This is a genomic window from uncultured Ralstonia sp., from assembly GCA_913056305.1.
GTDB lineage: Bacteria > Pseudomonadota > Gammaproteobacteria > Burkholderiales > Burkholderiaceae > Ralstonia.
Genome location: CAJXMR010000020.1, coordinates 1 through 44,025, shown reverse-complemented (window position 1 = coordinate 44,025; position 44,025 = coordinate 1). Strand labels below are relative to the sequence as shown.

General features: G+C 65.8%; 47 protein-coding genes. 20 read left to right on the top strand and 27 right to left on the bottom strand.

Annotated elements, in window-relative coordinates; translation table 11 throughout:
- From QZ609_RS05885 to QZ609_RS05830, 12 genes are all read left to right on the top strand, one after another.
- A partial coding sequence (locus tag QZ609_RS05885; RefSeq protein ID WP_295492200.1) for a flagellar basal body rod C-terminal domain-containing protein occupies nucleotides 1–107 on the top strand: 107 nt, incomplete at its 5' end.
- Between the two features lie 29 nt (nucleotides 108–136).
- Entirely contained in the window at nucleotides 137–787 is a 651-nt protein-coding gene (locus QZ609_RS05880) for a flagellar hook capping FlgD N-terminal domain-containing protein (protein ID WP_295492196.1), read from the top strand.
- Between the two features lie 42 nt (nucleotides 788–829).
- Nucleotides 830–2,035 (top strand): flagellar hook protein FlgE, encoded by a 1,206-nt coding sequence (gene flgE, locus QZ609_RS05875; RefSeq protein ID WP_295492194.1) that lies wholly within the window; start codon nucleotides 830–832, stop codon nucleotides 2,033–2,035.
- Nucleotides 2,036–2,181: 146 nt separating this feature from the next.
- Nucleotides 2,182–2,919 carry a flagellar basal-body rod protein FlgF gene (gene flgF, locus QZ609_RS05870; RefSeq protein ID WP_295492192.1) on the top strand — a complete coding sequence of 246 codons (738 nt, stop codon included), beginning with the start codon at nucleotides 2,182–2,184 and terminating at the stop codon, nucleotides 2,917–2,919.
- A gap of 39 nt (nucleotides 2,920–2,958) precedes the next feature.
- Complete coding sequence (flgG, locus tag QZ609_RS05865; RefSeq protein ID WP_295492190.1) at nucleotides 2,959–3,741, top strand: flagellar basal-body rod protein FlgG; 783 nt, start codon at nucleotides 2,959–2,961, stop codon at nucleotides 3,739–3,741.
- A gap of 32 nt (nucleotides 3,742–3,773) precedes the next feature.
- Nucleotides 3,774–4,508, top strand: a complete 735-nt coding sequence (locus QZ609_RS05860; protein WP_295492188.1) for a flagellar basal body L-ring protein FlgH — start codon at nucleotides 3,774–3,776, stop codon at nucleotides 4,506–4,508.
- A gap of 11 nt (nucleotides 4,509–4,519) precedes the next feature.
- A complete protein-coding gene (locus QZ609_RS05855) occupies nucleotides 4,520–5,626 on the top strand; it encodes a flagellar basal body P-ring protein FlgI (protein ID WP_295492186.1) in 1,107 nt (368 codons plus the stop codon).
- Between the two features lie 19 nt (nucleotides 5,627–5,645).
- Entirely contained in the window at nucleotides 5,646–6,731 is a 1,086-nt protein-coding gene (gene flgJ / locus QZ609_RS05850) for a flagellar assembly peptidoglycan hydrolase FlgJ (protein ID WP_295492184.1), read from the top strand.
- 123 nt (nucleotides 6,732–6,854) lie between these two features.
- A complete protein-coding gene (gene flgK / locus QZ609_RS05845; protein ID WP_295492182.1) occupies nucleotides 6,855–8,786 on the top strand; it encodes a flagellar hook-associated protein FlgK in 1,932 nt (643 codons plus the stop codon).
- A 67-nt stretch (nucleotides 8,787–8,853) separates the two neighbouring features.
- The gene (flgL, locus tag QZ609_RS05840; protein WP_295492181.1) at nucleotides 8,854–9,804 is read left to right on the top strand and encodes a flagellar hook-associated protein FlgL; all 951 of its coding nucleotides are present in this window, start codon (nucleotides 8,854–8,856) and stop codon (nucleotides 9,802–9,804) included.
- A 76-nt stretch (nucleotides 9,805–9,880) separates the two neighbouring features.
- The gene (locus QZ609_RS05835) at nucleotides 9,881–10,624 is read left to right on the top strand and encodes a YoaK family protein (RefSeq protein ID WP_295492179.1); all 744 of its coding nucleotides are present in this window, start codon (nucleotides 9,881–9,883) and stop codon (nucleotides 10,622–10,624) included.
- Nucleotides 10,625–10,849: 225 nt separating this feature from the next.
- On the top strand, nucleotides 10,850–11,272 hold the full coding sequence (locus QZ609_RS05830; RefSeq protein ID WP_295492177.1) for an ACT domain-containing protein: 423 nt from the start codon (nucleotides 10,850–10,852) through the stop codon (nucleotides 11,270–11,272).
- Nucleotides 11,273–11,312: 40 nt separating this feature from the next.
- Here the strand turns inward: QZ609_RS05830 and QZ609_RS05825 are convergent, their stop codons facing one another.
- The 9 genes from QZ609_RS05825 to fliL all read right to left on the bottom strand — a co-directional run bounded on the left by QZ609_RS05825 (nucleotide 11,313) and on the right by fliL (nucleotide 18,703).
- Nucleotides 11,313–13,049: a SulP family inorganic anion transporter gene (locus QZ609_RS05825; RefSeq protein WP_295492175.1), complete on the bottom strand. Its 1,737-nt coding sequence runs from the start codon at nucleotides 13,047–13,049 to the stop codon at nucleotides 11,313–11,315.
- Between the two features lie 206 nt (nucleotides 13,050–13,255).
- Nucleotides 13,256–13,909: a peroxiredoxin gene (locus tag QZ609_RS05820; RefSeq protein ID WP_295492173.1), complete on the bottom strand. Its 654-nt coding sequence runs from the start codon at nucleotides 13,907–13,909 to the stop codon at nucleotides 13,256–13,258.
- Between the two features lie 565 nt (nucleotides 13,910–14,474).
- Nucleotides 14,475–15,269, bottom strand: a complete 795-nt coding sequence (fliR, locus tag QZ609_RS05815) for a flagellar biosynthetic protein FliR (RefSeq protein ID WP_295492171.1) — start codon at nucleotides 15,267–15,269, stop codon at nucleotides 14,475–14,477.
- A gap of 16 nt (nucleotides 15,270–15,285) precedes the next feature.
- On the bottom strand, nucleotides 15,286–15,555 hold the full coding sequence (gene fliQ, locus QZ609_RS05810) for a flagellar biosynthesis protein FliQ (RefSeq protein WP_295492169.1): 270 nt from the start codon (nucleotides 15,553–15,555) through the stop codon (nucleotides 15,286–15,288).
- 10 nt (nucleotides 15,556–15,565) lie between these two features.
- Entirely contained in the window at nucleotides 15,566–16,315 is a 750-nt protein-coding gene (fliP, locus tag QZ609_RS05805; RefSeq protein ID WP_295492167.1) for a flagellar type III secretion system pore protein FliP, read from the bottom strand.
- Nucleotides 16,312–16,692, bottom strand: a complete 381-nt coding sequence (gene fliO / locus QZ609_RS05800) for a flagellar biosynthetic protein FliO (protein ID WP_295492165.1) — start codon at nucleotides 16,690–16,692, stop codon at nucleotides 16,312–16,314. The genes fliP and fliO overlap by 4 nt, the downstream gene beginning before the upstream one ends.
- 56 nt (nucleotides 16,693–16,748) lie before the next feature.
- Complete coding sequence (gene fliN, locus QZ609_RS05795) at nucleotides 16,749–17,204, bottom strand: flagellar motor switch protein FliN (protein WP_295492163.1); 456 nt, start codon at nucleotides 17,202–17,204, stop codon at nucleotides 16,749–16,751.
- A complete protein-coding gene (fliM, locus tag QZ609_RS05790; RefSeq protein WP_295492161.1) occupies nucleotides 17,194–18,201 on the bottom strand; it encodes a flagellar motor switch protein FliM in 1,008 nt (335 codons plus the stop codon). Before fliM ends, fliN begins: the two co-directional genes overlap by 11 nt.
- A 1-nt stretch (nucleotide 18,202) precedes the next feature.
- Nucleotides 18,203–18,703, bottom strand: coding sequence for a flagellar basal body-associated protein FliL (fliL, locus tag QZ609_RS05785; RefSeq protein WP_295492159.1), 501 nt, complete (start codon nucleotides 18,701–18,703; stop codon nucleotides 18,203–18,205).
- 481 nt (nucleotides 18,704–19,184) lie between these two features.
- Between fliL and QZ609_RS05780 the strand changes: the two genes are divergently transcribed.
- Nucleotides 19,185–20,921, top strand: a complete 1,737-nt coding sequence (locus QZ609_RS05780; protein WP_295492198.1) for a bifunctional diguanylate cyclase/phosphodiesterase — start codon at nucleotides 19,185–19,187, stop codon at nucleotides 20,919–20,921.
- A gap of 7 nt (nucleotides 20,922–20,928) precedes the next feature.
- On the opposite strand, the gene QZ609_RS05775 is transcribed toward QZ609_RS05780, so the two are convergent.
- Nucleotides 20,929–21,561 carry a response regulator transcription factor gene (locus tag QZ609_RS05775; RefSeq protein WP_295492157.1) on the bottom strand — a complete coding sequence of 211 codons (633 nt, stop codon included), beginning with the start codon at nucleotides 21,559–21,561 and terminating at the stop codon, nucleotides 20,929–20,931.
- A 414-nt stretch (nucleotides 21,562–21,975) separates the two neighbouring features.
- Between QZ609_RS05775 and QZ609_RS05770 the strand changes: the two genes are divergently transcribed.
- The 4 genes from QZ609_RS05770 (at nucleotide 21,976) to QZ609_RS05755 (ending at nucleotide 25,931) form a co-directional block, all read left to right on the top strand.
- The gene (locus QZ609_RS05770; RefSeq protein WP_295492155.1) at nucleotides 21,976–22,797 is read left to right on the top strand and encodes a flagellin; all 822 of its coding nucleotides are present in this window, start codon (nucleotides 21,976–21,978) and stop codon (nucleotides 22,795–22,797) included.
- Nucleotides 22,798–22,995: 198 nt separating this feature from the next.
- Nucleotides 22,996–25,041, top strand: a complete 2,046-nt coding sequence (gene fliD / locus QZ609_RS05765; protein ID WP_295492154.1) for a flagellar filament capping protein FliD — start codon at nucleotides 22,996–22,998, stop codon at nucleotides 25,039–25,041.
- Nucleotides 25,042–25,087: 46 nt separating this feature from the next.
- Complete coding sequence (gene fliS, locus QZ609_RS05760; RefSeq protein WP_295492151.1) at nucleotides 25,088–25,516, top strand: flagellar export chaperone FliS; 429 nt, start codon at nucleotides 25,088–25,090, stop codon at nucleotides 25,514–25,516.
- 58 nt (nucleotides 25,517–25,574) lie between these two features.
- Nucleotides 25,575–25,931 carry a flagellar protein FliT gene (locus QZ609_RS05755; protein ID WP_295492149.1) on the top strand — a complete coding sequence of 119 codons (357 nt, stop codon included), beginning with the start codon at nucleotides 25,575–25,577 and terminating at the stop codon, nucleotides 25,929–25,931.
- An 89-nt stretch (nucleotides 25,932–26,020) separates the two neighbouring features.
- Here QZ609_RS05755 and QZ609_RS05750 read toward each other — a convergent pair whose 3' ends face one another.
- The 17 genes from QZ609_RS05750 to fliE (QZ609_RS05670) form a co-directional block, all read right to left on the bottom strand.
- A complete protein-coding gene (locus QZ609_RS05750; protein WP_295492147.1) occupies nucleotides 26,021–27,124 on the bottom strand; it encodes a glycosyltransferase in 1,104 nt (367 codons plus the stop codon).
- Between the two features lie 80 nt (nucleotides 27,125–27,204).
- Nucleotides 27,205–27,648 carry a MarR family winged helix-turn-helix transcriptional regulator gene (locus QZ609_RS05745; RefSeq protein WP_295492145.1) on the bottom strand — a complete coding sequence of 148 codons (444 nt, stop codon included), beginning with the start codon at nucleotides 27,646–27,648 and terminating at the stop codon, nucleotides 27,205–27,207.
- A gap of 56 nt (nucleotides 27,649–27,704) precedes the next feature.
- A complete protein-coding gene (locus QZ609_RS05740; RefSeq protein ID WP_295492143.1) occupies nucleotides 27,705–28,127 on the bottom strand; it encodes an organic hydroperoxide resistance protein in 423 nt (140 codons plus the stop codon).
- Nucleotides 28,128–28,273: 146 nt separating this feature from the next.
- On the bottom strand, nucleotides 28,274–28,603 hold the full coding sequence (fliE, locus tag QZ609_RS05735; RefSeq protein WP_295492141.1) for a flagellar hook-basal body complex protein FliE: 330 nt from the start codon (nucleotides 28,601–28,603) through the stop codon (nucleotides 28,274–28,276).
- A 40-nt stretch (nucleotides 28,604–28,643) separates the two neighbouring features.
- On the bottom strand, nucleotides 28,644–29,879 hold the full coding sequence (locus QZ609_RS05730; protein WP_295492139.1) for a glycosyltransferase family 2 protein: 1,236 nt from the start codon (nucleotides 29,877–29,879) through the stop codon (nucleotides 28,644–28,646).
- A 17-nt stretch (nucleotides 29,880–29,896) separates the two neighbouring features.
- Entirely contained in the window at nucleotides 29,897–30,643 is a 747-nt protein-coding gene (locus QZ609_RS05725; RefSeq protein ID WP_295492138.1) for a cephalosporin hydroxylase family protein, read from the bottom strand.
- Nucleotides 30,636–31,349 (bottom strand): WbqC family protein, encoded by a 714-nt coding sequence (locus QZ609_RS05720; RefSeq protein WP_295492136.1) that lies wholly within the window; start codon nucleotides 31,347–31,349, stop codon nucleotides 30,636–30,638. The genes QZ609_RS05725 and QZ609_RS05720 overlap by 8 nt, the downstream gene beginning before the upstream one ends.
- The gene (locus tag QZ609_RS05715; RefSeq protein WP_295492134.1) at nucleotides 31,346–31,861 is read right to left on the bottom strand and encodes a GNAT family protein; all 516 of its coding nucleotides are present in this window, start codon (nucleotides 31,859–31,861) and stop codon (nucleotides 31,346–31,348) included. Before QZ609_RS05715 ends, QZ609_RS05720 begins: the two co-directional genes overlap by 4 nt.
- Entirely contained in the window at nucleotides 31,858–33,024 is a 1,167-nt protein-coding gene (locus QZ609_RS05710) for a methyltransferase domain-containing protein (RefSeq protein ID WP_295492132.1), read from the bottom strand. Before QZ609_RS05710 ends, QZ609_RS05715 begins: the two co-directional genes overlap by 4 nt.
- 2 nt (nucleotides 33,025–33,026) lie before the next feature.
- Complete coding sequence (locus tag QZ609_RS05705) at nucleotides 33,027–33,869, bottom strand: phytanoyl-CoA dioxygenase family protein (protein ID WP_295492130.1); 843 nt, start codon at nucleotides 33,867–33,869, stop codon at nucleotides 33,027–33,029.
- Complete coding sequence (locus tag QZ609_RS05700) at nucleotides 33,854–35,017, bottom strand: DegT/DnrJ/EryC1/StrS family aminotransferase (RefSeq protein WP_295492128.1); 1,164 nt, start codon at nucleotides 35,015–35,017, stop codon at nucleotides 33,854–33,856. The genes QZ609_RS05705 and QZ609_RS05700 overlap by 16 nt, the downstream gene beginning before the upstream one ends.
- Nucleotides 35,018–35,025: 8 nt before the next feature.
- Nucleotides 35,026–36,267: a class I SAM-dependent methyltransferase gene (locus QZ609_RS05695; protein WP_295492127.1), complete on the bottom strand. Its 1,242-nt coding sequence runs from the start codon at nucleotides 36,265–36,267 to the stop codon at nucleotides 35,026–35,028.
- Nucleotides 36,264–36,824: a dTDP-4-dehydrorhamnose 3,5-epimerase family protein gene (locus QZ609_RS05690; protein ID WP_295492125.1), complete on the bottom strand. Its 561-nt coding sequence runs from the start codon at nucleotides 36,822–36,824 to the stop codon at nucleotides 36,264–36,266. The genes QZ609_RS05695 and QZ609_RS05690 overlap by 4 nt, the downstream gene beginning before the upstream one ends.
- Nucleotides 36,821–37,930, bottom strand: coding sequence for a CDP-glucose 4,6-dehydratase (gene rfbG / locus QZ609_RS05685; protein ID WP_295492123.1), 1,110 nt, complete (start codon nucleotides 37,928–37,930; stop codon nucleotides 36,821–36,823). Before rfbG ends, QZ609_RS05690 begins: the two co-directional genes overlap by 4 nt.
- Nucleotides 37,915–38,688: a glucose-1-phosphate cytidylyltransferase gene (gene rfbF / locus QZ609_RS05680; RefSeq protein ID WP_295492121.1), complete on the bottom strand. Its 774-nt coding sequence runs from the start codon at nucleotides 38,686–38,688 to the stop codon at nucleotides 37,915–37,917. The genes rfbG and rfbF overlap by 16 nt, the downstream gene beginning before the upstream one ends.
- A gap of 4 nt (nucleotides 38,689–38,692) precedes the next feature.
- On the bottom strand, nucleotides 38,693–39,838 hold the full coding sequence (locus tag QZ609_RS05675) for a glycosyltransferase family 2 protein (protein ID WP_295492119.1): 1,146 nt from the start codon (nucleotides 39,836–39,838) through the stop codon (nucleotides 38,693–38,695).
- Nucleotides 39,839–39,967: 129 nt separating this feature from the next.
- Nucleotides 39,968–40,306 (bottom strand): flagellar hook-basal body complex protein FliE, encoded by a 339-nt coding sequence (fliE, locus tag QZ609_RS05670; RefSeq protein WP_295492117.1) that lies wholly within the window; start codon nucleotides 40,304–40,306, stop codon nucleotides 39,968–39,970.
- A gap of 240 nt (nucleotides 40,307–40,546) precedes the next feature.
- Here fliE (QZ609_RS05670) and fliF point away from each other — a divergent pair, with 240 nt between their 5' ends.
- The 3 genes from fliF to QZ609_RS05655 all read left to right on the top strand — a co-directional run.
- On the top strand, nucleotides 40,547–42,382 hold the full coding sequence (gene fliF / locus QZ609_RS05665; protein ID WP_295492115.1) for a flagellar basal-body MS-ring/collar protein FliF: 1,836 nt from the start codon (nucleotides 40,547–40,549) through the stop codon (nucleotides 42,380–42,382).
- Entirely contained in the window at nucleotides 42,379–43,371 is a 993-nt protein-coding gene (gene fliG, locus QZ609_RS05660; protein ID WP_295492113.1) for a flagellar motor switch protein FliG, read from the top strand. Before fliF ends, fliG begins: the two co-directional genes overlap by 4 nt.
- 35 nt (nucleotides 43,372–43,406) lie before the next feature.
- On the top strand, nucleotides 43,407–44,025 hold a 619-nt coding region (locus tag QZ609_RS05655), incomplete at its 3' end, for a flagellar assembly protein FliH (RefSeq protein ID WP_295492110.1).

Genomic DNA, 44,025 nt, shown 5'->3' with positions numbered 1-44,025 from the left:
ACGAGATGGTCAACATGATTTCCGCCTCGCGCTCGTACCAGGCCAACGTGGAAGTTGCCAACACCACCAAGACGATGGCCTCCAAGGCCCTCACGCTCGGCCAGTAAGCCGCCCACCGTACAAGCGAGACAAGAAAATGACCGTCAGCTCGACCACCAGCGCCACCAGCACGTCGTCCACCACCAGCAGCCTGACCGCCCAAACCGGCGCGGACTTGCAGAACACGTTCATGAAGCTGCTGGTGACCCAGCTGCAAAACCAGGACCCGCTCAACCCGATGGACAACTCGCAGATGACTGCGCAGCTGGCCCAGATCAACACCGTGAGCGGCATCCAGAACCTGAACACGACGATGACCAACCTGGCCTCGCAGTCGGCCGCCTCGCAGGGCGCCGCGCTGATCGGCCGTACCGTGCAGGCGCCGTCGTCGAGCCTGACGCTGGCTTCGGGCACGGCCAGCTTTGGCGTGTCGGCCCCGAGTGGCGCCGACGACGCGGTGGTCACCATCACCAATTCCGCCGGCGTGGCGGTGCGCACCGTCGACCTGGGCTCGCTGTCCAGCGGCTCGACCAACTTCACCTGGAACGGCAAGGACGACAAGGGCAATACGCTGGCCGACGGCCAGTACAAGATGGCGGTGTCGGCCACGAAGTCGGGCAAGACCACCACGGCCAGCACGCTCGCCAGCACCACCGTCACCGGTGTGAACATCAGCAACGGCACCACGCAATTGCAGTTGGCCTCGGGCGGCACGGCTGCTCTGTCCAGCATCACGACCATTCAATAACAGGCTGTCCGCAGCGCTTTCATCTTCCAACGGGAGAACACAATGGGATTCCAGCAAGGCTTGAGCGGTCTCGATGCCGCCTCCAAAAACCTCGACGTGATCGGCAACAACGTGGCCAACGCCAACACCGTGGGCTTCAAGTCCGGCACGGTGGACTTTGGTGACGTCTACGCCCGTTCGTTGGTGGGCGCCACCGACAACGCCGTGGGCCAGGGCGTGCAGGTGACCAAGGTGACGCAGTCGTTCACCCAGGGCAACGTCACGGTGACGGGCAACCCGCTGGATATCGCCATTAACGGCACGGGCTTCTACCGCGTGGTGAATCCGGGCAGCGGCCAGGTTTCGTACACGCGCAACGGCCAGTTCCAGACCGACAAGAACGGCTACATCATCTCCGCCACCGGCCAGAACCTGACCGGCTACGGCGTGGACACCAACGGCAAGGTCAACACCGCCGTGCTGACCAACCTGAAGATTCCGGTCAACGACCTGGCGCCGCTGGCCACCACCAACACCGCGTTCGCCATCAACCTGGACGCCGCCGGCACGGTGCCGACCACCACGCCGTTCTCGGCCACCAACTCGGCCACGTTCAACCACTCGGTGTCGGAGCAGGTGTATGACGGCACCGGTACGTCGCACATGCTGACCAACTACTACGTGCGCACCGCCGCCGGCTGGGACGTGTACGCACAGGTGGACGGCGCCAACCCGACCACCGGCAACCCGATCACCTCGCTCACCTTCAACAGCAGCGGTCAGGTCACGTCTGCGCCCACCAAGATTCCGGTCACGTTTGCGGGCATGACCATCACGAACATCGACCTGACCGGCACGACGCAGTACGGCGGTGGCTTCAACGACACCACCGTCACGCAAGACGGCTACGCCACCGGCCGCCTGGCCAGCTACGGCGTGGGCACCGACGGCACCATCACGGCGCGCTACTCGAACGGCCGCACCGCGGTGCTGGGCCAGATCGCCATGGCCAACTTCAAGGCCGACGGCGGCCTGCAGAACATCGGCGCCAACCAGTGGGTGGAAACGGCCGATTCCGGCGCGCCCACGCTGGGCACGCCGGGCATGGGTTCGTTCGGCCTGCTGCAATCGTCGGCGGTGGAGCAGTCCAACGTGGACCTGAGCCAGGAGCTGGTCAACATGATCGTCGCCCAGCGCTCGTACCAGGCCAACGCGCAGACCATCAAGACGGAGGACACCATCCTCCAGACGCTGGTCAGCCTGCGCTAAGAAACGTGCTCAAAACGATTCTGGCGGTCCCGAAGTTGGAAACCTCGCGTCTTGCCGTACTTCTTGTACTGTCTGCGACGCCGCCAAACCACCAGAACCGCTTCGCTTCATTTTGATCACGTTTCCATATTTGAGAGGAACCCACCATGGACCGCATGATCTACGTGGCGATGACCGGCGCGAAGCACCTGTTCGACCAGCAGGCCGCCAGCGCCAACAACCTCGCCAACGCCAGCACCACCGGTTTCAAGGCCCAGATCGACGCGTTCCATACGGTGGGCGTGGAAGGCGACGGCTCGCCCACGCGCAGCTACGTGATGGCTTCGGCCATCGGCACCGACGTGAGCCCGGGCCCGATCGAGACCACCGGCCGCAGCCTGGACGTGGCCATCGACGGGCAGGGCTACTTTGCCGTGCAGGCCGCTGACGGCAGCGAGGCCTACACCCGCGCCGGCACGTTCCAGCTGGGCGCGGACGGCACCATCCAGACGCTGTCCGGCCAGCCGGTGATGGGCGATGGCGGCCCGATCACGCTGCCGCCCGACACCACGGTGCAGTTTGCCAAGGACGGCACCGTCAACGCGATCAGCGCAGACAACCGCACCCCGCCCGTGGCACTGGGCCGGCTCAAGCTGGTCAACATCGACCCGGCCAACCTTGACCGTGGCACGGACGGTCTGTTCCGCCAGCGCGACGGCCAGGATGCCAGCGTGGACGAGAAAGTCCGCGTTACTGGCGGCGCGCTGGAAGGCAGCAACGTCAACCTGACCGACTCGCTGGTCAACATGATCGAAATCTCGCGCCAGCTCGAGATGCAGATGAAGGCGCTGCACACGGGCGACACCAACGCGCAATCGGCCAACGAACTGCTGCGCCACGCCTGAAGCGGCGGGCCTCAAGAGAACCCAACCTAGGACCCGAACATGATTCGCTCCCTGTGGATTTCCAAGACCGGGATGGACGCCCAGCAAACCCAGCTGGACGTGATCTCGAACAACCTGGCGAACGTCAACACGACCGGCTTCAAGCGCTCGCGCGCCGTGTTCGAAGACTTGCTGTACCAGAACGTGCGCGAGCCGGGTGCGCAGTCGTCGCAGCAGACCACGCTGCCCTCGGGCATGCAGATCGGTACCGGCACGCGCGTGGTGGCCACCGAGCGTCTGCACACGCAGGGCAACCTGCAGCAGACCGGCAACTCGACCGACGTGGCCATCAACGGCAACGGCTTCTTCCAGGTGCAGATGCCCGACGGCACGCTGGCCTACACGCGTGACGGCAGCTTCCAGATCAACGCGCAGGGTCAGTTGGTGACGGCTGCTGGCTACCCGGTGCAACCCGCCATCACCGTGCCGCAGAACGCCACCAGCCTGACGATTGGCAAGGACGGTATCGTGACCGTCACCACGCCGGGTACGGTCAACAACACCCAGGTGGGCACGTTCCAGCTGGCCAACTTCATCAACCCGGCCGGCCTGCGCAGCCTGGGCGAGAACCTGTACGCCGAAACCGAGGCTGCTGGTACCGCCAACCTGGCCACCCCGGGCGCCAACGGCACGGGCGTGCTCAGCCAGAACTACGTGGAAACGTCCAACGTGAACGTGGTCGAGGAAATGGTCAACATGATCCAGACGCAGCGCGCGTACGAGATCAACAGCAAGTCGGTGCAGACCTCCGACCAGATGCTGGAGAAGCTGGCCCAGCTCTAAGCTCGGCGGCGCTGTTCTAAGGAAGTCACGCGATGCAAACCCCCCCGGTCATCTCGCTCCCGCACGGCGGCCGCGCTGTGCGAATCGCTCGGTTGGCCGTGCTCGGCACGGCCGCCCTGCTCGCCACGGCGTGCGGCATGCTGCCGCCGCCCGCCCCAATCGTGCAGGGTCCGACCAGCGCGCGCCCGCCCATGCCCGTGATGGCGCCGCGCCAGAACGGAGCGATTTACCAGGAGGTGGCATCGGGCAGCGGCGGCTTTCGCGGCATGTTCGAAGACCGTCGCGCACACATGGTGGGCGACACCATCACCATCGTCATCACCGAGAATACGGCGGCCAGCAAGCAGATGTCGGGCAGCGTGGACCGCAGCGGCAGCATGAGCGCTTCGGTGCCGACCTTCGCGGGCATGAACGCGGGCGTGCTGTCATTGCTGGGCGTGTCGGCCACCGATGCCAACAAGTTCGACAGCAAGGGTGCCAACGGCGCACAGAACAATTTCACCGCCACCATCACCGTGACGGTGGTGGAGGTGCTCTCCAACGGCAACCTGGTGGTGAGCGGCGAGAAGCAGACCGCCGTGGGGCAGGGCACCGAGTCGGTCAAGTTCTCGGGCGTCGTCAACCCGACCACCGTCAACAACCAGAACACCGTGCTGTCCACCCAGGTGGCCGACGCACGCATGGAATACCGCGGCACCGGCTATGTGGCCGAGTCCCAGCAGATGGGCTGGCTGTCGCGGTTCTTCCTGACCGTGTCACCGTTCTGAGGAACCCGGCCATGACATTGCAACGCATCCTCGGCGCGGCCCTGGTGGCACTGAGCGCAATCGCAGGATCGGCCCACGCTGACCGCATCAAGGACCTGACCACCGTCGCCGGCGTGCGCGAGAACGCGCTGATCGGCTACGGCCTCGTCGTCGGCCTGGATGGCAGCGGCGACCAGACCACGCAGACGCCGTTCACGATCCAGAGCTTCAACAACATGCTCACGCAGTTCGGCATCAACGTGCCGGCGGGCGCGAGCATCCAGCTCAAGAACACCGCCGCCGTGGTGGTGACGGCCTCGCTGCCCGCCTTCGTGCGGCCGGGCCAGACCATCGACGTGACGGTCTCGTCCATCGGCAATGCCAAGAGCCTGCGCGGCGGCACGCTGCTGCTCACGCCGCTCAAGGGCGTGGACGGCCAACTCTATGCGCTGGCGCAGGGCAACGTGGTGATTGGCGGCGCGGGCGCGTCGGCCAACGGCAGCAAGGTGCAGATCAACCAGCTTGGCGCCGGCCGCATCGCCAGCGGGGCGACGGTGGAGCGCGCCGTGCAGGCCACGGTGGGCGAGGCCGGCAGCATCCAGCTCGACACCGGCACCACCGATTTCGGCACCGTGCAGAACATCGTCACCGCCATCAACAAGCAGTTTGGCGGCGGCACCGCCGAGGCCGCCGATGGCCGCACCATCAACGTGCGCGCACCTGCCCTGGCGGGCGACCGCGTGGGCTTCCTGGCCAAGCTGCAGAGCATCGACGTGACGCCGGCCCTGGCCGCCGCGCGCGTGGTGGTCAACGCCCGCACCGGCTCGGTGGTGATGAACCAGCTCGTCAAGCTCGAGCCCTGCGCGGTGGCGCACGGCAGCCTGTCGGTCACCATCAGCACGGAGCCGGTGGTGAGCCAGCCGGCGCCGTTCTCGCAAGGGCAGACGGTGGCGGGCGCACGCTCGAACATCGAGGTCAAGCAGCAGGGCGGCAGCCTCATCAACGTGAAGGGCGGCACCAACCTGGCGGACGTGGTCAAGGCCATCAACGCCATCGGCGCCAACCCGCAAGACCTGATTTCCATCCTGCAGGCGATGAAGGCGGCCAACGCGCTGCGCGCCGACCTGGAAATCATCTGACGCCCGCGGAGCCGATGCCATGAATTCGTCCGACATCAACAGCCGCCTGGCGATCGACTCCAAGGGGTTCGAATCGCTCAAGCAGGCCGCGCGCACCGATCCGATCGGCGCGACCAAGACCGTCGCCAAGCAGTTCGACGCGATCTTCGTCAACATGATGCTCAAGCAGATGCGTGATGCCTCGCCGCAGAACGGTCTGTTCGACTCGTCGTCGAGCAAGATGTATACGTCGATGCTCGACCAGCAGCTGTCGCAGACCATGTCCGCGCGCGGCGTGGGCGTGGCCGACCAGCTGCTCAAGCAGATGCTGCGCCAGGCGGCCAAGGTGAACCCGGACGCATCGGCCAAGGTGAACACGGCGCTGTCCAACACCACCGCCACCAATACGGCACTGCCTGGCGCCACGGGTTCGACCACGGACGCGGCCAAGGCGATTGCACGCTCGTCGCTCAACGGCCTGGCCGCCACGGCCGCCGCCGGCACCGAAGACGACGGCTCAGGCATCAGCACCGTGCCGCGCCCCGGCCTGGAAGAGCGGGTGGCGCGTGCGCTGGCCGCCTTGCGCAAACAGGCCCAGGCCGAAGGCCAGAGCGCCAGCGCCCCGGCTGACGTGGACCTGTCGCAGGTGTCGTCCGAGCCGGCCGGCGACCGCATGTCCAGCTTCTACAACAAGCTGATCGGCCACGCCTCGCAGGCCAGCCAGGCCACCGGCATCCCGGCCAACTTCATGATCGGCCACGCCGCGCTGGAGTCCGGCTGGGGCCGCCGCGAGATCCACGCCAAGGACGGCTCCAACACGCACAACCTGTTTGGCATCAAGGCCGGCAGCGCGTGGACGGGCAAGACCGCGGAAGTGACCACCACCGAGTACATCGGCGGCGTCGCCCACAAGGTCAAGGAGAAGTTCCGCGCCTACGCTTCGTATGCCGAGGCGTTCAAGGACTACGCCAACATGCTGACCAGCAACCCGCGCTACAACAACGTGGTCGCGGCCGGCAACGGCAACGATGCGGCTTCGTTTGCCAAGGGGCTGCAGCGTGCCGGTTATGCCACCGACCCCAACTACGCCCACAAGATCATGGCGGTGCTCAAGCAGATGGCTTGATGCAAGCCCAAGCTATCGGTCCTGCGGATCGATAGCGCTCAGGGCTCAAGTTTCCGCGCAAGTGGCCGTTGTTGCCGGTAGCGACCAATCTGGCGGTGTCGCACCGCCTGCACCGAGACCAACATGAGCAGCTCCCTCCTGAATATTGGCGCGACCGGATTGCGGGTCGCCGATATCAACCTGCAGGTGACCGGCAACAACATTGCCAACGCGGGCACTGCCGGCTACTCGCGGCAGCAGGCCGTGCAGACCGAGAACCTGCCGTTTTCCACGGGGGCCGGCTTTCTGGGCCAGGGCGTCAACGTCACCACGGTCAAGCGCATCTATGACCAGTACCTGACCGCCCAGGTGCAAAGCAGCCAGGCATCCACCAGTGCCGCCAACCAGCTCAGTAGCTTGGCCTCGGGCCTGGACAAATACCTGTCGGACAGCAACAGCAGCCTGGGCCCGGCGCTCACCAGCTTCTTCAATGCGGCCGACGGGCTGGCGTCCAACCCGTCCGATACGTCGGCGCGCCAGGTTTTCCTGAGTTCGGCATCGTCGCTGCAAAGCCGTTTCAACACGATCGGCAACCAGCTCAGCGCGCTGTCGAACCAGGTCAACCAGCAGGTGCAGGCGCAGGTCAACACGGTCAACGGCATCAGCCAGCAGATCGCCGCCCTGAACAAGCAGATCGCCCAGACCGAGGCCTCGTCGACCCAGCCCGCCAACGACCTGCGCGACCAGCGCGAGCAGTTGGTGCAGCAGCTCAACCAGTCGGTCAAGGCCAGCGTGGTGCAGACCGGCGACGGCCAGTACAACATCTACGTGGGCAACGGCCAGGCGCTGGTGCAGGGTGACAAGAGCTACCAGCTGGCCGCGGTGGGCTCGCAATACGACCCGAACCAGCTGTCCGTTGGCTACAAGGGCCCGGCCGGCACGGTGATGATTGCCGACAACCAGTTGGGGGGTGGCACGCTCGGCGGCCTGATGGACTTCCGCCAGAACACGCTGATCCCGGCGCAGAACGGCCTGGGCCAGCTCGCCGCTGCCGTGACGGCCAATGTCAACGCGCAGAGCAAGCAGGGCATGGACGCCAATGGCAACATGGGCACGGCGATGTTCTCTACGGCCGCGCCCAGCGTGGCGGCCAGCACCACCAATACCGGCACCGGTGCGCTCACTGCCACCATCACCAATGCCAACGCCGGCCAGGGCTACGATTACCAGGTGCAGTTCTCTGGCGGCAACTACACCGTGTCGCACTATCCGAGCGGCTCCGGCGCCGTGACGGTGGCGAGCTGGCCGACCACCATCGACGGCGTCACGCTCAACCTGAGCGGCACGATGAACAACGGCGATTCGTTCCTGGTGCGTCCGACCGCCAACGCGGCGGCGACCATGCAGACGCTCGTCACCGATTACCACAACGTGGCAGCGGCCACGCCGGTGGTCTCCAGCCTGGGCAGCAACAACACGGGTGGGGGCACGGTGTCGTCGCTGAGCGTGAACAGCACGTACGCCGGAGCGCCGCTCGCCTCGCCCGTAACGCTCACGTACAGCGCGGCCGGCAGCACGCTGTCGGGCTTCCCGGGCAGCGTGACGGTCACCGCCAACGGCACCTCGACCACCTACGCCGGCACCGCACCCTACACGCAGGGGGCGACGTATTCGTTCAACGGCGTGCAGATGACGCTGACGGGCAGCCCGGCCAACAACGACACCTTTACCGTGTCGGCCAACAAGGCCAACAGCACCGATAACGGCAATGCCAGCGCGCTGGCTGGCCTGCGCACCGCCACGCTGCTCAGCGGCGGCACCATGACGCTCGGCGCGTCGTGGACCAGCGTCGTCAGCCAGGTGGGCCTGAAGGCCAACCAGGCCAGCACCAACCTGACCTCGCAGCAGGCGCTGCTGAGCAGTGCGACCTCGCAGCAGCAGTCGGTGTCCGGGGTCAACCTGGATGAAGAGGCCATGAACCTGATGAAGTACCAGCAGGCGTACCAGGCCTCGGCCAAGGTCATGCAGACGGCCAATTCGCTGTTCAGCAGCTTGCTGTCGATTGCCGGCAGCTAAGGCCACCCTGAAGAATCGCGCACACCTGCCGATATAGCACGCTAGAGAACCCGTTCCGGACCCGATCATGCGCGTCAGCACCGCCCAGTTTTATTCGCAGACCACCAGCTCGATGCAGGGCACGCAGTCGAGCCTGGTCAAGCTGCAGCAGCAGATTTCGACCGGCATCGCGCTCAACAGTGCTGGCGACGATCCCGCCAAGATGGGCCAGGTGCTGGGGCTGCAGCAGACGCAGGACGCCAACGACCAGTACCAGACCAACCGCAACGCGACCAACGCCCGCCTGAACTTGGTGGCGTCGGCGTTGACGAATGTGGCGTCGACCTTGCAGCAGGGCTTGCAGTCGACCATCACGGCCAACGTCGGCACGCTCACGGATGCGCAGCGTGTCGGCATCCTGGCGCAGGTCAAGCAGCAGTACCAGCAGTTGCTGTCCACCGCCAACCTCAAGGATGCCACGGGCGTTGCGCTGTTTGGCGGCGCCAGCGGCACGACTGCCCCGTTCGTCAGCAGCGGCGGCTCCGTGCAGTACGTGGGCACCGGGCAAGCCCCGACCGTGAAGGTGGCGTCGAACATCTCCATGCAGAACTCGGTGGCGGGCGATGCGGTGTTTGTGCGCGTCCCGAATAGCGACGCTTCCAACCCGAGCGCCAACCAGAGCGTCTTCAAGACCTACGAGAACCTGATCACGGCCCTGTCGCAGCCGATCACGGCAGCGACCGGCAACTCGGCCATCCTGAGCGCCGTGCAGACCGCCGAGGGCAACCTGAACAACGCGTATCAGGTGGCCCTGCAGGCGCAGGTCACGGTCGGCTCGCAGCAGACCCAGCTCACCACGCTCGACAAGAGCGGCTCCGACTACGGCGAGCAGCTCAAGGAGCAGATCTCCAACCTGCAGTCGGTGGACTACACCAGCGCCATCTCGCAGTTCTCGCAGCAGCAGGTGTCGCTGCAGGCCGCGCAGAAGACGTTCGCGTCGATGCAGGGGCTGTCGCTGTTCCAGTACATCAACGGCTAGCGGATTCAGACCAATCTGCAAGGCAGGCAACCCGGGCGAGCGCATAATGGCCGCTTGGTTACCGCCTGGGTTGGTCATGCCGATTCAATACCTCCGCCGTCTGACCAGCCGCGAGCGTACGGAAGACGCCAACCGGCGGCTCGGTCAATCGCTGGCCTTCGTGGCCGGTGCCGCCAACGCGGGCGGGTTTCTCGCCGTCAAGCAATACACGTCGCACATGTCGGGCATCGTCTCGGCCATGGCGGATGACCTGGTGCTGGGTGACATCGTGCTGGTGCTGGGCGGCGTTGCCTCGCTGCTGGCCTTCCTGTGCGGCGCGGCCTGCACGGCGGTACTGGTCAACTGGGGGCGCCGGCGCAATACCCAGAGCGAATTCGCGCTGCCGCTCATGCTGGAGGCTGGTCTCCTGCTGTGCTTCGGCCTGATGGGCGCCTCGCTCGATCAGTTTCGCGTGGTGTTCGTGCCGGCCACCGTGGCACTGCTGTGCTTCATGATGGGGCTGCAGAACGCCATCATCACCAAGATCTCCAGGGCGGAAATCCGCACCACCCACGTCACCGGGCTGGCCACCGACATCGGCATCGAGATCGGCAAGGCGCTGTATTGGAACCATGGCCACCGCAACCTGCCGGCGGTGGTGGCCAACCGGCCCAAACTGCGGCTGCTGTCCTCACTGCTGGCGATGTTTTTCGTGGGCGGCGTGACCGGCGCGCTGGGGTTCAAGCACGTCGGCTATGTGGCGACGATCCCGCTGGCGTCGATCCTGATGCTGCTGGCGGTGGTGCCGGTGATGGATGATCTGGTGGCGCAGCGGCGGTAGCCGGCGGCCACGGCAGCCCGCTGCAATTGATGCGCGGGTGCCTATACTGATTCGGTCCGGATGGGGGCTGGCACGTCATTGGCCCAAGCGCCCAGGCCCGCTGCCCCCGAGGCGAGGCAAGGCATCTGGCCCACACGTACGCGGCAATATTGCGCCTCCCCAACGTCTGCTGACGCCGTGGCATCCATGCGGCTTGCCGGCAGGCCAAGGCAAGGAGTCGCGATCATGGACTTGCTGGTGGAGCAGGTGGAAGTCTGGGCCGCGGGCATCCCGGACGCACCGGGCGGTTTGGCGAGCGTCTTGACGACCCTGCGCGATGCCGGCGCCGACCTGCAGTGGATCATCGCGCGGCGCAGCCCGGACCGGCCCGGTGAAGGCGTCGTCTTCGTGACGCCGCTACAAGGCGACCGGGAAATGCTGGCAGCGGCGGTGGCCGGCTTCAACGTCACGCAAAAACAGCATTGTGTCCGCGTCACGGGCCGTAACCAGCCGGGGATCGCCGCCGCGCTGGCCGAGGATCTTGCTGCGGCTGGGCTCAACCTGCGCGGCTTCTCCGCGGCCGTGATCGGCACGCAGTTCGTGGCCTATGTGGCCGTGGATTCCCAAGCGGAGGCTGACCAGGCGGCGGTTGTTCTCAAGCGCGTGTAAGGCCCGGGCGGCGGGTATCGGTGGGCCGCCAGGGCTGCCGCTATGGCTGCCGGTCCAGCCATTGCTCCTGGCTGACTTTGAGCACCGCCTGCGCATGCGCGGACAACACCCGTTGATGCTCGCGCGCAGCGGCTTCGCTGGAGCCGATCAGCATGTCGGCCCGCGCAATGGCCGCGGCAAAGCTGTCGAGGTAGTTGTCGCTGCCCACGGTGGCCAGGATGCCGGCCTTGTCCAGCTTGCCGCGTACCCGGTCGTTGGCCTCGCAAATGAGGACTGTGATGCCGCGCTGATCGAGCTTGCCGATCACCTCTTCCAGCGTCAGCAACCCGGTCATGTCGATAAACGGCACGCGCCGCAACCGCAGCACCAGGACCTGCGGGTCGGAACGCGTTTCGATCAGGACGCGTTCAAAGTTCTCGACGGCGCCGAAGAAGAACGGGCCGTCGATGGCGTACACCAGCACGCTCGGCGGCAATCGCATCTGCCCCAGTTCATTGCCGAGCTGCTGCTCCGACTGCTGCGACACCTCGACCGACGAGGCCATGCGCCGCAGAAACTGCAGCGTGGCCAGGATCACGCCGATGTTCACCGCCACCACCAGATCGGCAAACACCGTCAGGATGAACGTGATGAGCAGGATGGCGACGTCCGTCCTGGGCGCGCGCTGGAGCATGCGCGCGAAATGCCGTATCTCGCTCATGTTGTACGCCACCACGAACAGGATGGCGGACAACGCCGCCAGCGGCACCATCGAGGCCAGCGGCGCCAGCAGCAGAATGATCAAGACCAGCGTCGCCGCATGCACGACGCCCGCCAGCGGACTGTTGCCGCCGTTGCGGATGTTGGTGGCCGTGCGCGCAATCGCCCCGGTGGCGGCGAAACCGCCAAACAGAGGGGCAACGATATTGGCGATCCCCTGGCCGACCAGCTCCTGGTTGGCATCGTGCCGGGTGCCGGCCATGCCATCGGCCACCACGGCGGAGAGCAGCGACTCGATGGCGCCCAGCATCGCAATCGTGAAGGCCGGGCCGATCAGCTCGACGATGCGGGCCGGTGTCACGGTCGGCAAGGTGAGGCTGGGCAGACCCTGCGGGATACCCCCAAAGGTGCTGCCGATGGTCGACACCCCGGCAAAATGGAAGATCGCCTGCAAGGCCGTGGCCGCTGCCATCGCCACCAGCGGGCCGGGCACGCGCTTCAGGTAGCGGATGCGCGGCGAGAGCACGACCAGCAGCAGGCTCAACACAGCCAGCGCCGTGGTGGCCGGATGCAGATGTGGCAAGGCCTGCAGCGTATGCCAGAGCTTCTCGTGGAAATGGGTGCCGGCTGGCTTGGGCAGCCCGAAAAAATCAGGCCATTGGCCCACCCAGATGATGACGCCGATCCCGGTCGTGAAACCGACGATAACCGGGGCCGGGATGAACTTGATGACGGCCCCCAGCTTGGCGGCCCCCATGGCGGTGAGCATGATGCCAGCCATGAGCGTGGCGATCTGCAGGCCGTCGATGCCGTGGCTGGCCGTGATGCCCGACAGGATCACGATGAATGCGCCGGTCGGCCCCGCGATCTGTACCCGGCTGCCACCCAGGGTGGAGACCAGCAGCCCGGCCACGATGGCGGTGTAGAGCCCCTGTTCGGGCTTTGCGCCGGATGCGATTGCAAAGGCCATGGCCAGTGGCAGCGCGACGATGCCGACGATGACACCGGAGACGATGTTCGGCCCCCAGTTTTGTCTGCGCAGCAATCCGGCGCGGTATGCCTCGCCCAGCGCGATCATGTCGGAACTCCGCCCCCAGTTCGATCACCCTATATTAATGCGATGTAACGCGTGTGGCGCGAGGCCGTGCCGGAACGTGGCGATTTCGTCTGATGCGCGGCAACCATGCGGTGCGCAAGCAGATGGCGCCTCGCAAGAAAAGGCCCCACGCCGAGGATTCGGGGCGGGGCCTCTGAGCGGCGCATTGCCGCGTGGGCGTCAACCCATCACCTGGGCTGGGCCACGGTGCGCAGATAGGGTTTGAGCGTCTTGAAGCCTTGCGGATACTTCTTCTTCGCGTCCTCATCCGACACCGAAGTCGGAATGATGACGTCCTCACCCGGCTTCCAATTGACCGGTGTCGCCACCGTATGCTTCGCGTTCAACTGCAGCGAGTCCAGCAGCCGTAGCACCTCATCGAAATTGCGGCCCGCGCTCATCGGGTAGACCAGCATCGCCTTGACCTTCTTGTCTGGGCCGATGAGGAAGACTGAACGGATCGTCGCGTTGTCCGCCGCCGTGCGCGGGCCCGGGCTCGCGTTGGGGTGGATCATGTCGTAGAGCTTGGCGATGGTCAGGTCGGCATCGCCGATCAGCGGATAGTTGATCGCGTGGCCTTGCGTTTCCTCTATGTCGCTGAGCCAGCGCTTGTGGTCGTCGACCGGATCGATGCTCAGCCCGATGATCTTGGTGCCGCGCTTGTCGAACTCCGGCTTGAGCCCTGCCATGTAGCCGAGTTCGGTCGTGCACACCGGCGTAAAGTCCTTCGGGTGCGAAAACAGGATGGCCCAACCGTCGCCGATCCACTGGTGAAACTGGATCGTCCCCTCCGTTGTCTGTGCAGTGAAATCGGGGGCCTCATCACCAATGCGTATTGCCATAAGCAACCTCCATAGCGTTAGTTGAACAGTGAGCCATCTCCTGGCGGTCTGGCCGGGGCAAGTGTCCGATACCGCATGCGAAGTCGACAGCCCCTGGCCCGGACCGGGACTTGAGTATAGATACGGCGCTTGCCGGTGCAAGGTGGGTTTGTGCGCGATCGAGACCACGCCGAGGCAAGCACCTTGCCGTGTCAGGGTGGCGCTGGCGTCAATGGCGATGGGCAGATTGGATGGCCCCGCAGCGGAAGGCGTTTGCCGCGCTTATCGGAGCACCAGGCCGATGGCAATCGCGCAACCGAGCACGATCAGCCACGGGATGGCAGTCTTGATTGGGCATGCTGCATTCCAACGGATTCGATCATTTCAAAAGCATGGATGAAATGCGCCAAGCAGACTACCTGTGGACGTGCATGGAGTATGCGGATGGGGCGTATGCGGCGATGTTGGTGTCAGATGGGTTGGCTGGCGATTAAGCTGCGTTGCCGATTTCGCCAGCAGGGCTGGAGCGTATCTTGACCCCCTTCAGAGCGGCTGCGCTTACCCGCTGCCTCTCACGGCACCTGTGTCAACGAGGCGCCGCCCCAAACTCCCCAATCGCCCGCCCCCCCAGCTCCAGCGCATCCATCACCGACCGCTCCACCACCGGTGCCAGCGAGGTCATCATCACCATCACCAGCATCAGCCCGACCACCAGCGTGGCGGCGATGCCGACCGCGAACGGGTTGAGCGCCTGGGCCGTGCGCGAGAGCACGGCAAAGCCGAGGTTCACCACCATCATGATGGCGATGATCGGCAGGGCGATGCGCACGGCCAGCGCGAACAGCAGGGTGCCGCCGCCGGCCAGTGTCTGCCAGCCGGTGCCGGAGAGCAGCGTGGCCGTGACCGGCAGGATCGTGAAGCTGTCGAACAGGGCATGCAGCAGCACCAGGTGGCCGTCGCCGGCAATGAAGGCGGTGATGGCGGTGAGGCTGATGAAACGGCCCAGCAGCATGGCGCTTTCGGTCTGCGTCGGATCGAGCAGGGTGGCAAAGCCCAGGCCCATCTGCACCGACATCAACTCACCCGCGCCGCTGATGGCGGAGAACACCAGCTGCACGCACAAGCCGAGCGCGAGGCCGATCAGCACTTGCAGCAGCGTGATCCACAGGCCCTCATAGGAGCCGACCGACACGCCGGCCGGCACCGGCAGCATGGGGGCCAGCGCCACCGTCAGCACCACGCCCACGGCAACCTTGATCGACATCGGGATCTCGGTATTGGCAAACGGCGGCGCAATGGCGATGAACGCCAGCACCCGCACCAGCGGCCACCAGTACATGGCGATCCAGCCGTTGAGCTGGGCGGCGGTGAACTGGATCATGTTGGCGCCAGCCGCCTCAGTTGACGTAGTTCGGGATGTTGGTGAGCACGTCGCGCGTGTAGTCGACGATCACGCTCAGCAGCCACGGGCCGGCCAGCACCATGGTGGCCGACACCGCCAGCAGCTTGGGGATGAACGACAGCGTCTGCTCGTTGAGCTGCGTGGCGGCCTGGAAGATCGCCACCAGCAGGCCGACCACCAGCGACACCAGCAGCATCGGCGCACCGACCATCATCGCGACCTGCATCGCCTGGCGGGCCATATTGAGTACGTACTCAGGGGTCACGGCCTGCTCCTTATTGCGCAAAGCTCTGGGCCAGCGAGCCCAGCAGCAGGTGCCAGCCATCGACCAGCACGAACAGCATGATCTTGAACGGCAGCGAGAAGATCGACGGCGTGACCATCATCATGCCCATCGACATCAGCACCGCAGCCACCACGATGTCGATGATCAGGAACGGGATGAAGATCGCGAAGCCGATCTGGAACGCGGTCTTCAACTCACTGGTGACGAAGGCGGGAATCAGCGCGCGCATCGGCACCTGGTCGGGGCTGGCGATCGGCGGCAGGTTGCCCATCTTGGCAAACAGCGCGAGATCCGGCTCGCGGGTCTGCTTGAGCATGAACTGGCGCAGCGGCGTAGCGGCCGTGTCCATGGCCTGCTCCACGCTGATCTTGCTGTCGCGCAGCGGCACGTAGGCATCGGTGTAGACCTTGTCCAGCACCGGCGACATCACGAAGAAGCTCAGGAACAGCGCCAGCCCGATCAACACCTGGTTGGGCGGCGTGGTTTGCGTGCCCAGCGCGTGGCGCAGCAGAGACAGCACGATGATGATGCGGGTGAAGCTGCTCATCATCAGCAGGATGGCCGGCAGGAAGCCGAGCGAGGTTAGGAAGACCAGCGTCTGCACCGGCAGCGAATAGCTCTGGCCGCCGGCGCTGCCGGTCAGCAGCGGAAAGCCCGGTTGCGCTTGCGCCAACACGGCGGGTGCGGCGCACAGCAGGGCCAGCGTGGCAGCAGCACGAAGGAGGGCGCGCACGTTCATTGCGATTTCCCCGTCAGGCGGCGCTTGATCTGATCGGCCAGCGCATCGGCAAAGGCGGGCGGCTTGGTGCCGGGCGTGCCGTCACCAGAAGCGGGCGCATCGACGTCGGCCGGGCGCGGCAGCGAGTGCAGCGTCTGCACCTGCTGCTGGGTCACGCCCAGCACCAGCCAGGTGCCTTCCACTTCCACCACCACCACTTTCTCGCGCGCGCCCAGCATCTGCTGGGCGACGACCGACAGCACGCGGCCGTGGCGCCCACCCGGAGCCATGCCGGCGCGCTGCTGGAGCCGGCGCAGCAGCCAGCCGGCTGCCACGATCATGGCCAGAACTACAAACAACCCGCCGAAGGTGCGGGCCCAATCGACTGCGTGATTCATCTCGACACCTTGCCCGGGGGGAGCGTTGGCTGTGCAGGTGCGTCAGGCTTGACGGCTTAGCGGTTCAACTTACGGATGCGTTCGGACGGCGTGATGATGTCGGTCAGGCGGATGCCGAACTTCTCGTTGACCACCACCACTTCGCCCTGGGCGATCAGGTAGCCGTTGACGAGCACGTCCATCGGCTCGCCGGCCAGTGCATCGAGTTCCACCACCGAGCCCTGCGCCAGCTGCAGCAGGTTCTTGATGGGCACCTTGGTGCGGCCCAGCTCCACCGTCAGCTGCACGGGGATATCGAGAATCATGTCGATATCGTGGCGCAGCGTGGGCGCGGCGTTGTCTACCGTCAGCGGCTTGAAGACGGAGCCGCCCGCATCGGCCGCAGCAGCCGGTGCCGCTGCCGCTGCCGGGGCTGCAGCAGCGCGCTGCGCGGCCTCCAGCGCCATGGCTTCTTCCATGGTCATCTCGGTGTCGAAGTCGTCTTCAGGTTGCGTGGTCGGTTCAGTTGTCATCGTCAGACTCCGTGGCAGGCTCGCTGCCGCTCATGTTCAGCATGCGGTTGACCCGCAGGGCATATTGGCCGTTGAAGGTGCCGTAGGCGCATTCCATGACCGGCACGCCGTCCACCTTGGCGGTGACGGTGTCGTCGATCTCGACCGGAATCACGTCACCCACCTTCATGTTGAGGATGTCGGTCACACGCACGTTGGCGTGCGTGAGGTTGGCCACCATCTCCACCTCGGCGGTCTGCACCTGCTGCGAGAGCAGGCGCACCCAGCGCTTGTCGACTTCCAGGGTTTCGCCCTGGATGGCGGAGGAGAGCAGATCGCGGATCGGCTCGATCATGGTGTAGGGCATGCACACGTGCACGTCGCCGCCGTTGCTGCCCAGCTCGATGCTGAAGCTGGTGGTGACCACCACTTCATTGGGCGTGGCCACGTTGGCGAACTCCGTATGCATTTCCATGCGCAGGAATTCGAACTCGATCGGGTACACCGGCTGCCATGCTTTGCCGTAGTGCTCGAACATCAGCTGCAGCATGCGCTGGATGATGCGCTGCTCCACCTGCGTGAAGTCGCGACCTTCCACGCGCATGTGAAAGCGCCCATCGCCCCCGAACAGGTTGTCGACCACCAGAAAGATCAGGTTCGGGTCGAACACGAACAGCGCGGTGCCGCGCAGCGGCTTCACATGGACCAGGTTGATGGCGGCGGGCACCACCAGGTTGCGGATGAACTCGCTGTACTTCTGGATCTTGACCGGGCCGACCGAGATCTCCGCGTTGCGACGCATGAAGTTGAACAGCCCCAGGCGCCAGTTGCGCGTGAACCGTTCGTTGATGATCTCCAGCGTGGGCATGCGCCCACGGACGATGCGCTCCTGTGACCCCAGGTTGTAGGAGCGTACGCCGGACGGATCGACATCCTCGGGCGTGTCGTCGCCGTCGTCGGTGACGCCCTTGAGGAGCGCATCGATCTCCTCCTGGGAAAGAAACTCTTCCTTGAGCATGTCACTGGATCACAAAGTTGGTGAACAGCACGTCCGCCACCGGCGACTCCTTGCCGACCGACTTGTAGACCTGCTCACACTGTTCGACGATTTCGCGTGCCAACTTGGTCTTGCCCTCGTTGGTGTACAGCTCGGCCGGTGCCTTGGACGAGAGCACCATCAGCACGCGGCTGCGCAGCTCGGGCGTGTAGGTCTTGATGGATTCCTCGGCGTGCTTGTCGTAGCTCTTGAAGGTGATGGCGACCTGCAGGTAGCGGTCGTTGCCTTCTTCGGGCTGCAGGTTGACGGTGAGGGTTTCCATCGATACGAAGAAGGGTTCCTTCGGCTTCTCGGGCGCGGGGGCGCCGGCGGCGGCATGGTTGCCGCCACCCAGGAAGAACCAGGCCGCCGCCCCGCCCATGCCGACGAGCACGAGCACGATCAGGATGATCAGCAGCAGCTTGGTGGAGCCGCCCTTCGCGGGGGCGGCGGGAACAGCATTGGCGGCAGCGGCTTCGGCCATGGGGATCACTCGGGGGCTAGGGGGGTGGGCCACGCCCGGCTCCAAGCCAGGTTCGGCAGAGTCGGGTTCTCGGATGGCATTCTTCCTCAGCCGTGTCCACCTCATTCCTGTAAGAAACGCGGTCAATCCCGCTCATCTCGGGGGTTTGCGGGTGGCGGCGATGGCGCTTGGAGATCATGTAAGTGCTTTTTGATGCACTTTTATGGGTTGAAGCGCTTGCCGCACACGGCCAGGCGTGGCGAAAGCGGTGCCAACCCGAAAGATTTGTCGCCAGATGCCGTATTAACTTCCGACGGGATTGCCGGACCAACCGGCGCCCACGCACAGCGCAGTCTTGCCGGAAGCCGCCTTGAATCCGTTGCCCACTCTCATCCGCGCCACCCGCGTTGCCCAGGCGTCCGCCAAAGCGGACGGGCTGCCGGCCGACTGTCCGGCACGCGGTGCGCCGCCTGGCTTCTGCCCGAAGCTGGACTTGCTGTCGATGGTCAACGCGCTGACCGAGGGCATCCTGGTGTGCGATGCCCAGCGGCGTGTCACCTACGCCAACCCGAGTGCCGCCCGCCTGCTGGGCATCCCGGTTGACGCGCTGATGGGCATGGTCCTGCCCGGTGTGGTGCAGGCGGCGGTGGACGAGTTCGACACCTCCATCCGCGAGGACGACTGGCCCGACCTGGAAGTGATGGCCGAGGGGCAGCCCCAGCTCAACCAGATCTTCGGCCTGCACTGCCGCGACGCCCGCACCGTGTGGGTCTCCAGCAACTGGACGCCGCTGTATGCCGAAGGCGGCGAATCGATGACCGCCGTATCCGACGGCAGCACGCCGCCGTATTCGGTGCTGGTGTCGCTGGTCGACATTACGCAGATCCGCGAGGCGCAGCAGCGCATCCGCCACCTGGCCACGCACGACACGCTCACCGGCCTGCTCAACCGCTCCGCGCTGGAAGACCGCCTGCAGCACGCCCTGGCGCTGGCGCGGCGCAACCGCTCGCGCGTGTCGGTGATGTTCCTGGACCTGGATCGTTTCAAGAACGTCAACGACACGCTGGGCCACCAGTTTGGTGATCTGCTGCTGCGCGAGGTGGCGGCCCGCCTGCAGGCCTGCGCGCGCGAAGCCGATACCGTCGCCCGCCTGGGCGGCGACGAATTCGTCGTCATGCTGGAGTCGCTCGACAGCCTGGGCACGCGCCGCGTGGCCGAGCGCATCCTCGCAGCCATCAGCGCGCCCTTCCATATCGAGGGGCAGGAGCTGTACCTGGGCGTGTCGATCGGCATTGCCGTGGCGCCGCACGATGGCGACGACCCCAACACCCTGCTGCGCAAGGCCGATGCCGCCATGTACCTGGCCAAGGAGCGCGGCCGCAACAACTTCCAGACTTTCACCAGCGACCTGGACGACCGCGTCTCGCGGCGCTTCCGCATTGAATCGGGCTTGCGCCGCGCTAGCGACCGCAACGAGTTCTACGCCGACTACCAGCCGCGCGTGGACGTACGCAGCGGCCGCATCGTCAGCGTGGAAGCGCTGATCCGCTGGAACTCCGCCGACTTCGGCCGCATGATGCCCGGCCAGTTCATCGAGGACGCCGAAGAGACCGGCCTGATCGTCGAGATCGACCGCTGGATCCTGCGTGCCGCCTGCGACCAACTCGCGCGCTGGCGCCGCATCGGGCTGCCGCACCTGCGCATGTCGATCAACCTGTCGGGGCAGGCCTTCAGTTCCGGGCAGTTGAGTGCCATGGTGCGCGGGGCGCTGTCCACCAGCGGCCTGCCCGGCGAGGCGGTTGAGCTTGAGATGACCGAGGGCATCCTGATCCGTGACGATCCCTCATTGCATGCACTGCTAACCGAGCTGCGCGCGCTGGGCGTATCGCTGGCGCTGGACGACTTCGGCACCGGATACTCATCGCTGTCCTACCTGCACCGCTTCCCGATCGACACGCTCAAGATCGACCGCTCGTTTGTGCAGGACCTGCCGCACGTGGCGGAGCGGGCGGCCATCACCCGGGCCATCATCATGATGGCGCAGGCGATGGGCATGAAGACCGTGGCCGAGGGCGTGGAAACCGTGGGCCAGCTCGATTTCCTGCGCGAGGTCGGCTGCGACGAATACCAGGGCTATCTGCTGACCCGGCCGCTGGAGCCGGCGGCCGTGCACGAGCTGGTGCGCGAGCACGAGCGCCGGTATGGCATACGCCTTCCGGAGTCAGGCCGCATTTTCTAGGGCTCTTCTATAGCTGCAGGCCGTTGCTGACCACGTACATGGTCAGCTCGGCGTTGTTGCGCAGCTTCATCTTGGACAGCACGCGCCCGCGATACACGCTGACCGTCTTGACGCTGATCTGCAGCGCCTCGGCAATCTCGCCCAGGGTGCGGCCCGAGCCGAGCATGCGCAGGGTCTGGAATTCGCGGTCGGACAGGACGTCGTGGCGGGGCTTGTCCCAATCGACGTTCAGGTTGTCGGCCAGGACCTCGACCAGATCGGAGGGCAGGTATTTCTTCCCCTTGGAGATGGCGTTGACGGCCGCCAGCAGCTGCGGCTGGGTGGCATCCATCGGCAGGTAGCCGGCCGCACCCGCCTTGAGCGCGCGCACGGCCAGCAGGGCTTCCGGGTGGCGGCCCAGCGCCAGCACCGCCAGACGGGCGTGCTGCTGGCGGACGGTCTTGATGGCCTGGAATTCGTCTCCGGTGGCCGATTCCACCGAGAACAGCAGGACGTCCCACTCGCGCTCGGCAAGCAGGTCGGTGCAGTCGCGCAGATCCGGCACGGCTTCGATCTGCCGGGCCAGGCGTGAATCCTTGAGGATCTGGCGCAGGCCGACACGGGCGATATCGTGCGGTTCAACAATCAGGACATTGAGCATGGCGGGTGTTGCGTTCCAAACGGGCTCGTCTCGAGCTCTTCTGACCAGCGGTGGGCCGTGGGCCGGGCCGATGGCGCTTGCAACTCCCCATCTGTGCGGCGGCGCGCTCTATATAGGATCGGGCGCCTTTGATCTGATCGGTCGAGTATAGCCGAGTGCCCCTACCGCAAGAAGGATGCCCAGCGCCTCCTTTGGTGGGGGGTAGCCCGCCGGGGCGATCCACCGATGACGCACATTTCGTCAGGATTTCCTCAGGATTTTTTCAATGTGACGCTAAATTTTCTGCCGCGGCATCCGTTATCCAGAGTACAGCGCGGGCCTGATCCCCTTCAAATTGCAGGTCACGTTGCCGGCTTCGACCGGAACAAGCAGTTCATCGGGTAGTAAAACAGGGAAAGAAACTAAGGAGCCGTCATGTCCCTCAGCCTCAGCACCAACATTTCGTCTTTGCAGACGCAGCAAGCTCTGTCGACGTCGCAGTCCGCTCTGCAAACGTCGCTGCAGCGCCTGTCGACCGGCCTGCGCGTGAACAGCGCGAAGGATGACGTGGCGGCCTACGCCGTGTCCTCCAGCTTGACCACGACCCTGAATTCGCAAACCCAGGGTATCCAGAACGCCAACAACGCCGCGTCGTATCTGCAGACGGCCGATTCGTACCTGAACCAGGTGCAGAACAACCTGCAGCGTATGCGCCAGCTGGCTGTGGAATCCAACAACGGCGGCCTGTCGACCACCGACCAGGCCAACCTGGACAAGGAATACCAACAGCTGGCCACGGCCAACAAGAACGTCGAGACCAACGCCAACTACAACGGCGCCAAGCTGTTCGACGGTTCGGTCACGTCCACGACGTTCCAGTACGGCCAGAGCGCGACGACCGATGTGACGACCGTCACCAACGCCAACCTGTCGGGTTTCGGCACGCTGACCGGTACGGGCGTGAGCACGACCGCCTCCGCCACCGCCGCGCAGGCGTCCATCGACACCGACCTGGGTAACCTGAAGTCGGCGCGTGCCAGTCTGGGCGCCCAGCAAAGCGGTCTGAACTCGACGATCAACACGCTGACCTCGAACAACACCGCGCTGTCGGCAGCCCGCTCGTCGCTGATCGACACGGACTACGCCGCGGAAACGTCGAACATGACCCGCCAGAACATCCTGCAGCAGGCTGGTACGGCGATGCTGGCGCAAGCCAACTCGGCGCCGAACAGCATCCTGAACCTGCTCAAGGGCTAATCGGCAGTCCAGCATGACGTTCCGGCCGGCGACGGCGCGGAACCTGGGCCGGCGCCTCCTCGGGGGCGCCGGCCTTTCTTTTGGCGCACGGGCCGCGCGCCCAGAGTGCGATATCGATAACGTGAGCTAAAGAAGTGCCGTGCGCTGCCGTTGAATGGAAAGACATCCGCTGGCGCAGCCGCTTACGAGACTCCGATCATGGCGACGACAACGTCTTCCTCCTCCACGAGTAGCAATTACGTTCCGCCGATCTCCATTCCGGGCATCGGCACGAGCATCGACGTCAACACGCTGGTCACCAGCCTGATGAAGGTCGAAAGCCAGCCGCTGACGCAGCTGCAGAACCAGCAGACCTCGTATCAGACGCAGCTGTCGGCCGTGGGCACGCTCAAGAGTGCGCTGTCGACGTTTCAGTCGGCGTTGTCGAACCTGACCTCGACGTCGACGTTCAGCGGCATGAAGGCGAGCGGCTACGACACCTCGGTGCTGAACGCTTCGGTGACGACGTCGGCGCCGGCCGGCACTTACGCCGTCAACGTGACGCAACTGGCGCAATCGCAGGTGCTGGCCGCGCAGGGCCAGACCGCCACCAATACCGCCATCGGCAGCGGCGGCTCCACCACGATCTCGTTCTCGTTCGGCTCGGTGTCGGGCGGCACGCTGTCGGGCGGCAAGTACACCGGCGCCACGTTCACGCAGAACGGCAACCTGGCGGGTGGCTCGATCACCATCAACTCGTCGAACAACACGCTGGCCGGCATTCGCGATGCCATCAACGGGGCCAACCTGGGCGTGTCGGCGAGCATCGTCAACGACGGCAGCGGCTCGCCCTACCGTCTGGTGCTCACGTCCACAGCGGGCGGTGCGAACTCGGAGATGAAGATCAGCGTCTCGGGCGACGCCACGCTGCAATCGCTACTCTCGCAAGACCCGGCCGGCACGCAAAACATGACCGAGGTCACCACCGGCCAGAACGCCACGGCGACCATCAACGGTATCGCGGTGCAGAGCCCGACCAATACGCTGTCGAACGTGATCGACGGCACCAGCTTCACCCTGGCCAAGACCGGCAGCACCACGGTGACGGTGGCCGGCGATGCCGGGCAGGCCAGCACGTCCGTGCTGAACTTCGTCAAGGCCTACAACGCACTGACCATCCAGCTCAACTCGCTGACCAACATCGACACGTCCAACAGCGCCAACAACGGGCCGCTGGCGGGCGACGTCAGCACCAAGGCGCTGGTCAGCCAGATCAGCACCGTACTGACCCAGGCGGTCGGCACCGGCACGTACAACTCGCTGGGCAGCATCGGCGTGACCATGGGGTCGGACGGCACGCTGTCGATCGACGACACCAAGCTCAGCGCGGCGCTGGCTGCCTCACCTTCGCAGGTGGCGAGCCTGTTTGCCGGCACCGGAAAGGCGACCGACTCGCTGGTGAGCGTGCCGACCTTCTCGGATTCGACCCAGGCGGGCACCTACGCCGTCAATGTGACGCAGCTGGCCACGCAAGGCTCGCTGGCCGGCTCGGCCGCCGCCAATACGACCATCCAGGCCGGCGTGAACGACACGCTGTCGGTCACGCTCAGCGGTATCACCACCAACGTCACGCTCACGGCTGGAACGTACACCGCATCCAGCCTGGCTGCGGCGGTGCAGAGCCAGATCAATGCCTCGAGCGCGCTGCAGAACGCCAAGATCACGGCGTCGGTATCGTCCAACGGCGGCGTGCTGACCATCACGGACAGCCAGTTCGGTTCGGTGTCGGCGGTCTCGGTGTCGGGCAACGGCGCGTCCTCGCTGCTGGGCAGCAGCCCGACCGCCACCGCCGGCAAGGACGTGCAGGGCACCATCAACGGTGTGGCCGCCACCAGCTCGGGGCAGAACCTGTTCGGCGCCAGCGGCACCGCGGTCGATGGCCTCACCGTGCAGGTGAGCGGTGGCGCGCTTGGCAGCCGTGGCACCGTCACGGTCCAGCGCGGCTATGCGGCGCAGCTCAACACGGTGGCAACCACCTTGCTGTCGACCAACGGCATGGTGCAGAACGAGACCGATGCCATCAACAGCTCGCTCACCTCGCTGGCCAGCCAGATCACCAACATGCAGCGGCAGCTGGACAGCAAGCAGGCGCTGTATTACTCGCAATTCAATGCGCTGTCGGCGCTGGTGGCCAGCATGTCGAACACCAGCACCTACCTGACGACGCAGCTGACCGCGTTGCAGAACCAGACCAAGAGCAGCTGATCGCTTTGCGGTCAGCCCGTAACAGAAGACGAGCGAGGAATCTCCCATGTACGCAGCACACCGTGCCATCGGTGCCTATGCGCAGGTCGGTATCGAGACGTCGGTGGTGGACGCCAATCCGCACCGGTTGATCGCCATGTTGTTCGAGGGCGCGCGCGCGGCCATCAACGTTGCCGCGGCGGCGATCCAGCGCGGCGACGTTCCGGCCAAGCTGCGTGCTGTGGACAAGGCCATCTCGATCATCGGGCAGGGGCTGCAGGCCAGCCTCGACCGCCAGCGTGGCGGCGAGATCGCCGGCCAGCTCGACAGCCTGTACGCCTATATGCTGAACCGCCTGCTGTTGGCCAACGTCAACAACGACACGGCCATGCTGGAAGAAGTGGATGGGCTGCTGGCGTCGCTGCAGGATGCCTGGGCGCAAATCGGCAAGCCCGGCGCTGCTGCCCCCGCTCCGCACCTGAGCGTTGTGGGTTGACGCACCGCGCCCGCATCGCCATCGATTCTGAAATTAAGACCGGCCCCCTGGAGCCAATATGCACCGCAACCTCCCAATCAAGGACCGCGACAGTCTGTTCATCTGCTATGAAGCCATCGCGCGTTTGACCACCGAGATGGTCAGCGCGGCCGCCGTCGGGAACTGGGAAGTCGTCAGTACGCTGGAGAGCGAAAGCGCCACCTATGTGGACGTGCTGCGCCGTTCTGAGCCGCATCCGCAGCTCTCACCCGCCGATATCGAGCGCAAGCGCGCGCTGCTGGTCCGCATTCTCGAAGATGACGCACGCGTGCGCGCGATGGTGTATCCGCGCCTGGACCGCTTGCAGAAGCGGATCGACACAGCGCGCCGGGCCACCACCGCCAGCCACGCTTACGGCAGCATGGCGCGCTTCTAAGCGGCATCGCGCCGCAGCTTGCGGGCACACCAGCCGTGCCCGCCAGTGACCGCGGCCTCAACCCCTCAAGCCACGCCGCTAGCGGCGCGTCAGACCGGCGCCTGCGGCGAGGTCGCCGGTTCGTCCTTCAAGCGTTTGGACAGCGCCAGGTAGTGCTCGGCTTTGAGCGCGAGCACGTTGCCCTGCATCTGATAAACGGTCGCCAGATTGTGGGCGGCCAGGAAGCTGCCGCGCCCGATCACGCTGCCGTCCAGGTCCGCCCGGTCGCCGATTTCAAGGCAGCGGGTAAAGGCCTGCTCCGCCAGTGGCAGCCATTGCTCGCCAGCCTGCGCGGGGTGCGCGACCGCCGCATCCAGCATCACCAGTCCGAGCGCGAAACATAGATCCGGAAACGCCGGCCACGTGCGAATGCAGTCGTCCGCATGCGTGATGGCGTCTTCCAGGCGATCGGACTTGCCCAGGCTGTACAGCAGCCGCAGCGCCAGATTCTGGCGGTACGGTGCGTCCTGCGGCGCACGCTCGAATGCGCGGGCGTACAAATCCGCGGCCTTCGGGTAGTCCTCGTGGTGCAGCTCGGTTTCCTTGCCGAGCTGGTAGAGCAGGTACGGGTCGTCGGACCGGTGCTGCAGCTCGGCCAGCAGGAGCTGCGTGTTGCGCGTGCCCTTCTTCTTCATCTTGTCGGCGGTGTAGCCGTCATGCCCGAACACGATGGGCTGCCGCGCGGCGGGCAGGGTGGAGACTGGCTGTTCATGGATGCGCCCCACGTAGCGCACGCCGCGCGGCAGCAGCCGGGGCACCCACGAAACCAACCGGCTGGTAGCGTCGTCTGCGTCGGTGTCGCTCTGGATGCAGACCATCCCCAGCAAGGGGCTGGCGCTGGCGAGGGTGCGCAGGTGCTCGCCACCGCTCTCCAGCCACTCGTCTGCGTCCATGACGAGGTTCCAGTCCGCGTTTGCGAGATCGAGCACCGCATTCCGCGCGGCCGAGAAATCGTTGGTCCATGCCATCTCGTGCACGTCCGCGCCGCAGGCCTTGGCACGGGCAACCGTGTCGTCGGTCGAGCCCGTATCGAGGACTACCATGCGGTCGACGAACGGTTTGGCGCTGCGCAGGCAGCGCTCGATGCAAGCGGCTTCGTTGCGCGCGATAACGACCAGCGCGACCAGCGCCAGGGTGGGATGAGGTTGATGCACAGTGTGTCGAGTTGGATTGGGTGGTGCGGTGCAGGCATCCGGCCGGCGCGCGGATGCGGGCGCAGGAGAGGGGCGCGGGTCTATCCCCGGTCGTCTGCCGTGGCGAGCGCGTCCAGCAGCTTGCGCAATGTCGTGCGCATGCCGGCGATCTCGCCGAGTTCGAGCGGAATCTTGCAGACCAGCGCTTCCGGCACCTTGGTGGCGTGCGTGCGCAGCGTCCGGCCGGCGTCGGTCAGTTCGATCACCACGCGGCGCTGGTCGTCGGGGTCGCGCGTGCGGGTGAGCAGGCCCTGTTCTTCCAGCCGCTTGAGCAGCGGCGTGAGCGTGCCGGTATCCAGGTACAGCGTGCGGCCGAGGTCGCCCACGGCACAGGGCGCCTGCTGCCAGCAGGCCAGCATCACCAGGTATTGCGGATAGGTCAGCCCCAGCTCGTCGAGCAGGGGGCGGTACAGCCGCGTCAGCAGATGGCCGGCAGCGTACAGGGGAAAACAAAGCTGTTGATCGAGCGCCAGCGCGTCGGTCACGGAACACTCCCGGGAGGGCGCGGCGCTCGGAGTGCGGTATGGCTACCGCGGCGGCATCAGCGCGCGACCGTATTCAATTGGACGTCAATATTGCCACGGACGGCATGCGAATAGGGGCATACACCGTGTGCGGCAGACACAAGCGCCTCGGCCGTCGCCTGGTCGACGCCACCCAGCGTGGCCGCCAGCGACACCGTCAGCGCAAAGCCGCCGTCTTCGCGCGGGCCGATGCCCACCGTGGCCGTGACCGACGTGGAGGCCAGCTTGATCTGCTTGGCGCGTGCCACGTGCAGCACCGCGTTCTCGAAGCACGCGGCATAACCGGCGGCAAACAGCTGTTCGGGGTTGGTGGCCGCGGCGCCGGCGCCGCCGAGTTCGCGTGGCAGCGACAGCGGCAGGTCGAGCACGCCGTCGGCGCTGCGCACGTGGCCGGCGCGGCCGCCTTCTGCGGTGACTTGGGTTTGGTAGAGCGTCTTCATGAGCGGGTCCTGTGGAGAGGGGAACCCGGCCGGCGAAGTGTCGGTCGGGACATCGACGGGTATATCGATGACGCAATTATATTGTGAACAATGTAAATCTGCAGGGCGCGCATGGATCCCTTTCCCGGATCGGGAAAGGGGTGGCGTCAGATCGACATGCTCATGATGCTCTGGTAGGCCGACACCAGCTTGTTGCGTACCTGCACGGCGGTCTGCAGGTCGATGTTGGCCTTCTGCAGCGAGAGCATCACGTCGTGCAGGTCGACATCGGCGTTGCCGGTCTCGAAGCTGCGTGAGACGGCCTCGGCCTTCTGCTGCGAAGCGTCGACCTTGTCGAGCGACGATTTCAGAACCGCGCCAAAGTCGACGCTGGGTTTGGCGGCGTCGCCGCTGGCACTGCTGCCACCGACTTTGCTGGCCGGTGCCAGCACGCTGTTCATCAGCGAGACCACCGAATTCGCGTTGGTGAGATCCATGGTTACGTGTGTGTGCGGATTGGGTCCAGATCAGGAAAATTCAGGGGAATTTGGTCAGCGTCTCGAGTTCCGACACGAAGCGGACTTCGCGGTCGGCTGGCGGCGCAATGTCCATGGGGATCGGGGTCACGACGATGGTGTTGGGCGGAATGGCCGCGTCATCGTCGAGCACCAGGAACTCGGTCGCGGCAAAGTCCTGCGCGTGCGGGAAGATCTGCAGCGGCGCGCGGCGCAGGCACGCAAACCTGGGCGGCTCGGGCCGGAACGGGTCCTGCTTGATCAGGTATTCGAACGCCGCGTTGACGCGGTACAGGTCATACGGCGCGGCAAGGTCGCCCACCTCGCCCAGCGCCTTGATGCGGTTGGCGACGTAGTAGTTGTCGATCCAGTTCTTGCCTTCCTGCGTGCGCAGGCGCAGCGCCACCTTCATGCGCTGCAGGATGAACTGGTTGATGGCGGCCAGCCATTCCGGCCGTTCCTGCGGCGCCAGCGTGTGCGAGAACTTACCGAACACGTACTCGAGGCCGCCGCGGTAGCGGTCCCACGCGTGTTTGACTTCCTCGGTGCCGGCTTGGGAGCGGCCTTCGTCTTCGAAATAGCGCGCAACCGACCGGTAGAACGGCGTCTTGCTGAAGTAGATGGCCTGATGCCCCAGCATTTCCGCCGCATGCACGAACGCCCAGAACGCGTGGTCGATGACGCTGAAGTACAGCTGGTCGATCACCTCGCGGCGCGCCAGGTAGATCTCGGGGAACAGGTGGTGCGACAGGATCAGCGCCAGCAGCTTCGCGTGGTCGTTCTGCTCGATCAGGTAGTCGTCGTTCTGGTTATAGAAGATGGTGAGGTCTTGCCGTGTGGGCAGATCGTGGATGATCCACGGCGCGAAGATGACGCCCACGCCGGGGTTGTGCTCGAAGATGCCGAGGTTGTTGTTGATCTCGGCCAGGATGGGCAGGTCGTCGTCGGCCAGGTAGAGCACGTACTTGCCCTGCGCGCTGCGGTACAGCCGGTTCAGGTTTTCGCTGGAGCCCAGATTGGAGGGGCGGCGGAAATACCGGATGTTCAGCTTGGACAGATAGCCCGCCACCACCTGCTCCGTGGTGTCGCTGGAGGCGTTGTCGCCGATCAGGATCTCGTAGCTGTACTTCAGCGCGCCGATCTGCGTGGTCAGCTCGCCGAGCAGGCTCTCCAGGTAGCGCGCCCGGTTGTAGGTGGGGATGCAGATGCTGAGCGCGATGGTGTCGGCTGGGGCGATCGTGTCGGTGGCGGTCGTCATGGTGCGGGCTCCAAGCCTCAGGCGATGCGCTTCAGATAGCCGTCCGGCGCCACCGTGATCAGCAGTTTGTGCTGGATGTCGGTATCGATCACGAATTCCGGGTGCTCGCCCAGGTAGGCATGCACCGCCGTCTTCGGGCTGTTGCCGACGCCCCACGGACGGTCGTTGAACGATGCTTGCGGCATGTCTTCGATGGCGGTGTCGAACACCACGCAGTAGCTGCCCACGCTGGTCAGCGGCGCATACGCTTGCAGCTCGGCCAGCACGTGGTCGTGCGTGTGGTTGGAGTCCAGCGACACCATCACGCGCTGCTTGCCGGCGGCGATGCGCTTGACCTGTTCGACGATGCCGGCATCGATGCTGGAGCCCTGCAGCATCTGGATGCGGCGGCTCATCGGGTGGGCTTCGATGGCTTCGCGGTTGTGCGCGCGGATATCGATGTCGATGCCCAGCACCTGGCCATCACCATGGCCGCACTGGGCCAGCAGTTCGAGCATGGACGCGTGGAAGATCAGCGAGCCGCCGTGGGCGATGCCGGTCTCGATGATCAGGTCCGGCTTCACCTCCCAGATCAGCTCCTGCATGGCCACGATGTCTTGCGGGCATTGGATGATCGGGCGGCCCATCCAACGGAAGTTGTACGGGTACTTGTGCGTGCCGACTTCGCGCAGCCAGATGCGTGACAGGCTCTGCAGATCCTGGTCTTGCGCGAGGGATTGGATGTTGCCGCGGACTTCGGCCTGGAATTTTTCGATTTCACTCATGGATGACCTGGCGCCAGTTGAGGGTTTGAGGGCAGAGGTATGGCTTGCTTGCCGGACCGTGGTTGGCAATGAGGTCCAGGCTGCTGACAAAGGGGGTGAATTCGCCGTGCAGTTGCCGGTAAGGGCGCTTGGCGTAGTTCATGTATTCGACGGTGATGCCGTGCTGCTCGAACTCGGTATGGGCCAGGTAGTTCTTGGCGCCGTGCCCGGTGATGTAGGTGTTGCCGTGCAGGTGCCGCACGATGGCCAGCACGCGGTCGCTGTTGCCGCCCGGGATGCCGAGCGCGGCCGAGTCGCGCAATTTGTCCTGCAGCGGAATGTCCAGGTAGCGGCACACCGCCTGCATGGAGGCGAGGCCCAACTCGCCCACGTTCGCGTAATCGGCCTGGTACACCGCGCGCACCAGCGCCAGCATCTCCTGCGCATAGGGCGCGGCCTCGTAGGCCTGCTCCAGCAGGTGCAGGTGGCTCTCGCGCCAGTCCGAATCGGCAAGCTGGACCTGATCAATGCGATCGCCCAGGTGGAACTTGCCCAGCGGCACGGTCAGCCAGCGCTGGCCGGTGCTGTCCTTGATCTGCACGCGGTTGGTGAAGCTGCCCTTGGAGAACTGCACGTCGGCGTAGTGGACGAACACGTCCGCCAGCATGATCTGTTCGAGCATGCCGACCCAGGGAAACAGCATCGGTTGTGAGATCACGACCTTCATGGCTGCAACGCGCGCTCCATCAGGACGACGTCGTGCCAGCGCTGGTCCTGCAGATAGTGCTCGGCCAGGTGGCCGATCTGGCGGAAGCCCAGCTTCAGATACAGCCCGATCGCGCGCTCGTTGTCGGCCAGCACTTCCAGCAGGATCTTGCGCAGGTTCAGCGTCTGGCTGGCATAGGCAAACAGCGCTTCGCAGGCCGCGCGCCCATGGCCTTGCCCCTGGGCGCCAGGGGCCAGGCAGATGCCTAGCGCGCCGTGGCGGTTGACCAGGTCGATCTTGATCAACTGCAGATAGCCCAGCACGGCATCGGTCGCCCGGTCCGCAATGACGAAGAACACCACGTCGCTCTGCTGTGATTTCCCGACCAGCCACTCGCGCACGCTGGCGGCGGAGTTGGGCCGCGGGCGCGTCATCAGCTGCAGTTGCATGGGCACGTCGTTGCGGAGCAGCTGCAGGTGCGGGATATCGTCTTCGCGCCACGCGCGCAGGCTGACGTTGCCGGACGCGATCATGGCTGGAACTGGAAATACGTGAAGCGGTTGGGGAAGGCGGCCTCGACGGTGTGCCGGACTTCGTCGGCAATGACCGGATTGACCGCCAGATACACCAGCTCGACTTCCTGCGGAATGTCACGCAGCGCGATCACCGGCTTGCCGGCCACGGACGCGCCCTGCAGATAGGGGTTCTGGTCGACGAAGGCGCGCAGCGCCTGCTGGTGCTGCAGGTTGCTGACGGTATAGCTGCCGTAGAAGCCCGCGCCGTAGATCACGGCGGGAACCCCCTGGTGGCGGGTTTCAAACTCGGCCAGATGGCTGGCTGCCTGCTGCCAGAAAAGCGCCAGACGGCCGGCGGCGATGACGGTGTCGGCCAGCGCTTGCGGCTCGATCGCAGGCTTGGCGTGGTTGACGGCAGCGTTGCGCGCGGCCGTGACGACAAACGTGCCACGGTGGCTGCGCTCGTCCAGGTCCAGCAACTCGAAGCCGTGGGCAGACAGCAGATGCTGCAGCGACGTGCGCGTGAAGTGGTTCACGTGATCCGCGACCAGGAAGTCGGCGGTATTGGTGAACGTATTGGGCACGATGGCATACAGCCGGCCGCCTTCGCGCAGCACGCCGTGGATGGCGCGCAGCGTGGCGCTCAGTTCGGCAATGTGTTCGAGCGAGAAGAACGAGCTGACCACATCGAACGATTGCTGCCACGCTTCGGGCAGGGTGTAAGTGGCCCACTGGCCGGGGCGGAGGAATTTCTCCCAGAAGCCGACATAGCGGTCGCTCACGTCGAACAGGTGGATGGCCAGGTCCGGCCGCTGCTGCAAGAGCAGGCGCATGGTCGCGCTCTTGGCGCAGCCGAAGTCCAGCACGCGTGCCGCCTGCGGCAGCGCCAGCTTGGCCTGGAACAGCGCAGCCTGATGCTCGGCGCGGAAGATCTTGCGGCCGTTGTCGATCGCGTAGATCTGGTCTTCCTCTTCGCTGGCGGTGAGGATGTCGTAGTCGGCGTCGTAGTAGCGCTCGCTGTCATACAGCTCGGCGGTCTGGATGTGGCCGCAGGCCTGGCAGCAGAACGTTTCCAGCGTGCCGTCCATCGGCCGGTTCAGCGACGACAGCGCACTCTGCGGGGCGGTGTAGATCGGGGCTGCCAGCGGTGCCTGGCAGACATTGCAGTGGTGGACAGGCATGGTCAGTGTTCCGCGCACAGTTCGGGATGGATGGTGCGGAAGTCGACGCCGCTGGCGTGCGAGCCCTTCCAGCCGTGCGAACGTCCGGTCGGTTCGCAGAAGTTGAAGTAGCGGAACTGCATCGACCAGCGCGAGCGGCTGCTGGTGTTGAACCCGGACGCATGCAGCACCAGGAAATCGACCAGCACCAGATCGCCCGGCTGGGTGAGCGGCGCGACCTGCGGATAGCGCGAGAGATACGTCGCCTCGTCCTTGAGCATGAGCGCGTAGGCGCCTTGCTTGCCGGCGTTGGTCGGGTCTGCGCTCAGCACCGGCAGCGGGCCTTCGCGGTGCGAGCCGGGGCAGAACACCACGGGCCCAAGCTCGGGCGTGACCTCCACCAGCGGGCTCCAGAACACCAGGCCATCCAGGCTGCGTAGCTGCGCCGGATATTCCTGGTGCCAGTTGGCGCGGAATTTCTCTTCGTTCGGGTTGTCGATGCGGATGCCGTAGCCGGCCCCGGCAATGGCGGGCTGGGCGCCTGGGCGCACTTCGGCAAACAACTGCTCGTGGCGCGGATCGGCCAGCAGGCGCACAAAGGCGGGGATCTGCTTGACGGCGTCATAGACCTCGCCGCCGTATTGCCGCTTGGCCCGGATCAGCGCCTGGTAGCCATCGTCGAAGCGCTCGGGGCTGAACGGCGCGCGTTCGATGTCGAGCCGGTACTTGTCGATGATCAGCCCGATGATGTCGTAGATGGCGCGCTGGATCGGCTCGGTCTGCGCCGGTGCGTAGAAGCCGGGCAGGATCAGCAGGCCGTCGCGGCGGAAGGTGTCGAGCTGGTTGTCGTTCAGGATGCGAGACATGGTTGCCCCTCCTGCAGGTGCGTGCGCACGAGGTCGATGACGACTTGCGATACGGTGTCGATGTCGGCCTCCGACATCTCGTGATAGGACGGCAGGTTGATTGCGCGCTCCGCTATCGCGTAGCTGTTGGGCGCGCTGTGGGTCGTGCCGCCGGCCGGCGTGCCGGATGGCCCAAACAGCCCCGTCTGCGAGAGCGGGTAGAAGAACACGCGGGCGTCGATGCCGCGCTGCGAGAACGCGGCCAGCAGCGTGTCGCGCGTGATGCCCAGCGCCGCGTCGAAGACCACCGTCGGCATCCAGTAGCCGTTCTGCGTGTGCGGCGGTTCGGGGTTGAGCTGCAGCCCGGGCACGCTGCCTAAGCGCGCGCGGTACGCGGCGAAGATCTCGCGCTTGCGCGCGATCAGTGCATCGATGCGCTCCAGCTGGGCGCAGCCGAGCGCCGCCTGCAGGTTCGACATCTTGTACTTGAAGCCGATGAAGTCCGGCCAGAACTGCTTGCCGCCCGGCACCCGGCCATGGTTGCTCAGTGCCAGCACGCGCTCATACAGCGCGCGGTCATGCGTGACGAACATGCCCCCTTCGCCGGTGGTCATGGTCTTGGTGCCGTGGAAGGAGAAGGTGCCGAAGGTGCCTTGCGAGCCGGCCGGGCGCTCGCGCCAGCGCGAGCCGATCGCCTCGGCCGCATCTTCGATGACGGGCACGCCGTGGCGCTGGCCGATCGCCAGCAGGCGGTCCATGTCGCACAGGTTGCCGTAGAGGTGGGTGGCGACGATGGCGCGCGTGCGTGGGGTGATGGCGGCTTCCACCTGTGCCGGGTCCAGGCACCAGCTGTCGGGCAGGATGTCGACGAAGACGGGCGTGGCGCCCAGATGCGCGATGGGCGCGGCAGTGGCGATCCAGTTGGTGTCGGCCAGGATCACCTCGTCGCCTGCTCCGATCCCAAGCGCGGCCAGCCCCATGTGCATGGCACCGGTGCAACTGGACGTGGCGATGGCGTAGGGCGCTTCGATATGCGCGGCGAACAGCTTTTCGAAGCGTTCGATATACGCGTAGCACTGCGGGCCCCAGCCGTTGCGCGCGGCGTCGGTCACGTACGCGACTTCCAGGTCGGTGATCGACGGCTTGGTGTAAGCGATGCGATTGGCCATGGCGCCTCCTATGCCTGTACCCATTCGATCTGCTCGATCTGGGGTACGGCCACGGCCAGGCGGCCGCCCCATTCCCCAACATAGGCGAGTTGCTGGGCGAGTTCCGCTTTCAGGTTCCAGGGCAGTAGCAGCACCACGTCGGGCTTGTCCTGGCGCAAGTGGTCTTCACCCAGGATGGGAATGCGGCTGCCGGGCAGGAACTTGCCCTGCTTGGCCGGGTTGCGGTCGACCACATACGGCAGCAGCTCACTGGTGATGCCCGCAAAATTCAGCAGCGTGTTGCCCTTGGCGGCGGCGCCGTAGCCGGCCACGCGCAGCCCCTGCTGGCGGCAGTCGGCCAGCCAGGCGACGAGGTCCTGCCTGATCCGCTCCGCCTGCCGCTGCAAGTCCAGGTAGTACGCGCGGCGGGTGATGCCGACGGCTTCTTCCTTGGCCAGCATTTCGGCCACCACGGGCGCGATGGCGTGCTGGCCGGTGTCGGCGCGCTGCGCAAACACGCGCAGGCTGCCGCCGTGGGTGGGCAGCGTCTGCACGTCGAAGACCTGCAAGCCGTTGGCGGCAAAGATGTGATTGACCGCGGTCAGCGACAGATACGAAAAATGCTCGTGGTAGACGGTGTCGAACTGCATGCCCTCCACCAGGCTGCGCAACTGCGGAAACTCGAAGGTGGCCACGCCTTGCGGCTTGAGCAGCAGGGAAAACCCCCGCACGAAATCGTTGATGTCGGGCACGTGCGCAAGCACGTTGTTGGCGGCGATCAGGTCCGCCTGCCGACCGGCCTTGGCCAGTTCCGTGGCCAGTCGCACGCCAAAGAAATCCTCGACGATGTCGATGCCGCGCTCGCGGGCGGCGGCGGCGGTGCTGGCGGTCGGCTCGACGCCGTAGCAGGGGATGTCGCGCGTACGCACGTACTGCAACAGGTAGCCGTCGTTGGCGGCCACTTCGGCCACCACGCTATGCGCCCCGAGGCCAAAGCGCGCGCGCATGTCGGCGACGTAGCGCTCGGCGTGCTGCAGCCAGCTGGCCGAGTAGGCGCTGAAGTAGGCGTAGTCCGCGTTGAAGAAGGTGTCCGCGCGGGCGAAGTCTTCGGTCTGCGTCAGCCAGCAGTGCTCGCACACCATCACGCGCAGCGGGTAGCGCTGCTCGGGCTGGTCCAGCGTGCCGGCCTCCAGGTACGAGTTGGACGGCGGCGCCGTGCCGAGGTCAATCAGCGGCAGATGCAGCGGGGTGGCGCAGTGGCGGCAATTCATACGTTGAGTCCAGTGAATGCGTCTGTCAGCGCCGGGTGTTGGCGGTCGCGCTCCGAGCAGGCGGTCATGGCCTGCGGCCAGGCGATGGCCAGTGCGTTGTCCAGCGGGTGCAGGCCCCCCTCGGCACCGGCCGCATAGGGCGTGGAGTGCAGGTAGATCAGTTCGCAATCGTCTTCCAGGGTCTGGAAACCGTGGGCAAACCCGGGCGGGATCAGCAGGCTGTTGTGCCGTTCGGCGGACAGCTCCACCGCGTGCCAGTGCAGGAAGGTCGGGGAGCCGCGGCGCAGGTCCACCGCCACGTCGAACACCCGGCCCCGCACGCACGTCACCAGCTTGGCTTCCGCATGCGGCGGATGTTGGAAATGCAGGCCGCGGATCGTGCCGGTGTGGCGGGTGTGGGAATGGTTGATCTGCGCGACGGCCGGTTCAAAACCGTACGGCGCCAGTTCTTGCGCGCAGAACAGGCGCGCGAAGAAGCCGCGCTCGTCGGTCAGCAAGTGCCGGCTGACTTCATAGAGCCCGGCCAGGGGCGTTTGCGCAAGCGTCAGGCGGCTCATGCATGCACCGCCTTATCGATCTGCGTCGCTTGCGTGAAGCGTGCGATCTGGGCTTCGCACAGCGATCGCGCATCGGCGAGGCCATGGCGCAGTTGCTGATACCAGCCGGCGGTCTCGCCGAGCGCGGTGTCGAGCGGCCAGACCGTGCGCCAACCCAATTGCTGGCGCGCCTGGCTGGCATCCAGGTGCAGGAAGCCGGCTTCGTGCGGCGCAAGGTGCGCGTCGTCGGCCAGCTGCCAGGCAAGTTCGGGCCAGTGGCGCTGCAGGCCGTGCAGGATCTGCTCGACCGAACGCGCGCCATGCGTGTCGGGGCCGAAATTCCACGCCTTGGCGCAGGCGGCATCGCCCGCCAGCAGGCGCTCGGCCAGCATGAGGTAGCCGTTCAGGCATTCCAGCACGTGCTGCCACGGCCGGGTCGCGTGCGGCGCGCGGATGACGAGCGGCGTCTTGGCGCTCACGGCGCGCTCGGCATCGGGGATCAGCCGGTCTTCGGACCAGTCACCACCGCCGATCACGTTGCCCGCGCGGGCCGTCGCCAGCAGCGGGCCATTCGCATTGGCAAAGAAGGCGCGCCAATAGCTCGCGGCCACCAGTTCGGTGCAGGCCTTGGAGGCGCTGTACGGGTCATGGCCGCCCAGCGCGTCGGTCTCGCGGTAGCCCCAGGCCCACTCGCGGTTGTCGTAGCACTTGTCGGTGGTGGCCACCACGATGGCGGACACGCCGCTGCAGGCGCGGGCGGCCTCCAGCACGTTCACCGTGCCCATCACGTTGGTGGAATAAGTGTGGGCCGGGTCCTGGTACGACGCGCGCACCAGCGGCTGCGCCGCGAGGTGGAAGACGACATCGGGCCGGGCCGCCGCCATGGCCTCGGACAGGCGGCTGGCGTCGCGGATGTCGGCCAGCGTGTGACCGGACAGGGTGGACTCCACGCCAGCCACGCTGAACAGGCTGGGGGTGGTTGCCGGTGCCAGGCTGTAGCCGTGGACCTCGGCGCCGAGCTGGCGCAGCCACAGTGCCAGCCAGCTGCCCTTGAAGCCGGTATGCCCGGTCAGGAAGACGCGCCGGCCTGCCCAGGCGGCGGAGCTGGGCTTCACCACGTCTTCCATGGTGCGTTCCCCGACTGCCACAGGGCTTCGAGGCTGGTCTTGTCTCGCATCGTGTCCATCGGCTGCCAGAAGCCGTTGTGCTCGAAGGTGTTCAGCTGCCCGAGGTCGGCCAGGCGGCACAGCGGGGTGTCTTCCCAGGAGGTGTGATCGCCGTCGATGTAGTCGAGCACCGCCGGCTCCAGCACGAAGAAGCCACCGTTGATCCAGTGGCCGCCGTCGCCGGGCGGTTTTTCCAGGAAGCCGGTGACGCGCGCGCCCTCACGCTGCAGCATGCCGTAGCGGCCGGGCGGCTGTACCGCCGTCACGGTGGCGAGCTTGCCGTGCTCGCGGTGGAAGGCGATCTTGGCGCTGATGTCGATGTCGGACACACCGTCGCCGTAGGTGAAGCAGAACGGCTCGTTCTTGTCGAGGTACGGGGCGACACGCTTGAGCCGCCCGCCCGTGAGCGAATGCTCGCCGGTATCCACCAGCGTGATGCGCCAGGGCTCGGCGTGCTGCTCATGCACCGTCACCGCGTTCTTGGACATGTCGAAGGTCACGTCCGACATGTGCAGGAAGTAGTTGGCGAAGTATTCCTTGATCACGTAGCCCTTGTAGCCGAGGCAGACGATGAAGTCGTTGATGCCGTGGGCCGCGTAGATCTTCATGATGTGCCACAGGATCGGGCGCCCCCCGATCTCGATCATCGGTTTGGGCTTCAGGTGGGACTCTTCGCTGATGCGCGTGCCCAGGCCACCGGCCAGGATGACTGTTTTCATTGGACTATGCGGATTGGATCGTTGGCCCGGCCGCTTTTTCCTTCAGCTGCTTGGCAAGCTGGAAATACTGGTCGGCCTTGAGCGAGAGCGTGTTGCTGCGCGCCTTGTAGATGATCGACAGGTTCTCGGCGGCCGCGAAGCTGCCGCGCCCGAACACGCTGTCGTCGAGCTTGGGCTTGTCGCCGATCTCCAGGGCGCGCAGGAAGGCCTGTTCGGCCATCGGCAGCCACTGCTGCTCGGCCTGCGCGGGGTGCTTGACCGCCGAGTCGAACATCAGGTGGCCCAGCATGAAGAAGTAGTCGGGCGATTCCGCCCACACCTCCATCCATTCGCCCGCCAGGGCGATGGCCTGCTCCAGGCGGTCGGACTTGGCTAGGCAGAACAGCAGCCGGATGCAAAGGTCGTGGCGGTATGGCACGGTTTGCGGCGCGCGCTCGAATGCCTGCAGGTAGAAATCCGCGGCGCGGGCGAAGTCCTTGCTGTTGACTTCTGTGTCCTTGCCGAGCTGGTACAGCAGGTAGGGGTCGTCCGGGCGCTGGGCCAGCTCTTCGTGCAGCAGCGTTGCATTGCGGTCGCGTTTCTTGTCCAGCTTGGCATTCAGATAGCCGTCGTGCCCGAGTACCAGCGGCAGCCGGACCCGCTGCAATGACGCCACCGGCTGTTCATGCACGCGCCCCTCGTACCGTACGCCGCGCGGCAGCAGGCGCGGAATCCAGGTGTTGGTCTGCTCCACCGCGCCGGAGATGTCGTACTCGCTGCGCACGCATACCACGCCCAGCAGCGGACCGAAGGTGCAGGCGGTGCGCAGCTCTTCCACGCCGGCCTCGAGCCATTCGTCCGCGTCCAGGATCAGGTTCCAGTCGGCATCGGCCTTCTCCAGCGCAGCATTGCGGGCGGCGGAGAAATCGTCGATCCAGGTGAAGTGGTGCACCTGGGCGCCGCACGCGCGGGCAATGGCAACGGTGTCGTCGGTCGAGCCGGTGTCGAGCACGACCATGCGGTCGACATGGGGCTTGGCGCTCAGCAGGCAGCGTTCGATGCAGGACGCCTCGTTGCGGGCAATGACAACCAACGCGATGTCCGTACGAGCTGCGGGCCGGGTCGCTGGTCGAGTCGAGGGTCGAGCGTGATGCTTGGCGTGTTTTGACATGCGGGCTCTCAATGGCTTGGGCTGGCGTGCGTTGCGCACCGCGTTTGCCAATCGTCCGCCCACCCGTCAGCGCGGCGCGGATTGCCCGACAACCAGGGGCAAGATCGGAAGGCGCGCGGGCAGCGCACGTCAGATCGACATGCTCATGACGCTTTGGTAGGCAGAGACCAGCTTGTTGCGCACCTGGACAGCGGTCTGCAGGTCGATGTTGGCCTTCTGCAGCGACAGCATCACGTCGTGCAGGTCGACGTCGGTGTTGCCGGCTTCGAAGCTGCGCGAGACGGTCTCGGCCTTCTGCTGCGAGGCGTTGACCTTGTCGAGTGACGACTTGAGCACGGCGCCGAAGTCGACGCTGACCTTGGCATCGTCGCCGCCGCCCACCGCGCTGCCGATGCCGCCCACCTGGCCGGACGGCGCCAGGATGCTGTTCATCAGCGACACCACGGAATTCGCGTTGGTGATATCCATGTGCTTACTAATCCACTTTTGTTGGTGGCACCCCCCGGCTGGCGGTTTCTGGCCGGTCTGGCGTCACGGTGCAGCAAAGGTAGCAGCGGCGCAGGGGTGTCCAAGCGCCCAAAAGCACGGGAAAAGGCCCTCTTCTTGGCGAATTGCTTGCCAGGGCGCTGTCGATAATGCCAACACGGAGCCTTGCCTGTTTTCCGGGTTTGGCGCGCTCCGCGCAACGCAGTCAGTCAGGAGAAAGGGATGCCAACGACAGCCGATTCGGTTGCTGTCGCCGACACGCTCGGTACGGTGGAAATGCCGGCAGTAGGCCAGGGTGGGGTGGTGCGCCAGAACGCTGGGGCGCTGAGCGCGCTCGGGCCGCTGGGCCGCCTGTCGCCGCGCTTGCTGGCGATGATCGCTGCGGCCGCGCTGGTCGCCGTGATCGCCGCGGCCACGCTGTGGAGCCGGGCGCCTGACTATCGCGTGTTGTTCAGCAACGTGACCGACAGCGATGGCGGCGCCATCATCGCCGCTCTGCAGCAGATGAACGTGCCGTACCGCTTTGCCGACCACGGCACCGCCATCCTGGTGCCGGAGGCCAACGTGCACGAGGCCCGCCTGAAGCTGGCCTCACAGGGCCTGCCCAAGGGCGGCCTGGCCGGCTTCGAGCTGATGGAGAACCAGAAGTTCGGCACCAGCCAGTTTGTCGAGCAAGTCAACTACCAGCGCGCCCTGGAAGGGGAGCTGGCCCGCACCATCCAGGCCATGCAGGAGGTGCAGTCCGCCCGTGTGCACCTGGCGCTCTCCAAGCCCACGGTGTTCGTGCGCGAGCAGGCCAAGCCCAGCGCGTCGGTGCTGCTGACGCTGTTTCCGGGCCGCATGCTGGACCGCTCCCAGGTGCAGGCCATCGGCCACCTGATCTCCAGCAGCGTGCCCAACCTGCCGCTGGCCAACGTGACGGTGGTCGACCAGGCCGGTCGCCTGCTGTCGTCATCGTTCCAGGACAATGCCTCGGGGCTGGACCCGACCCAGCTCAACTACGTGCGCGAAATCGAGCAGGGCTACATCAAGCGCATCGAGGCCATCCTCGGCCCGGTGCTGGGCGATGACAACGTGCGTGCGCAGGTCACGGCCGACGTGGATCTGGACAACACCGAGCAGATGGCCGAGACGTACCGTCCGAACCAGGACCCGACGGCCGGCGCGGTGCGCAGCTCGCATACCAGCGAATCGACGCAGAACAAGGCCAATGCCCAGGGCGGCGTGCCGGGCGCGCTGTCCAACCAGCCGCCGACCGCGCCGCGCATGCTGCCGACCGCCCCGGCGCCGGCCGCGGCCTCGCAGCCGGCCGCCAATGGTCCGAACGCCCAGCAACCGGCTGCGGCCACCGCCAACAGCGCGACCACGGGCAACGGCACGGAATCGAGCACCCGCGACACCACCCTCAACTACGAAGTCGACAAGACCGTGCGCCGCACCCGCGCTGCCGTGGGCACCGTGCGCCGCCTTTCGGTGGCCGTGGTGGTCAACTACCGCGGCGACGGCAAGACCTGGAAGCCGCTGTCGGACGCCGAGATGACCAAGCTCAACGCGCTGGTCAAGGACGCCGTGGGCTACGACGCCAAGCGCGGCGACTCCGTCAACGTGGTCAACAGCCAGTTCTCGGGCACGCTGCCGCAGGCCAAGGATGACCTGCCGCTGTGGAAGCAGCCGGAGATGGTCCAGTACGGCATCCAGGCCGCCAAGTACGGGGCGCTTGCGATCGCCTTCCTGATCCTGGTGTTTGCGGTGATCCGCCCGCTGATCCGCTCGGCCGCCAAGAAGAGCGAGCCGGTTTCGCCCACCTTTGTGGGCCGCGAGGGCGACGACCCGAACGCACCGATCATCACCGGCGCGGCGGCTGCCGCCGGTCCGGGGCTGGAGGGCCCGCACCACATCGCCGGCGCGCTGGGCTCCATTGACGACCTGCCCGACGACCTGCCGCAACTCAGCAAGAACAACGATTTCGAGAAGAAGCTCGAGACCATGCGCCGCATCGCGCAGCAGAACCCGCGCGCCGTCGCGGCCGTCATCAAGCAATGGGTGAGTAACGAATGAGCGCCGAAGGACTCCAACGCAGCGCCATCCTCATGATGTCGCTGGGCGAAAGCGAAGCCGCCGAGGTGCTCAAGCACCTGGGCCCGCGCGAAGTGCAGAAGCTCGGCGCCACCATGGCCGCGCTCAAGAACGTGTCGCGCGAACGCGTGCTCGATGCCTTCGACGCCTTCTTCATCGAAGCCGAAGACCTGCCGCTGGACGTCGACTCCAACGAATACATCCGCACCGTCTTCCGCAAGGCGCTGGGCGACGACCGCGCCGCCAACATCATCGACAGGATCCTCTCGGGCGGCGACACCAGCGGCATCGAAGGCCTGAAGTGGATGGATGCCTCGTCGGTGGCGGAGCTGATCCGCAACGAGCACCCGCAGATCATCGCCACCATCCTGGTGCACCTGGATCGCGACCAGGCCTCGGAAATCCTGACGTACTTCACCGAGCGCCTGCGCAACGACACCATCCTGCGCATCGCCACGCTCGACGGCATCCAGCCCAGCGCGCTGAAAGAACTCAACGACGTGCTGACCGCGCTGCTCTCGGGCAACGACCATCGCAAGAAGAGCGCGATGGGCGGCGTGCTCACGGCGGCGGAAATCCTCAACCTGGTGCCGAGCGTGGTGGAGTCCTCCGTCATCGAAGGCGTGCGTTCGCGCGATCCGGAACTGGCCGACGCCATCGTCGAGAAGATGTTCGTGTTCGACAACCTGATCGACCTGGACAACCGCAGCCTGCAGACGTTGCTGCGCGAAATCTCGCAGGAAGTGCTGGTGGTGGCGCTCAAGGGCGCCAAGCAGGAATTCCGCGACAAGGTGTTCGCCAACATGTCGCAGCGTGCCGGCATGATGCTCAAGGAAGAGCTGGAAGTGCTGGGCCCGGTCAAGGTGTCGGAAGTCGAGGCGCAGCAGAAGGAAATCCTGCAGGTCGCCCGCCGCCTGGCCGAAGAAGGCGAGATCACCATCGGCCGCAAGGCAGAGGATGCGTATGTCTGAGCACGCGTCCCGCACTGGCCTGACGGAGCGCTGAGATGCCGCGCCCGCCCATCATTTCGCGCGACACGCTGGTCGACTGCCAGCCGTGGGAGCCGGCGGACTTCCGTCGCCCGCCCGCGCCGGTGGTTGAAGTTGTGCCGGAGCCGATCGAAGTTGCGCCGCCGGAAGACGCGCACCCGCATATCTCCGAAGAGGAATGGCAGGCCGCGCTGGACGAGGAGCTGGCCAACGCCCGCGATGAAGGCCGCCGCGATGGCTTCGCGCAGGGCTTCCAGGATGGCTTCGAGCAGGGCCGCCGCCAGGGTGAGGAAGATGCCCGCCAGATCGCCACGCTGATGCAATCGGTGCGCGACGCCGTCGGCCAGATGAATGGTGCCATCGCCGAAGAGCTGGTCGATCTGTCGTTGCAGCTGGCGCAGCAGTTCTTGCGCGGGGCGCTGCATGTGCAGCCCGAGCGCATCCTGCCGCTGGTGCGCGAAGTGCTGGGCGATGGGCCCACCGCGCCAGCGCCGGCCATGCTGCGCGTCCATCAGGACGACGCTGAACTGATCCGCCAGGTGCTCGGTACCGAACTGGCTGCCGCCGGCTGGACGCTGGTGGTCGATGCCGCCATCGAGCGCGGCGGCTGCCGCGTGCAGACGCGCTTTGGCGAAA

What these genes read in the sequence shown, in the direction of transcription:
- fliP (WP_295492167.1), bottom strand. Translation starts at nt 16,315, where the DNA reads ATGAACGTGCGCGCCCTCCTTCGTGCTGCTGCCACGCTGGCCCTGCTG.
- QZ609_RS05675 (WP_295492119.1), bottom strand. Translation starts at nt 39,838, where the DNA reads ATGTCAAAACACGCCAAGCATCACGCTCGACCCTCGACTCGACCAGCG.
- QZ609_RS05730 (WP_295492139.1), bottom strand. Translation starts at nt 29,879, where the DNA reads ATGACGACCGCCACCGACACGATCGCCCCAGCCGACACCATCGCGCTC.
- QZ609_RS05695 (WP_295492127.1), bottom strand. Translation starts at nt 36,267, where the DNA reads ATGAATTGCCGCCACTGCGCCACCCCGCTGCATCTGCCGCTGATTGAC.
- flgG (WP_295492190.1), top strand. Translation starts at nt 2,959, where the DNA reads ATGATTCGCTCCCTGTGGATTTCCAAGACCGGGATGGACGCCCAGCAA.
- flgE (WP_295492194.1), top strand. Translation starts at nt 830, where the DNA reads ATGGGATTCCAGCAAGGCTTGAGCGGTCTCGATGCCGCCTCCAAAAAC.
- flgF (WP_295492192.1), top strand. Translation starts at nt 2,182, where the DNA reads ATGGACCGCATGATCTACGTGGCGATGACCGGCGCGAAGCACCTGTTC.
- flgK (WP_295492182.1), top strand. Translation starts at nt 6,855, where the DNA reads ATGAGCAGCTCCCTCCTGAATATTGGCGCGACCGGATTGCGGGTCGCC.
- QZ609_RS05740 (WP_295492143.1), bottom strand. Translation starts at nt 28,127, where the DNA reads ATGAAGACGCTCTACCAAACCCAAGTCACCGCAGAAGGCGGCCGCGCC.
- rfbG (WP_295492123.1), bottom strand. Translation starts at nt 37,930, where the DNA reads ATGGAAGACGTGGTGAAGCCCAGCTCCGCCGCCTGGGCAGGCCGGCGC.
- flgL (WP_295492181.1), top strand. Translation starts at nt 8,854, where the DNA reads ATGCGCGTCAGCACCGCCCAGTTTTATTCGCAGACCACCAGCTCGATG.
- fliE (WP_295492141.1), bottom strand. Translation starts at nt 28,603, where the DNA reads ATGGATCTCACCAACGCGAATTCGGTGGTCTCGCTGATGAACAGCGTG.
- fliG (WP_295492113.1), top strand. Translation starts at nt 42,379, where the DNA reads ATGAGCGCCGAAGGACTCCAACGCAGCGCCATCCTCATGATGTCGCTG.
- QZ609_RS05855 (WP_295492186.1), top strand. Translation starts at nt 4,520, where the DNA reads ATGACATTGCAACGCATCCTCGGCGCGGCCCTGGTGGCACTGAGCGCA.
- QZ609_RS05835 (WP_295492179.1), top strand. Translation starts at nt 9,881, where the DNA reads ATGCCGATTCAATACCTCCGCCGTCTGACCAGCCGCGAGCGTACGGAA.
- fliL (WP_295492159.1), bottom strand. Translation starts at nt 18,703, where the DNA reads ATGGCCGAAGCCGCTGCCGCCAATGCTGTTCCCGCCGCCCCCGCGAAG.
- QZ609_RS05715 (WP_295492134.1), bottom strand. Translation starts at nt 31,861, where the DNA reads ATGATCGCGTCCGGCAACGTCAGCCTGCGCGCGTGGCGCGAAGACGAT.
- QZ609_RS05690 (WP_295492125.1), bottom strand. Translation starts at nt 36,824, where the DNA reads ATGAGCCGCCTGACGCTTGCGCAAACGCCCCTGGCCGGGCTCTATGAA.
- fliF (WP_295492115.1), top strand. Translation starts at nt 40,547, where the DNA reads ATGCCAACGACAGCCGATTCGGTTGCTGTCGCCGACACGCTCGGTACG.
- fliO (WP_295492165.1), bottom strand. Translation starts at nt 16,692, where the DNA reads ATGAATCACGCAGTCGATTGGGCCCGCACCTTCGGCGGGTTGTTTGTA.
- QZ609_RS05770 (WP_295492155.1), top strand. Translation starts at nt 21,976, where the DNA reads ATGTCCCTCAGCCTCAGCACCAACATTTCGTCTTTGCAGACGCAGCAA.
- fliM (WP_295492161.1), bottom strand. Translation starts at nt 18,201, where the DNA reads ATGCTCAAGGAAGAGTTTCTTTCCCAGGAGGAGATCGATGCGCTCCTC.
- fliE (WP_295492117.1), bottom strand. Translation starts at nt 40,306, where the DNA reads ATGGATATCACCAACGCGAATTCCGTGGTGTCGCTGATGAACAGCATC.
- fliN (WP_295492163.1), bottom strand. Translation starts at nt 17,204, where the DNA reads ATGACAACTGAACCGACCACGCAACCTGAAGACGACTTCGACACCGAG.
- fliS (WP_295492151.1), top strand. Translation starts at nt 25,088, where the DNA reads ATGTACGCAGCACACCGTGCCATCGGTGCCTATGCGCAGGTCGGTATC.
- QZ609_RS05775 (WP_295492157.1), bottom strand. Translation starts at nt 21,561, where the DNA reads ATGCTCAATGTCCTGATTGTTGAACCGCACGATATCGCCCGTGTCGGC.
- QZ609_RS05825 (WP_295492175.1), bottom strand. Translation starts at nt 13,049, where the DNA reads ATGATCGCGCTGGGCGAGGCATACCGCGCCGGATTGCTGCGCAGACAA.
- flgJ (WP_295492184.1), top strand. Translation starts at nt 5,646, where the DNA reads ATGAATTCGTCCGACATCAACAGCCGCCTGGCGATCGACTCCAAGGGG.
- rfbF (WP_295492121.1), bottom strand. Translation starts at nt 38,688, where the DNA reads ATGAAAACAGTCATCCTGGCCGGTGGCCTGGGCACGCGCATCAGCGAA.
- fliD (WP_295492154.1), top strand. Translation starts at nt 22,996, where the DNA reads ATGGCGACGACAACGTCTTCCTCCTCCACGAGTAGCAATTACGTTCCG.
- QZ609_RS05880 (WP_295492196.1), top strand. Translation starts at nt 137, where the DNA reads ATGACCGTCAGCTCGACCACCAGCGCCACCAGCACGTCGTCCACCACC.
- fliR (WP_295492171.1), bottom strand. Translation starts at nt 15,269, where the DNA reads ATGATCCAGTTCACCGCCGCCCAGCTCAACGGCTGGATCGCCATGTAC.
- QZ609_RS05780 (WP_295492198.1), top strand. Translation starts at nt 19,185, where the DNA reads ATGGTCAACGCGCTGACCGAGGGCATCCTGGTGTGCGATGCCCAGCGG.
- QZ609_RS05700 (WP_295492128.1), bottom strand. Translation starts at nt 35,017, where the DNA reads ATGGCCAATCGCATCGCTTACACCAAGCCGTCGATCACCGACCTGGAA.
- QZ609_RS05725 (WP_295492138.1), bottom strand. Translation starts at nt 30,643, where the DNA reads ATGAGTGAAATCGAAAAATTCCAGGCCGAAGTCCGCGGCAACATCCAA.
- QZ609_RS05705 (WP_295492130.1), bottom strand. Translation starts at nt 33,869, where the DNA reads ATGTCTCGCATCCTGAACGACAACCAGCTCGACACCTTCCGCCGCGAC.
- QZ609_RS05860 (WP_295492188.1), top strand. Translation starts at nt 3,774, where the DNA reads ATGCAAACCCCCCCGGTCATCTCGCTCCCGCACGGCGGCCGCGCTGTG.
- QZ609_RS05710 (WP_295492132.1), bottom strand. Translation starts at nt 33,024, where the DNA reads ATGCCTGTCCACCACTGCAATGTCTGCCAGGCACCGCTGGCAGCCCCG.
- QZ609_RS05755 (WP_295492149.1), top strand. Translation starts at nt 25,575, where the DNA reads ATGCACCGCAACCTCCCAATCAAGGACCGCGACAGTCTGTTCATCTGC.
- QZ609_RS05720 (WP_295492136.1), bottom strand. Translation starts at nt 31,349, where the DNA reads ATGAAGGTCGTGATCTCACAACCGATGCTGTTTCCCTGGGTCGGCATG.
- QZ609_RS05820 (WP_295492173.1), bottom strand. Translation starts at nt 13,909, where the DNA reads ATGGCAATACGCATTGGTGATGAGGCCCCCGATTTCACTGCACAGACA.
- QZ609_RS05830 (WP_295492177.1), top strand. Translation starts at nt 10,850, where the DNA reads ATGGACTTGCTGGTGGAGCAGGTGGAAGTCTGGGCCGCGGGCATCCCG.